We start from the raw sequence: 57,671 nt of genomic DNA, 5'->3' as shown, positions 1-57,671 counted from the left end.
TCGTCGCGCTTCGTGCCCGTGTCGACGGCTGGCTGCCGAAGAGCCCTCGCCCGGTCGGTGACCGCCTCGCTCCCGCGACCCTGGCGTGGCTGTTCCCCACGCCCCCTCCCGTTCCAGCCGCCACGGTGCTGGCCGGACGGGCCGAGTTCCCGCCGTCCGTCGTCGAGCTCGCCGCTCAGGTCACCGCCGTCGTTGCGGATCCCTCCGCCTTCCGTGCGCTCGCCGTGCGCACCGTTCTCACCGACCCTGATGTCGGCGGGCGCGGCCCCGACCTGGTCCATCTGGCGGCCGGACCGCCGCTGCCGCCGAGCGAGCTCGTCGCCCTCCTGGAGCACACCGAGCCCACCGTGCTCGCTTCGTTCCTCGCGCCGGCGTTGCTCGAAGCGCCCGAGTGCGACGCAGTCGCTCGGATCGTGGACGCTGTTCGCCGCCGGCCGCCGGGAGCCGGGCCTTCCGGTGAGGTGGCCTCGCGCATCGTGCGAGTGGCCGCAGAGCTGCGACACCACGCATCCGCGTGGACCGAGGCTAAGGACCTGCGCACGGTGAACGCCTCGAGTGTCAGCGCGCTCGCCGGGGCCGAGGAGCTTCTCGGTCTGGTGGAGGAGCCAGCGCTGCCCGGCTCGGTCGTCGGGTCGCTGCTGGCGGCTTACCTGGTCGACGTCGTCGACGGTCTCGCCACGGACGCGGAGCCGAGGTCCCTGCCACGCCTGGAGCGATGGATCCGGGCAACGGCCCGTCGGGTCCCGGTCACCGTGGAGCCGCTGGTGGGTCACGCGATCGAGGTCGGCGCTATCAACGACGTCGAGGTGGCCATGGTCGCCCAGATCGCCGCCCGTCCCGACTATCAACTCCGGCCGCTGGCGGGTTGGGAGGGCCCACGGCTCGTCGCCGTTCCTGCGACCGCGGCCGGCTCGACGACGACGCTGCTCGAGCTCGTCGTCCGACGTCGGCTGCTGCCGAGCCGGGACGCTGCGGCTACGTCGGAGCTCGTCGAGACGGTGCGCCGTGAGGCGGCCCGCGTGTTGCGCCGGGCTCAGGTGGGCCGTGAGAGGAATCGGCTCATCGACGAGCACGAGGACTTCGCCCGTCGGTGGTGGGCGGACCTCGGTGTGAGCACAGGATCGGGCCGATGGCACCGACGATGACCGCGTCGACGAGGAAGGCAGGGACCCGGTGACCGCGATCCTGGGGAACGAAAAGGCACTGGACATCCCGCGTGGTCCCGTCACCGCGACCGTGATCGTGATGGGACAGGGCGACGAGGATGTCGTCCTGACGGCGCACGCGATTGACGCCGGGACGACCGTGCGCTCGCCGCGGCCGACGACGGTGCAGCTGATCGACATCACCGGCCACGTCGAATTGGGCGTCGAGCCCCGGGCCGGAGGGGTGTTCGCGCCAGGAACGCTGCTCTTGCTGACCCTGCGCGGCACCGAAGGTACGGAGGTGCGGCTGCCCGAGCTCGACGTCGCGGGTCGGGGTCCGCGTACGCTCGTCGCCATCGACGTGTGCGACGAGCGCACCCTGGCGGTGGCCGCCGTCAACCCTCGCGGGGAGAGGCCGCTGCCCCCGCTCGCCGCCGCCGCACGGTCCGAGGGGCGGGCGCGACTGGGCGTGGACCAGACCGAGCAGACCGTTCACCTGGCGGTCCTGGTCGATCTGTCCGCGTCGATGCGTCTGGCGCTCGCCGATGGCCGGGTCGCGGCAGCACTCGACGTGATCGCCGGTCTCTCCCACGTCATCGGGGAGGGGCGAGAGCTCACCGCTTGGCTGGGCCTCGCCGAGCCCATCGCGGTGCCAGCGAGCGAGGCGCGCCTCCTCGCAGGGGCCACGGTGGAGGAGGCCGCCCGTCACGGATCGGGCATCGGGTTCCGCGCCGCTCCTCGTCGGTCGCTCGCCGCGAGCCCGAGCGTGACCTACATCGTCACCGATGGAGTGCCCGCCGACCTGGCCGACCTTCCGATCAGCGGACCCGATACACACCACCTCGTCCTCACAGGCGACGGATTCGCGGCCCCCGCGGGGCTGCCCGCCTCGACACTGCCGGCCACTGGCGGTCGTTCCGCGGTCGACCACCTCCTCACGACGCCGGGGGCGCTCGCCGAACTGGTGGCTTCGATGCTCGCCGCCGTCCCGATCGCCGCCCACCCCGCTGTGACCCGCACCGTCGACGGAGACCACTGATGCCGAGCTGCTCCTGGTGCTTCACCGAGCTGGTCCCGCCGGCGCCGGCTCCTGGCCCAGCGCCGATCGCGCGGGGCACCCGCCGGCCCCCGGTACAGCCGCCGACACCGTCTGGGGCACGGCCGTCGACCTGCCCGACGTGCAAAGCCGCGATCAACGACGACTGGTACGGCGCCGGTACGACCACGATCGCGATGGCCGGGGCGCGAGCTACCGGCAAGAGCATCTTCATCGCCGTGATGATCAAGCAGCTCGAGCTCCTCGCTGCACAGCGCGGGGCGCTCCTGGAGCCGACGCCGGCCACGGCGCGGGTGCTCGAGGAGCATTATGTCGGGCCGCTCTACGAGCAGCGGGGAATCATGGGCGCGACGGTCAGCGCGGCGGTCAAGGACGCCTACCAGCGCGACCCATTGGTGTTCGCACTCACGCCGCGCAATGGTCCCGCGCACCACCTCGTCATCCGGGACGTGGCGGGGGAGGACCTCGAGAAGGACGAGCCAGATGAGCAGGAACTCGGTTTCTTCGCCCGCGCTGACGCGGTGTTCTTCCTGTTCGACCCGCTGAAGGTCCCCGAGATCGCCGACCGGCTGCGTGACCACCTGCCCCACCACGACCTCGGTGGCGACCCGCGGCGAGTGTTGCGCTCGGTGCTGCGACTGCTCGGAAGCCGCGCGCCGCGGCTCGCGATGATCCTCTCGAAATTCGATGCGATGCACGATCTGCGCTCCATCGAGGGAGGCGGGGACTGGTCGCGCATCATGCAGAACCCGGGCGCGGCGATGGTTCGGGATCCGGGGCCGATCGCGGCGGCGAACGACGACGACGGCCAGCTGCTGCACGCGGAGGTGCACAGCCTGCTGGTCGAACTCCAGGCCACGGTCTTCCTCTCGACGGTGGAGCAGGCAGTCGGTGAGCAGGGGCAGCTGCGTTACTTCGCGGTCTCCGCGCTCGGCGGTTCTCCGGACGGCACTCGACTGAACGCGAGGGGGATCGCGCCGTTCCGGTGCCTGGACCCGCTGCGATGGGCGCTCCGGGGACAGGTGGCGATCTGATGGTCGACATGGCGGACGGGGACCGGGACCTCGTGACCCGGAGGATGCGGAACGGGAGGGGAGGATCGCGTGGCTCTGTTCGGCGCCCGTCGCGCGGCTGATGTCGAAGCGCTCGGCGCCCTTCTCGAGGAGGCCGAGCGCTCGCGTACCGGCGGGAAGGCCCGTGCCGCGCGGCGTACCTACCATCGTGTGCTCCGCGATGCCGAGGCTCTGCGGACCCAGGCCCCCGAGAGGGTGGACGGGCTCCGCTGCTCGGCGTCCGTGGGTCTCGGGGACCTCGCCATGGTGGAGGGCCGAGCGGTCGAGGCCCTCGAGGCCTACCGAAGCGCGGCGTCCGCGGCCACCCCGCCAGCGCGCGTGCGACAGGTGCTCGCCGAGGACGCCGTCGCCCGCAACGACTGGTCGCCCGCCGGCGTCCGGGCGCTCGTCGCGCACCTGGCCGACACTCCGATCGAGGCGCGTTCACCCGCCGTCGTCCAGCGCCTCTGGGAGATGAGCTGGCCGCCGGCGGAAAGCGGAGCCGAGGCGCTCGACTTCGCCGACCAGCTCACCGACCAGGTCGTCGCGGTCGACCCTCCGACCCCGTGGGCATGGTTGTCCCGGGGGCACGTGCTCGGTGCGCTCGGACGGCACGACGACGCCGTCCTCGCGCTGATGGAGGCCGAGCGGCTCGCCCCGGGGCATCCTGGCGCGCCCTACGAGCTCGGCGTGCTCCACGAGGCCGCGCAGGACGCCGGGTCGGCCCGCGTGGCGTACGGGCGCGCAGTCGTTCTCGATCCCGACCGGCCTGAGGTCCTGCTCGCGGTCGGCCGGACCACGCTCACGGTCGCGGCGGAGGACACGCACGACAGCGCCCGGCTGCGCGCCGAGGCTGCCTCTGCGCTCCGCCGGGCGTGCCGGAACGCCCCGTCGCTGGTCGAGGCCTGGGTGCTGCTCGGACGGGCCCTGCGTGAAGACGACCCCGAAGGTGCGATCGCGGCGCTGACCTCCGCGTCGCAGCTGGAGCCGCAGCGTCACGAGCACCTGCTCGACCTGGCAGACGTCGCGACCGACCGCGGTGACACCGGGATGGCTGTCGCGACGCTGGAGTCGGCCTCGGTTCTGCGTCCCGACGACGCGGACATCCACGATCGAGCCGGAGCGCTGCTGGCGGAGCTGGGGTCCTTCGCGGGCGCCGTGGAGCACCTCACCAAGGCGGTCAGTCTCGAACCGGGACGCGACGCGACGCGGCTCCGGTTGGCCCGTGCTCTGCATGCCCTGGGGACCGACGCCGACGCCATCCGCGTTCTGCGGGCGGTCGATGGTCGTAGCACGGAGGCGCGCCACGTGCTCGGCGTCCTCGAGGCCGCCCTGGGCCGGTTCGACGAGGCCGTGGACGAGCTGACGGCTGCGCTGGAGCAACAGCGGACCGGCGTCGTCGCTCACGCACTGGGTTGCGTGCACATGCGTCGGGAGGACTGGGCGTCGGCAGTCGCCGCCTTCGACACTGCGGAAGCCCTTGGCGGCGCACCTGCGGACCTGGACTTCTCGGCCGGGGTCGCTCGGCACCGAGCCGGTGATCTGTCGGGCGCTCGGGAGCGAATGGACCGGGCGCGGGCCGAGGCGCCGGACGAGCCCTCCGTGCTGTATGCCCACGCCGCCATCGCGCTCGACGAGGGCGACCTCACCGCAGCCGGCACCGGATTCGGCGCGGTCGTCGCGCTCGTCCCAGACCATCCCGGCGCACTGCTCGGCCTGGGACACCTGATGGAGCTTCGAGGTGACGTCAGCGCCGCGGTGACGCACTACCAGCGGGTCGTCGCCGCTGCGCCGGGCCACCACCTCGCGACCTCGAGACTCGCGGCCACGGCGATGCGGGGAGGTCGGCTCGACGAGGCCCGGGCCGCACTGGACCGGATCCCCGGCGACGACGGAGACTTGCAACTCGCCCGGTTGCGCGCCCTGTGCTCTCTGCGCAGCGGGGACGCTGCCGGGGCGGCGACTGCCTTCGCCGCGGTCCTGGCGGAGTCGCGCGGTCGGGACGTCGAGGCTGCCCACGACGCCCGGCTGGCGACGGAGCGTGCTGCGTGGGATGCGATGCGCCGCCACGAGCATGAGGAGGCGCTGCGCCTCTGGGAGGCCGCGCAGGAGTTCGCGACCGACGGCGCCCCGTACGCGTCCGCGATCACGGAATGCCTCCTGCGCAGCGCCGACGGTCTCGGCCCGGAAAGCGATGCCCCGACGCGAGCCCGGCTGCGGGCGTCACTGGAGCGAGCATCGGTCCTGGCCGGTGACGACGATCGCATCTCGCGTCGTGCGGCGGTGCTAGCGCTGCTCGATGACCGTCCACTCGACGCGGCTGCCCTGCTGCGTCCCCTCGGGACAGAAGCCGACCCGACGACCCGCTTCCATCTGGCGCTCGCGCGGGCCGCGGCCGCAGGGTCGGGAGCGCCCGTCCCTGCAGTACCGGTCGACGAGGATGAGGCTGCCGCCTTGCGGGCCCGAATCGAGCGTCTGCGGGGCCTCGTCCTTGCGTGGCAACGGCAGTTCTCGGACGCTCTGGACGCCTTCGTCCGGTCTGTCGCCCACGAGGTCGATCCGTCGGTGTTCCCGGCGATCGCCCGCTGTGCGCTGGAATGCCATCGCAGCGCTCCCGCGATTGCGGTGCTCGACGCACACGCCGCCGCGAGTATCGAGGCTGCCGTGGGGCTTGGGGCGCTGCACGCCCGCGCCGGTGAGCTCGACGAGGCACTGCGCCTCCTCACCGGGCCGTCGGAGGCCGAACCAGACCGCTGGCGTCCCACGATGCTCGCCCTTCATCTCGAGCAACTGTCACGTGCCACGAGGCGTGGCGACCTCGCGGATGCCGTCATCGCCGGGCGGAGGGCCCTCGAGCACGCAGATGACTCGGGGCTCGAGGCCCGCCTGACCACGGTCGTGACCGAGTTGGAGGCGCTGGCCGGGACCGAGGAGACGACTACCCCGACCGCCATGGTCGCTTGGGACGCCCGCCTGCGGCAGCGCCCGACCGACCTCGCGGTCATCCATCACACGGCCGTGCTGGCCGAGCGCACGCTGCTGCGCGGTGACGTGCCCGCCGGTGAGGAGCAACGGCTGCTGTCGTTACTCGTCGAGTCCTGGGCCAGCGTGCTGCACAGTCCTGCCTACTGGGTGCGGCTGAAGGAGCGGAGCGGGCGCGTGGTGGGGGTCGACGAGCGGGCCGAGCTCCGGCGTCGGCTCGGGACGGGACTCGTCCGGCTGCTCCGCGACGCGGGAATTGCGCACGGGCCGGCGAGCCCCGCGGAGACGACGTGGGGCGTGGAGATGCGCACAGCGGGAGCCGTCGCGTCCTTGGTCCCCGCCCGTCATGTCCAGGCGTGGCCTGCGGGCTACACCGCCGGCCCACTGTTGCTCGAGCGGGTCGCCGAGTCGGGACGCGACGGGGCGTCGATGGGCGCAGAGCTCGCGCGGCTGGCAGACCGGATGGACGTCGAGGCGGCGGTCACGGTGCGTGACTTACTCTCGCCGTCCAGGGTGATCAGGCACCTGCTCGACGCCGGTCTCCTCGATGAGGCGGTCGAGGAGGTGGCGCGACGGGACGACGGAACACCGGACGCCCCTCGCCGCGGCCTGGTGCAGGAGGTCCACCTGCGGTTGGCCCTGCGTCACGTCGACGAGAGTTCGCTCTCCCGAGCCGCCGCGCCCTTCCTCGCCGCAGGGCGCGCTGGCGCCGAGCTCGCGCCGCACGCAGCGACCGTTCGCGAGGCGGTGTCAGCCCGTGCGAGCGAGCTCGTGCGGGAGTCCGATGACAACCACCGCGAGGCGGTGGAGCTCATGACGGCAGCACGTGCGCTGCTGCCCCAGGATGACGGCTTCGATGCCGATCTCGGCGCGAGGCAGACGCAACTCGGTCGGTGGTTGAACAACCAGCGTGACTACGAGGCTGCGGTTCCGGTCCTGCGCGAGGCGCACCGGCTCGCTCCGCAGGACGAGACCGCACGCCATTTCGCGCAGGTCGGCCTCGCCAACCTGGCCCGAGAGCTCGTCGACCGCGACGCCGCAGCAGATCGGCGTCGGGGGATCGAGATCCTGACGGAGTCGGTGTCGATGGCTCCACGGGGTTCCGCGCGCTCGGAGGCGCGTTCGGACGCCGCCGACATGTTGGTCGACGCCGGACTGTCCTTCTTCGACAAGAACGCCTTCGACCGGGCGGCGGAGCTCTTCAGATCGGCGCTGACGTTCGAGGACACTCCCACGGTGTGGAAGGCGCTGGGTGCTTCACACAGCAAGAGGCAACGCTACGAGGAGGCCGCCGAGGTGCTCGGGAACGGGGTGTCCAAGCATCCCGGCGACCTAGGCCTCCGCGAGAACTGGGGCATCGCTCTGCACAACGCCGGAATCGCTCACGTCGATGCTGGGCGCTACGAGGGTGGCGTTTCCTTCCTCCAGCACGCCCTCCGCGCTCACCCGAACGACTCGACTCGCCAGAGCCTGTCGCGTGCCCACGTACTTCGTGCGGAGTCACGTCTCTCGACGGGGGGGCTGGCGGCCGCTCGCGCCGACCTCCTCGAGGCGGTGCGACTCGACCCCACCGACCCGCAGCTGCGTGCTCTCGTCCAGCGCCTGATCTAGAAGTCCGAGAAGGGAGCGCCATGCCCACCATCCCGCCGTCGCCCTACCGGGTCCTCGATGTACCCCTCTCAGCCACCGCGAGTGAGGTCCTCGCGGCCCACGGTCGGGCGATCCGTGCACGCCGCTACTCGCGCGCGGAGGTCCAGGCCGCGCTCGCTCAACTGCGGAACCCGGAGAAGCGGGCCGAACAGGATCTCCGGGAGCCCGACGTGGACGTCCTCGTCCCGCGGGTGCGCGACGAGGTGGAGGAACTCGTAGCGGACGGGCCGGCCGTCGGTGACGGGCTGCCGCTGCCCGCGTGGCGCGCGCTCGTCGTCGCCGACGTCGCGACCGACGAGTACCGCGACATCCCGGAGCCCGACGGGGCCCTCCCCGCCCTGCGCCTGCTCGACGCTCCCTCGGACGTGGTCCTCCCGCTTGCCGACGTGCCCTTGCCTGACGTGCCCCCGTCCGATGCCCCGCTGCCGGAGATCCCCCGCTGAGATGACCGACGACCCCTTCGCGATCACGGAACGGCCGATCCCGCTCGCGTCCACCGTCTCTGAAGTCGACCTGCGCGCCGTCCTCTCCGAGCAACTCGTGCGCTACGGGCGGCTGGAGAGCGAGAAGGAGCAGGACGCCAAGGCGGCGACCGCTGCGCTGCGCCAAGTCGTCCTCGACCTCCTGCCCGTCGTCGACGCGCTCGAACGGGTGCGTCTCGCCGTCGGTTCCGACCGTGGCTCCGACCACGGCTCCGCCCGAGCCGTCGAGGGGGTGCAGAAGATGTTGACGCGGACGCTGACCCGGCACGGCGTGGAACGGATGTCGCTGGTCGGGCACCCGGCGGACCCGGACGTCGTCGACATCGAGGAGGAGCGCCATGAGCCGTCGGAGGACGACGGCACGGTGCTGGAGGAGCTCGTCACCGCCTACCGCTGGAGCGGCGAGGTGGTGCGGCGTGGTCGAGTCGTGACCTCGTCGGTACACCCCGTGCCCGGCACGGACTGAGAAGGGGGAGATCAGCGTGCAACGAGTGTTGGGAATCGACCTGGGGACGACGAACTCCGTCGTCGCCTACATGCGACGGGGCGAGCCGGAGATCATCTCTGCTGGACAGGGTCCTGAGGTGACCCGATCGGTGGTCGCGGTCGACCGCAAGGGCAAGCTCCTCGTGGGCGACCCCGCAGCTGGTCAAGAGGGCCGTTCGGGGAGTGATGTCATCCGGTCGATCAAGCGATTCATGGGTCGTCCCTTCATCGCCCCAGAAGTCCGGACGGCGGCGGGGAAGGTCCCGTACGAGGTCGTTGAGGGCGTCGACGGAGACGCCGCCGTCCGCTTCGCCGGCCGGGCCTACAGCCCCGTCGAGATCTCGGCCCTCTTACTCCGGCACCTCAAGGAGAAGGCCGAGCACGTCACCGGCGAAACGTTCCCCCGGGCCGTCATCACGGTGCCCGCCTATTTCGGGGAGCGGCAGATCACCGCGACGCGGGAGGCCGGTCGTCTGGCCGGGTTCCACGTCCTGAAGGTCCTCGACGAGCCGACGGCGGCCGCGCTCGCTTACGGCTATCAGCGCGAGTCCCCCGCCGATGATGATGTCGTCCTCGTGTTCGACCTCGGGGGCGGCACGTTCGACATCTCTGTCCTGCTGGTCACTGGTGGCGTGTTCACGGTGCTGAACGTGGAGGGCGACAACTTCCTGGGTGGCGACGATTTCGACCGCTCGCTCGCCGAACAGGTGTCCCGCGTGGTCCAGGCCGAGAACGGCGTCGACCTGCTCTCGCAGCGGCGTGCGACCTACGAACTCCGGACCGCAGCGGAGACGGCCAAGATCGAACTCTCGGCGACGGACTATACGTACATCACCCTGCCCGCGGTGGGCGACCCGCCGGTGAACGTCGACCAGGAGGTTGACCGCGACGACTTCGAGGCGCTCATCCGTGACCGGGTTCACGCTGCGATCGAGCTCGTCATGAAGGCCGTGGCCGGTGCGGACCTGCAGCTCGCCGACATCGGCCAGGTGCTCCTCGTGGGGGGCTCGACGTCGGTGCCCTACGTCCAGGAACGGCTCGCGGAGCTCTTCGGGCCCGAGAAGCTCTGCCGGGACGTGCACCCGATGAAATCTGTGGCGCTCGGCGCCGCCATCCAGGGAAATCTCATTCCCGACGTCGTCTGCGAGCACTGTCGGGCGTCGTCGCCCGTGGCGGCGGACGCGTGCCAGCAATGCGGCGTCGACCTGCGCCCGCCGGAGATGGTGAACTGCGAGCAGTGCTTCCTGCCGCGGGACGTTGGGACCTCGGAGTGCCCGAAGTGCGGCCACGGCGCGGAGAGTGTCTCGAGACCCGGGACCACCGATGTGGTCGCACTGCCCGCGACGACCGCGGCGCGGAAGCCGGCTGACGACGACCCGCTGGCGGGCGGCCTGCGCTGTCTCAACTGCAACGCTCTGAACGCCGCCGGTTCTGCCGCGTGCGGCTCCTGCGGCGAGACCTTCGAACAGGTCGGGGAGATCACCCCGAAGGACCGCGGGATCGAGCTCGACGACGGGACCATGGCCGTGGTGCTCCCGAAGGGCTCGATGTTCCCCACCCCTCCCGACGAGCCTGTGGGGCGCGACTTCGCTACCGCCACCGCCGACCAGCGTCGACTGGAGATCGCGGTGTATGAGGGCAACGAGTCGCTGGCCCGGGAGAACGACCTGATCGGTTTCATCACGCGTCCTCTTCCTCCAGGCCTACCGCGGAACTCCCCGATCGACGTGTCCTTCGGGCTCGACCGGGACGCGCGCCTCACCGTCTCGGTCCGCGTCCGCGCACTCGACGAGCCGCCTCAGGAGGTCGAGATAACGGGCCACAAGCTGCGTTTGGACGACCAGGAGCGCCTCGAGAAGCAGCGCAAGGCGCTCACCGCGTTTGTGGATCGGTGGAGCGGTGAGCTCACGGACGCCGAGTCAGCGGTCTTCTACACCGTCATCGGCGAGGTCGACACCGCATTGCGGACGGGGCTGACGAGAACGACCGAGGTGGACGATCTGCTCACCCGCGCCGATCGTCTGGTCACGACGATCACCGAGATCCGCGGCGAGGACGCCCACATCACGGCCGTGGTCGGCTCGGTCGGCAAATTTCTGGCCGTCGCGGACATTGTCGAGCTCCGGCGGTTCTCCGAGGAGCTCGACGAGGCTCGCGGGCGGGCGGACTTCGACGCGGCCCTGAGGCTGGCGCGGGAGTCCCAGGAGATCACCGACAGCCTCGGACCGGAGCTGCACCACCTGATGGTGTGCAGGACCTTCGCCCACCAGGGACAGCTCTCCGGGCCGCTCTCGAACAAGGTGTTCGCTGCAGTCCGGTCCTACGATGAGGCGTTCGACCGCGGCGACGCGCTCGGGCGACAACGAGCCGCCGATGAGCTCGCCGTACTCAGGCGTGAGGTAGGCGAGGAACTGTCGCGTAGCGACGTCGACGCGGGGCCGACCACTACCAAGCCGAAGCTCGCCGGTGAGTGACATGACGATTCCGCAGGTCCTCTGCCCGCTCTGCCAACTGGCGCCGGACCACAGCGGCCGGTGCCCCGACTGCAAGCAGAACCTCGCGCCGCTCGCGTACCTCGACGCGCAGGCGACCGTGCACTACAACCGGGCACTCGATCTGGCCGCGGAGGGCGACGACGCCGGCGCCGTTCGTGCGGCCGAGGCCTCGGTCGCGGAGGACGGGCGCTTCGCCGACGCGTGGGTCGTGCTCGGCAAGCTGTACCGGAAGGCGGGCCGGACGGCGGACGCACGGCGGGCATGGGAATCCGCGCTGGCCGCGGACTCGGCGCATCGCGGGGCGCAGGACGCACTCGCCGCCCTCGGCCCGGACGGGGCACGGGACCGAGCAGGGACCGGGCGGCAATGGCTCGTAGGAATCGTGCTGCTGCTCCTCGCCGCGCTGATCGCCCTGGTGGTGTGGCTTCTCCTCCGCCCCGCGCCGGCTCCCGCGGCCCCGGGAGCGGGGCTCTTCACCGTCAGCCAGCGTGCGGGAACGATCGCGCTGACCGGCTCGGTGCCCGACGACCGGACCCTGCAGCCGTTCCGCGATGCCGCGAGGACCGCCGTCGGGAACCGTTCGCTCGACACGTCCGCCCTCGTCATCGACGGCGGGTCGGGTGCATCGCCGCCGGTCGACGGACCGACGGTCGGGAGCGTCGTCGGGACTCTCGTGGGCGCACCCAGAGCGGACACCACCGTTGTCCTGACGCCGACCCGAGCCATCGTCTCCGGAACGTTTCCCGACGACGGCGTGCGGCAGCTGGTGATCGGCGGGCTGCGCGACGACCTGCCAGGCCGAGAGGTACTGGACCAGGCCGGGCTCGGTTCGCCTTCCGCGCCGTCTGCCGGGTCCGTCGACCCTGCGTCGACCGACGGGGCAGTCCAAGCCGTTCAGCAGGCCGCTCCGATTCGGTTCGGGCCGTCGGATGCGACGCTGACCCCGGCCGCTGCGGCCACGGTCCAGGCGATCGCGAGCATCGTGCGCGGGCAGGACGTGACCCTCGAGGTCGAAGGGTTCACCGCGCCGATCGGGCCACCGGACGGCGCTCAGGCCATCTCCGCGAACCGTGCGGGCGCCGTGCGCGACGCGCTGGTCGCCAGCGGGGTGCCTGCCGACCACGTGCGGGTCCAGGCGCTCGGGGACAGCCAATCGCTCCCCAGCCCGGAGGCCAGCCGTCGAGCCACCGTCCGGGTCGCGCCGGTGAGGTGATCGGCAAATATCGATCATTGCGGGCTATGTCGGGCGAGGATGACGATTCGGACAGTGGGAGCGTCTTTCTCTCGGGAGCTCCGCGAGTTGTCTAAAATTGCCTCTGGAACTTGAGGTGCCCGTTGACATAGTGTCTTGAGGGGCAGACGCCACGATCCGTTTTTCCGGGGGGCTCGCGTGACGACGGTACCCGATGTCTTCGCCATTCCATTGGACGACAGTGCGTCGTTGGTGTATGCGCCCCTGCATGGTGTGGCATTTGCGGCGTCGCAGGGGCTGGTGTCGGAACTCCCCAGAGTTCTCACGGGTGAGGGCGGCGACAGCGATGTCGAGACATTCGTTCGGGAAGCGGGCCTGTTGCAGGACGTGTCCACTCCGGTGTCACGGAGAGAGGGTGCTGTCGAACCGACCGATGTCACCCTGTTCCTGACCACCGCATGCAATCTTCGCTGCACCTACTGCTACGCCTCGGCCGGCGACAGTCCCGCCACCTACATGACGATGGATGTGGCACGACAGGGCATCGATTTCGTCATCGACAACGCGCGACGCACCGGTGCGCCGCACATCGGACTGAACTTTCACGGCGGCGGTGAGCCGAGCGTCCACTGGAAGCTGATGACGGGAGCGTTGGAGTACGCGCGCCGGCAGGCAGGGGACATCGAGGTGATTGCCGCCTCGGCCGGCAACGGCGTCTTCACCGATCAGCAGATCGACTGGATGATCGCCAACCTCAACGGGGGCATGAGCCTGTCCTTCGACGGTCTGCCCGAGGTCCACGACCGCCAGCGCCCGACGGTGCGCGGCACGGGGTCGAGCGAACGCGTCATACACACGATGCGCCGCTTCACTGAGGCGGGCTACCCGTACGGCGTGCGCGTGACGGTCACGGCGGACCAGATCCCCTACCTCGCCGATTCCGTGGAGTACATCCTCGCGAGCTTCACGCCCGTGCGGCTCCAGGTCGAGCCCGCCTATCAGCTCGGCCGGCACGAGGGTGCCCCCGACGCCGAGACCGAGGACTTCATCGTCGCCTATCGCGAGGCGCAGGGGCGGGCGGCCCACTACGGCCACGAATTGCTGTACAGCGCAGCTCGGGTCGGCTTCCTCACCAGCCACTTCTGCGGGATCACCCAGGACAACTTCTGTCTCACCCCCGCCGGAAACGTCTCCGCATGCTTCGAAGCCTTCTCTGAGGACAACGAGTTCTCGGATGTCTTCTTCTACGGAAGCGCGACCCCGGAAGGCTACGAGTTCGACATGGACCGGCTGGAACGTCTCCGCGGTCTCGGCGTCGAGAACCGGTCCTTCTGTGACGGCTGCTTCGCCAAGTGGAACTGCGCGGGGGACTGTTACCACAAATCGTTGTCCGCCAACGGGCGCGGAGAGTTTAGGGGCTCGCAGCGATGCCACATCACGCGAGAGCTGGTGAAAGATCAGTTGCTTGCGCGGATCGCTGCGTCGGGCGGTCTTCTCTGGCGTGACCCGAGCGTCGGCGGCGTCTGTCCGGTGCATGGAGGCGAACATGAGTGATCAGACGTCGCTGCCCTGGCCGATGCCGCGGAAGCGAGACGACCGGGAGGACACCCCGGCAGCGGAGACCCCCCACTACGAGATCCAGCGGGTCAACGCCGACCGGACCACCGGGCCGGTCGAGATCCTTCCGATCACGCGCCCCCCGTGGGCGGCATCGTCAGGCCGTCGAGGCTTCCTCGGAGCCGGGATCGCCTCGTCGATCGCTGCGACCCTCCTGTTGAGCGGGTGCGATCGCACCTCGACGGCACCGCCCCCGTCGTCCCCGTACACGCCGCCGCCCTACACCCCACCGCCGTACACCCCGCCGCCGACGACGGAATACACGCCGCCGCCGACCACGACCACGACCGAACCGCCCGACACGTACACGCCTCCGCCCGACACGTACACGCCGCCGCCGACCTACAGCGGAGGTGGCGGCGGCGGAGGGACGTACTGTCAGTGCAACAAGATCTGTACGTGCATCCCGGTCTGCCAAGCGCACCGGCTCCTCGACGACGACGCCACCGTGCGACGCATGGCCGAGGTGGTCGTGCTGGCCATGGGATGCCGTGAGTTGCCGTACCTGCGCTGGGCGGCAGCCACGGCACCGGAGCCCCTCAGGGAACGGATCGACGCACACGTCGCCGACCTCGACGCGGGTCGGGTGCTGAGCGCGGACGACCTCGACACCCCCGAGCTGGCGGGCGCCGACTACGCCCGCTACCTCGCGTCCGAGGACGCCGTGACCTCCGTGCTTGCGGCCCAGGTGCTTTGCCTGCGCGCCACCCACGTGGGCTCGCGGCTGACGGGACAGACTGCTCGCGGCGTTGCACGGTCGCTCGCCGTCGGGATGGCGATGCACCGCGAACGAAGCGCGCAGTGGGGCCACGTGCACTCTTGACCGCACCGCACCGCACCGCACCGCACCGCACCGCACCGCACCGGTAGGGCTGCGACCGCTGTGCGGACCTTGTTCCGTCGTTCGAGACGAGCACGCCGATGAACTCGCCCGAGGACCCGTTCTGGACCCCCGAGCCCTTCCTCGGGCAGGCGGAACCCTCCCCGCCACCGCCCATCTCCAGATCACCCGGACCGTTTCTTACTCCGGAACCGCCCCGGCCGGTCGGGTCGTCGTCGTTCGGTGCACCTCCCACTGGTTCCTGGCCCGGCCAGGCGCCGTTCGCGGCGCAGCCGGCGATCCCGCCCAGGACGGTGCGACGGCGGCTCTGGTTGATCTTCGGCGGCGCGGGGATCGTCCTGCTCCTCCTCGTGGGCGTGGTGACATGGTTAGCCGCTTCGGGTCGCGGCGATCGCGGTCCGTTCGACGAGGCGGTGGAGGCGCTGGCCCTCGCGCCGGGGATACACGACCAGGATGCCCTGCCCGACGGGTCCCTGCGGTGGGATCTGCGCCTGAGCGAGCACGGCGAGGCGATCGGGACCGTGACCGCGAACGGGACACCGTTCGACGTCATGGCTGTCGGCGGGAAGACCTACCTCCGCATCCCGAACGGCGTGACGAACGTCGACGGCGTCGCGGTGTCCCCCGACAAGGCAGGGCGTTGGGTCGCCGGGCTCGACGATGCCCTCGGGCCGGTCCGGGAACGGCTGACGGCGCCGGCCGCGCTGGCCGACGGCATTCGCACGTCCCTCGACAGCACCCGGGACTTCCCGACGACAGCGGACGCTCCGTCCGCCGTCGACGGCGTCGCCACCTTGACAGCACACACGCCGTCGGGCGACCTCTCGATCTCCCAGTCCGCGCCCCACCGCGTACTGCGGTTCTCGCCGACACCGACGTCGAGCCCCCTGGGCCACGAGCTCGTCCTCCAAGGCACGTCGAGCCCCGGATCGGCGCAACTCTCCGAGATGCCGGAGCCGGAGGTGGCGTCGACGTACGACCGGCTGACGGAGGCGGTCCCGGACCTTGCGTCCGCCGTCGTGGACGGCATCGACTTCCGGCTGCAGGGCCAACCGCAGATCGATTGCAACTCCGGTGGCTGCTCGGTCACGGCGACGGAGACCGACTCCGTGTCGAGCACCGACCGGGCGGTCGTCACGGGCGGGACGGTCACCAGGTCCATGTCGGCCACGGTGACCATCGACGGCCGGCCCGCCGGCGGATGCACGCAGACCGGCGCGCTACCCCTCAGCGGCACCGGCGCGCTCAGCTGCGAGGACCCTGGCGCCGGTCCGACCTTCGCGGCGGCCGACGCGGTCGCCCGTGAGAAGGCCTTGGCGACGGCCGCTCCGGGCACGACCGTGCAATACACGGTCCCCGTCTATGTCGCCGTGGACATGGTCGCCGTCGCGAACGTCGACGTCGCGGTGCTCGTCGACCAACTGGCGAACGAGCGTGCCGACGCGACGTGCGCCTCGCCGCCGAACAGCTTCGTCGCCGGGACGCCGGTGCTGCTCGCCGACGGCACGACGCGTTCCATCGAGTCTCTGACGCCAGGCGACCAGGTGCTCGCCACCGACACGGCGACGGGTACGACCCGTCCCGAGCCCGTGCTCGACGTGATCGTTGGTCACCACCCGGCTCAGCTGACCACGCTCACGATCAGTTCCGCCGGTCGCGACGGCTCTGTGACGGCCACCGACAACCACCCGTTCTGGGACCCGGAGCGGGGCGAATGGGTAGAGGCCGGTGCTCTGCGGCGAGGCGAGCACCTCGCCACCAGGACTGGCGTCGACGCGATGGTCACCGCATCGCGGCCGTGGTCAGCGGATGCGTCGGTCTACAACCTGTCCGTACGGGATTTGCACACCTATGACGTCGAGGCCGGCTCCACTTACGTCCTGGTGCACAACGCTTCGCCCAAGCCGTGTATGTACCCGTGGCCGGTACGACCAACCTCCGTATCCCTGTCAGCTGCCCGCAGGACCCACATCCTCGACGGCGACGGTCCAAACCTTGGCGGTGGACACCGCGCGGGAACAGGTAAGCCGGGCAAGACTGAATTCCCCGCCAGCTGGAGCGACGATGATATCGTCACCGCTGCGACGGCCGTCGCTCTGGAGGAGGTTCCGATCAAAGAGGTCTTTCAGGTGAATGGCAGATGGGCAATATCGGCCCGTTATAACGGGATCGTCATCACATCTTTGGTCAACCAGGACGGCTCGATCTGGACAGCGTATCCGCGGTATGGCCCGGGCGTCGTATTTAATCCTCGGAAATGAATGTGGATTACACCGAGGTGTGCCGGACCATACATAGTCTGATCGACGATCTCTCGGTCCCGGCACCGAGTCTGCCATGGTCACAGGCGATCGACCTCATGGACCACGGGGAACCCGAGGAGGCCACCGACGTTCTCGTTGCCATCATTGTAAGATGGGATGTTCCCGTCGAAGTCAACCAGCACAGACGTCTGCGAAGTCTAATTCAGCACTTGCAGCTTGACGCGTCAAACTATAGCTATGCAGGCGACCCCGAGATGCTCGCTCGTATGACGGTGGTGAAAGACCTGCCTTCGTAACTAGCGCTCCGAGGCTCCGCCCTTTCGTCGTCCCAATTTATCAAGCCCCATGCCGGAGAAAAATCCGGATACGTGCTAGCGCGCTCGGTGGTCGGGTCCTCATGTTGGTGGGCCGTGGGGGATTCCGGGATCGGCGCTGTCGGCGCCGACGTCGCGGGGAACGGTCGGCGTATCGACGAGCAGCACGACCACGTGGCGGGCCGTCAGCGTAGGGCGAGACAGCGGTCCGCGCCGCCGTCGACCCCCGCCCGGAAGTCGGCGATGCGCGCGTAAGCGGTGGTGTCGGCGACCGCGCCGTCGGTGGCCGTCGCGGCGTCGTCGCTGCGGCGCAGCAGGTTCACGGCCTCGTCGAGATCGCCGGGGGAGAGGCTGAAGTCGGAGCCCGGCGCGCCGACGTCGGCGGTGTACGCCCCGGCCAGGCAGACCGCCGCGCGGCCCGCGGCGGCACCCGTCGTCGGGCGGTCGAGGGCGGCCAGGGCGGCGAGCGCGTAGCGGGAGGCGAGCAGGGTGCCGCTCGCGTAGTCGCCGAGCCCGTCGTGGATACCCGCGAGGGCGTCGTCGGTCTGGACGACCCCGCCGGTGCACAGCCCCACCGCGCCCTGCCCGCAGCCGTCGCGACCCGCGCGGATCGTCGGGGCGGTCCACGGGCCGCCCTTCGCCCGCACCAGCCCGCCGAAGTACCGGTCGAGGTCGGTGCCCATGGCGCGCAGCAGGTCGGGCAGCGGCAGGTTCCCGCCGCTCTGGGCGTCGGAGAGGGAGGCGAAGGCCTGCTGGGTGAAGGAGCGGTTCTGCAGCGACATCTGCGCGCAGGTCCCGACGCCGCCGGCGTAGCCGTCCTGGAACGAGGAGACGCGGTCGAACGCGTTGCCGTGCGCGCGGTCGTCCCGGGCGTCGGTGCCGACCGGGTCGCGGAAGGTGATCAGCGCGCTCATCGCGGCGTCGATGCCGGCGTCGCCGGTGCGCAGGTCGGGGGTCCCGCCGTCGTGCACCGCGCGGAGGAACGAGCCCGCGTAGCAGTCGGCCTGGCCCTCGGACAGGATCGTCGGCGCCCCGGAGCCCAGGCTCGCGCTGGTCGGCACGACGTCCTCGAGGCGCTGCTGGATCGCGTGGCCGAACTCGTGGGCGAGCACGACGACGACCGCCGAGTCCCCGAACTCCTCGCGCAGCACCGGGACCAGCGCCGCCCGGTCGTAGGCGATGACGTCGGCGCGCGGGCAGTAGAAGGCGTTGCCCTCGACCTCCTCCGGCGACTGCGTGCAGGGCGGGGCCGGCCCGGGACGCGAGGAGTCGACGGAGAAGTAGCCCTGCGGCGGCACGAAGCGTCGCCCGTCGGCCAGACGCGGGAACTGCTCGCCCCACCAGCCCTCGAGGTCGCGCAGCACGGCGGCGGCCAACCGGTCGTCGTCCGACCCGTCGTTGTCCCGGACGAACTGCGGGTCGAGCCCCGCGCTCACCTGCGGGCCGGCGAACGCCCGCCCGTCGACCGCCGACGCGCATCCGGCGGTGAGCAGCGCGAGCAGCACGAGCAGCACGGCCGGCACCGCCCCCACACCCCGGATCCGCACGGGATCAGTGTGCGGGAGCCGGGGCAGCCGTGGGGGCGGAACCGGGCGATCCGGCGACCCGGCTTCGACGATGCCGCCTTTCCTGCCACTGGGTGCAGGCAGTGACGCATTGCTTGCACCAGGGGGTGCTACGACTCCTCGTGCACGAGCCACAGCATCCCGGAGGCCGGCAGGGTGACCTCCGCCGACGCCGGGCGCCCGTGCTGCGGCACGGAGGCCGCGAAGACCGACCCGAAGTTGCCGGCCCCGTCGCCGCCGTAGACCTGCGCGTCGGTGTTGATCACCTCGCGCCAGCGGCCGGCCGCCGGCATCCCGACCCGGTAGCGGTCGTGCACGATGCCCGAGAAGTTCGCCACGCAGACCACGTCCGGCCCGCCCGTCGGGTCGTGCCGCACGAACGAGAAGACGTTGCCGCCCGCGTCGTTGGCGTCGATCCAGGAGAAGCCGGCCGGGTCGGTGTCGGCGACGTACATCGCCGGGTGCGCCCGGTACGCCGCGTTCAGGTCGGCGACGAGGCGCGCGACCCCGGCGTGCAGCGGGTCGTCGAAGAGCTCCCAGTCCAGGGAGCGCTCCTCGGACCACTCCCGGACCTGCCCGAACTCCTGGCCCATGAACAGCAGCTGCTTGCCCGGGTGGGCCCACATGTAGGCGAGCAGGGCCCGCAGCCCGGCCGCCTTGCCGTGGTCGCCGCGGCCCATGTCGGGCATCCGCGTCCACAGCGAACCCTTGCCGTGCACCACCTCGTCATGGCTGAACGGCAGGACGAAGTTCTCCGACCAGGCGTAGGTCAGCGAGAACGTCATCTCGTTGTGGTGGTAGCTGCGGTACATCGGGTCGCGCCCGACGTAGCCGAGCGTGTCGTGCATCCACCCCATGTTCCACTTCATGCCGAAGCCGAGGCCGCCGAGGTGGGTGGGGCGGGTGACGCCGGGCCACGCGGTGGACTCCTCGGCGATCGTCACGACGCCGGGGTGGTGCTTGTAGACGGTCGCGTTGAACTCCTGGAGGAACGAGACCGCCTCGAGGTTCTCCCGGCCGCCGTAGCGGTTGGGCACCCACTCCGAGCGCGAGTAGTCCAGGTAGAGCATCGAGGCGACCGCGTCCACGCGCAGGCCGTCGACGTGGAACTCCTCGAGCCAGTACAGGGCGTTCGCGACGAGGAAGTTGCGGACCTGGGAGCGCCCGAAGTCGAAGACGAGCGTGCCCCAGTCGAGCTGCTCGCCGCGGCGCGGGTCGCCGTGCTCGTAGCAGGGGGTGCCGTCGAAGTGCGCCAGCGCCCACTCGTCGCGCGGGAAGTGCGCGGGCACCCAGTCGACGATCACGCCGATCCCGGCGCGGTGCATCGTGTCGACGAACGCGCGGAAGTCGTCGGGCGTGCCGAACCGGCTCGAGGGCGCGTAGTACGAGGAGACCTGGTAGCCCCACGAGCCGCCGAACGGGTGCTCGGCCACCGGCAGCAGCTCCACGTGCGTGAAGCCGCGCTCGGTCAGGTAGCCGGCGAGCTCGTCCGCGAGCTCGGCGTAGGTCAGGCCCTGCTTCCACGAGCCGGCGTGGAGCTCGTAGACGCTCATCGGCTCGGCGTGCGGCGAGGATTCCCGACGACGCGTCATCCAGGCCTCGTCGTCCCAGGTGTGGGTCGAGGCGGTGACCACCGAGGCCGGGGTGGGCGGCAGGTCGGCGGCGAAGGCCATCGGGTCGGCCTTGTCCAGCCAGACGCCGGCGTGGGTGAGGATGCGGAACCCGTAGCGGGTGCCGAGCCCGACGCCGGGCAGGAACACCTCCCACACCCCGGAGCCGAGCGCGCGCATCGGCGTGGCGACGCCGTCCCAGCTGCCGTGCTCGGGCGCCCAGTCGCCGACGACGCGGACGCCGCGGGCGTTCGGCGCCCACACCGTGAACGACGTGCCCTCGACCGGCCCGGACGGCGTCGGCCAGCGGCGGAAGTGCGCCCCCAGGGCGTCCCAGAGCCGCTCGTGGCGGCCCTCGCCGATGAGGTGCAGGTCCACCGGGCCGAGGACGGGGGAGAAGCGGTACGGGTCGTCGACGATGCGCTCGACGGCGTCGCCGTGGGCGTCCCCGCCGGACTCGTCGGTCGTCCTGATCGCGAGCCGGTAGTGCGGCAGGGGCCCCGGCACGGCGCCCGCGAAGAGTCCGGAGGTGTCGACGGGGGAGAGCGGGTAGCGACCCGCCGTCGGGCCCGCCTCGACGACGACGTCGACCTCGTCCGCGCCCGGCTGCAGCGTCCGGACCACGACGGTGCCCGGGTTCTGCGGGCGGCGGTGCGGGCCGAGCACGCTGTGCGGGTCGCGGTGCGAGCCCTCGACGAGCAGGTGCACGTCGAGTTCGCCGGGGGCGACGGGCAACGGGCCGGGCGCGGTGGGACGGGTCATCGGTGGTGCGACTCCGGTTTCGGGTGCGGGTGCGGTTCTCCTACCCGGACGGCGGGCGCTCCGAACCGGTCCGCGCGGTGCGGGGAGGGTCCGGGTGGGTCAGGCGCCCGAGGCCCCGGGAGCGGGTGCGGACGGGTCCCCGACGAGCCGGGTCATCGACCGGACCGGGATCGCGAGCCAGTTCGGTCGGTTGCGGGTCTCGTAGAGGACCTCGTAGACGGCCTTGTCGAGCTCGTAGGCGCGCAGCACGGCCATCTGCTCACGCGGGTCGGCGCCGGCGACCTCGGCGTAGCCGTCGCAGAACGCGGAGCGGTTCCGGTCGGCCCACTCCTGGGCGCGCCGCTGCAGGTAGGCCGGCGCCTCCGCCCCGGTCTCCCACTCGGCGAGCTGGTGGAACGCCGCGTAGTCGAACGAGCGCAGCATCGCCGCCACGTCGCGCAGCGGGGAGTCGGGCCGGACCCGGTCCTCCAGCGGCCGCGAGGGCTCGCCCTCGAAGTCGATCGCGAGCCAGCCGCGCGGGGTGCGCAGCGTCTGGCCGAGGTGCAGGTCGCCGTGGACGCGCTGGACGTCGAGTCCGTCGACGTCGGTGACGCCGCGCAGCACGCGGGCGATGGCCTCGCGCTGCTCGGCGACCGCGGGCGCCGACTCGGCCGCCCGGTCGAGGCGTTCGAGCATCCAGTCGGCGACCGCCGCGACGCCGTCCGCGCCGAGCCGGTCGCTGCCCAGGGCCCGGGCCAGCTCGAGGTGGACGGTCGCGATGGTCTTCCCGAGCCGGTGCGCCTCGCCGGCGAAGTCCCCGCCGACCTCGTCGGGACGGAGGTCGCCCTCCGCGAGCAGGTCCCGCACGCTGGTCAGCGCCATGCCCCAGCCGTCCGCGGAGTTCGCGGCGTAGCTCTGCAGCATCGCGACGGTCATCGGCTGCGGGCCGTCGTCGCCGGCCAGCTCGCCCTCGATCGCGCCGAGCAGCGGCGCGACCTCGCCGGAACGCTCCCGGCCGAGCGCCCGGTGCAGCTCGAGGTCGGGGTTGAGCCCCGGGGTCGCGCGGCGGAAGAGCTTCATGATCGCGCGCTCGCCGTAGATCACCGACGAGTTGGACTGCTCGCCGAGCAGCGGGCGCCCCGGCCCGACGATCGGCGCCTCGGTGGCGGGCTCGGGCACGAAGCGCAGCGAGCCGACGGCCGTGTCGGAGACGATCATCGAGAGGAGCAGGCGGCTGATCTCGCCGTCGGCGAGGCCGTCGTAGACCACGCGGTCGCCGACCCGGCCGATCACGGCGTGCTCGAGGTCCCCGGGCAGCTCCGGGCGCGTGCCGAGCAGCAGCTGGAACCGGTCCTCGGGCCCGTCGTCGGTGAACGACACCGCGATCACGGCGTGCGCGACGGCGGGCACGGCGTCGGCGGGCGTGACGTCCTGGTGGCCGACCAGACGGACGGCCGCGACCGTGCGGTCCTTGGCCGCGAACCAGCGCTGGTCGGGCAGCCAGGCGGTCAGCGAGGGCAGCAGGGCGTCGAGGCTCGTGTTCACCGGGTCGAGCTCCGCTCCGCTTCGTCTCCCGTGCGCCGTCATCAGCGCTGCTCCTGCGCCGGCTGGATCGAGAACCAGTAGAAGCCGTGCCCGGGCAGCGTGAGCAGGTAGGGCAGCTCACCGATCGCCGGGAAGGGGACGCCTCCGGTCAGCTCGGTGAGCGTCCAGTCCTTCCAGGCGATCAAATCGAGCTCCACGGGTTGCGGGAAACGGGACATGTTGTTGACGCACAGCACGACGTCCCGGTGCCCGTCGGCCTCGACGGTCTGCCGGACGTAACTCAGCACCGAGGAGTTGGAGCCGCCGAGCTCGTGGAAGTCGCCGAGCCCGAACGCGGGGTGCTGGCGGCGGATCTCGATCATCCTACGGTTCCAGTGCAGCAGGCTCGCACTGGAGTTGGACTGGGCCTCGACGTTGACGGCCTGGTAGCCGTACACCGGGTCCATCACGATCGGCAGGTTGAGCCGCCCCGGGTCGCAGGAGGAGAAGCCCGCGTTCCGGTCCGGCGTCCACTGCATGGGACTGCGGACGCCGTCGCGGTCACCCAGCCAGATGTTGTCGCCCATCCCGATCTCGTCGCCGTAGTAGATGACGGGGCTACCCGGGAGGGAGAGCAACAACGCGGTGAACAGTTCGAGCTGGTTGCGGTCGTTGTCGAGCAGCGGGGCCAGCCGGCGGCGGATGCCGATGTTGGCCTTCATCCGCGGGTCCTTGGCGTACTCCGCGTACATGTAGTCGCGCTCGTCGTCGGTGACCATCTCGAGGGTCAGCTCGTCGTGGTTGCGCAGGAAGATGCCCCACTGCGCGTTGTGCGGGATCTCCGGGGTCTGCGCCAGGATCTCCGAGATCGGGAACCGCGACTCGCGCCGGACCGCCATGAAGATGCGCGGCATCAGCGGGAAGTGGAACGCCATGTGGCACTCGTCGCCGCCCGCGGCCGGGTCGCCGAAGTACTCCACGACGTCGGCGGGCCACTGGTTGGCCTCGGCGAGCAGGATGCGGCCCGGGTACTCGTCCTCGATGACCTTGCGGCAGCGCTTGAGGAACGCGTGGGTCTCCGGGAGGTTCTCGCCGTTCGTGCCGTCGCGCTCGAACAGGTACGGCACGGCGTCGAGGCGGAAGCCGTCGATCCCGAGGTCGAGCCAGAACCGCAGCGCGTCGATCATCGCCTCGCACACGGCCGGGTTGTCGAAGTTCAGGTCCGGCTGGTGGGAGAAGAACCGGTGCCAGAAGAACTGGCCGCGCACGTAGTCGTAGGTCCAGTTCGACGCCTCGGTGTCGACGAAGATGATCCGCGCGTCGGGGTAGCGGGTGTCGTCGTCGGACCAGACGTAGTAGTTTCCGAACGGGCCGTCCGGGTCGCGGCGCGACTCCTGGAACCACACGTGCTGGTCGGAGGTGTGGTTCATGACGAGGTCGGTGATCACGCGGATGCCGCGGGCGTGCGCCTGGTCGACGAACTCGACGAAGTCCTCGACGGTGCCGAACTCCGGCAGCACCTTGCGGTAGTCGCGGATGTCGTACCCGCCGTCGCGCAGCGGGGAGTCGTAGAACGGCGGCAGCCACAGGCAGTCGACGCCCAGCCAGGCCAGGTAGTCCAGCTTGTCGGTCAGCCCGCGCAGGTCGCCGAAGCCGTCGCGGTTCGAGTCGGCGAACGCCCGCACGAGGACCTCGTAGAAGACCGCGCGCTTGTACCAGTCGTCCTCGACCGGGAGCTGGCGGGCGCGGCGGAAGTCCTCGGCGCTCGGTTCGACGACCTCGTGTCCCGGCTCGGCGACGTGGGTGCTGGTGGGCGCGCTGGCGGTCCCCTCGTTCATCGCGCGCCACGGTAGTGGTCCGACCCGCCTGCGCGCCGCACCGGAGGGCGCTCCGGTGTCCGATGTGTCCCCGATCGCCGTCGATCGCCTCAGCGCTCGCGGGGCGGGTCGGCCGGGGCGCCCTCGATGACCATGGGCGCGCCCCGCTCCGGGTCCGGCCGGGCGGCGGGGCCGGTCCCTCCGATCACGACGACGGACGGGGCCATCCGGGCACTCCCGGCCCGGACCGCACGGGCGGCCGCGCGGCGGGCGAGCGCCCGGCGCACCGGCGGCACGAGCAGCACGAGGGCGGCGAGCGTCGAGAGCATGCCCGGCACCACCAGCAGGACACCGGCGAGGGCGACGTACATCCCGTCGGCCACCTCGGCCTCGGCCGGGCGCCGGCTCTGCACCGCACGTCCGAGGGCGGTGATCGAGCGCCGGCCCTCGTGCCGGAGCGCCCAGGCCCCGATCACGGCGGAGAGGATCAGCAGACCCAGCAGCCCCAGGAAGCCGACGGCCTGGCCCACCAGGACCAGGACCCAGATCTCCACGGCCACGTAGGCCAGGAACGCGAGCAGGAGCGGCACGGGGACCTCCTCAAGGTCTGTCTGCCCCCTTAACGCGCGACGGGCGCCGAAAGTGCCCGGAGGCGTCGTCGGGAACGCCCCCGGAATCCCCCGGAACGCACGAACGGCACTCTCGCGCGCTCTATGTGCGCGAGAGTGCCGTTCGTTCGGATCGGGGCGAGCCCTCGGCCTACCGCTTCTGCACCGACACCAGGTGCGCCACGTCGCGCCACGGCTCGAGGCGCACGAAGTTCGACTGGCCCCAGTCGAACACCTGCCCGCTGACCTCGTCGAACGCGCCGAAGCGGGCGAACGGGTCGAGGCCGAGCGCCGCCATGTCGAGGCGCAGCGTGCCCTCCTCGGCGCCGAACGGGTTGAGGTTGACCACGCCGATCACGGTGTCGCCGGTGATCGGGTCGGTCTTGGACCAGGCGAGCAGCGCGTCGTTGTCGGTCTCGTGGAAGCGCAGCGTGCGGATCTGGCGCACGGCCGGGTGGGCGCGGCGGATCTCGTTGAGCCGCGTGATCCACGGCTGCAGGCTGCGGCCCTCGGCGAGCGCGCGGTCGAAGTCCCGCGGCCGGAGCTGGTACTTCTCCGAGTCCAGGTACTCCTCGCTGCCCGCGCGGACCGGCTGCCACTCGAACAGCTCGAAGCCCGCGTAGACCCCCCACGACGGCGCCAGCATCGCGGCCAGCGTCGCCCGGATCGCGAACATGCCGGGACCGCCGGTCTGCAGCGACTCGTGGAGGATGTCCGGGGTGTTGACGAAGCAGTTCGGGCGGGCCTCGTCGATGCGGTCGCGGTGCATCTCGAAGAACTCGCGCAGCTCGTCGCGGCCGGTCCGCCACGTGAAGTACGTGTAGGACTGGCTGAACCCGGCCTTGGCGAGCCCGAACAGCCGCGCCGGGCGGGTGAACGCCTCGGCGAGGAACACGACGCCGGGGTCGACCTCGTGCACCTTCGCGATGAGCCAGGACCAGAAGTCGGCCGGCTTGGTGTGCGGGTTGTCCACGCGGAACACGCGGACCCCGTGCTCCAGCCAGTACAGGACCACCCGCAGCGACTCGGCGTAGATGCCGGCCGGGTCGGTGTCGAAGTTGACCGGGTAGATGTCCTGGTACTTCTTCGGCGGGTTCTCGGCGTAGGCGATCGTCCCGTCCGGTCGCACCGTGAACCACTCCGGGTGCGCCGCGGCCCACGGGTGGTCGGGCGCGCACTGGAGCGCGAAGTCGAGCGCGACCTCCAGGTCGAGCTCTTTCGCCCGCGCGACGAAGGCGTCGAAGTCCTCGATCGTCCCGAGCTGCGGGTGCACGGCGTCGTGCCCGCCGTCGGCCGACCCGATCGCCCACGGCGACCCGACGTCGTCCGGGCCCGGGGTCAGCGTGTTGTTCGGGCCCTTGCGGTTGACCGTGCCGATCGGGTGGATCGGCGGCAGGTAGACGACGTCGAAGCCCATCGCCGCGGCCCGGTCCAGCTCGCGCTGCGCGGTGCGGAAGGTGCCGTGCACGGGCTTCCCGTCGGCGTCCCACCCGCCGGTGGAGCGCGGGAAGAACTCGTACCAGGCGCCGTCGAGGGCCCGTGGGCGCTCGACGAGCACGTGGTGGTCGGCGCCCCGGGTGACGAGCTCGCGCACCGGACGCTCGGTCATCGTGTGCTGCACCGGCTCGGACAACGCCTTCGCCAGGCGCTCGACCAGCGGCCGCTCGGTGTCCCGCAGCGAGGCCGCGGCCTCGCGCAGTTCCGTGGCGAACGTGAACGACGGCGGCATCTCCAGCGGCGTCGTCGCCTCGCTCGCCGGCTGGTGGGCGACCTCGTCGGCCGAGGAGCGGTCCTCGATCTGCGCGGCCCCGCGCTCCAGGATCCGGGCGCCGTTCTCCAGGTCGTTGGCGAGCTCGCCCGGTCCCTGACCGGCCGCGACCTTCACCTCGACCGCGTGCCGCCAGGTGGCCCACGGGTCGCTCCAGGCGTCGACCCGGAAGCGCCACAGGCCCTCGGCGTCGGCGACGAGGCTCGCGGCGGCGCGGTCGGTGTCCTTGCCCAGGCTCACCATCCGTGCGGTGCGCTCGTGCCCGACGACGGCTGCGGTCGCCACGGCCTCGGCGTCCGCGTGGTCGACGTCCGCGCAGCGCTGCCACACCAGGGTGGCGGCGATCGCGTCGTGGCCCTCGCGCCAGACCGTCGCGGTGACGGGGACGACCTCCCCGACGACCGCCTTCGACGGGAACCGTCCACCCGACACCTCGGGCGTGACCTCGTCGATCCCCAGCCGGCCCTGCGCGAGGCGGGCCCGCTCGGCCGCGAGGTCGGCGGTCCCGGTGGTGCGCGACGCGGCCGGCGCCGGGTCGGGGTCGGTCTGCGCGACCGCGTCCGCGACCGTGTCGGCCGGGGCCGCCGCCGGGGTGTCGGGCGTGGTCTCGGCGGTGGTCGGCGTCGCGACCTCGGGTGCCTCGGTCACGGGGGTGTCGTCGACCGTCTCCTGTGCGGCGGCGGTGCGGTCGCTGCCCGCGAGGTCGACGTCAGGCAGGTCCGAGGCGGCCGGACCCTGCGTGGTGTGACGCTCGGGCTCGGCGGGGGTCCACTCGGCGTCGGTGATCCGGTCCTCGCCCCGCCCAGCGGCGGCAGCGGCGGAGCCGGCGACCGCACCGGCGGTCACGGCGCCGAACGCGAGGCCGGACCCGTCCGCGGCGGGGGAGGTGACGGGCTCGTCGAGCGGCTCGTCGGCGGGGCCCCGGCGCTCGAGGTCGAGGTCGGCGTCGCGCAGTCCGGTCCCGTCGGCGGTGGGGGAGGTGACGGGCTCGTCGGGCTCCTCGAGCCGGCCCCGCCCGATGGCCTCCGGGGCGGCCAGGCCGGAGCCGTCGGCGGCGGGGGAGGTCACGGGGTCGTCGGACGCGGTGGCCGGCGCCTCGTCGCGCGCGTGGCGACCCGGGGCGGCGAGCGGGGAGTCCGCGCGCTCGCCCGGACCCGGCCGCGTCGGCGGGGTCGCGGCGGAGGGCGCCGACGCACCGTGCTCGGTGGTCGGCCGATCGGCGGGCGAACTCATGTCGGTCGCCCTACCCGAACCGGCCGGTTTCGATGCGCTCGGAGCGTCCGGGCGGCGGGTGAGCGCGGTGGGCGCCTCGTCCGGGTCGTCGGAGGACCCCTGCGGCACGACCGGCCGGCGCCACGGCGGCACGACGGCCCGGAAGCCACCGGTGTTCGTGGACCGGGACCACGCGGGGGCGGCCGGCGGACCGGCGGGCCGCTCCGGCGCGGGGGGCCGCGAGCGGTCGACGGGCGGGCGCGGGGCGGACGGCACGGTCGGGCCGCCGGCGATCGAGGCCTCGAGGGAGCCACCGTCGTGACCCCGCCCGTAGCCCGGCACCGGGATCGGGCCGGAGGGCAGTCCCGGGTTCACCGACGCGTCCGGCGGCGGGGGCGGGCCGAGCTCGACCTCGCCCGACGAGCCCCACGGACGACGGGGCGGCGCGCTGCGGTCGCGCGGGTCGTAGCGCGGCGGCAGATCCTCCGCGGCGGCCGCGCCGTCCGACCCCCAGCCCTCGGAGCCCCGGTGACCGGACCCGGCGTCGGGGGCCTCCGGCTCGACCGGCGCCGACCCCGCGGCCGGGAAACTCCCGGTGTCGGTCCGGCGCCCGGTGACGATCGCCCGGAACCGCCCGCTCCACGGTTCGCTGCGCCGCGGCGCCGCCTCCTGCCCCTCCGGCTCGCTGACCTGCTCGAACGACCCGGTCCCGCTGCCGCCGTACTCACCCTCGGGTCGTCGTCCGGACGGCCACCATCTCCCCAGCACGCTCACGCCACGCAGCGTAGCCAGCGAATCGATCCAGCCGCGACGGGCGATGACGGCGCGTCGGAAGGGTTTGCCTACGCTTGGCCCCCGTGAGAGCACTGCGCCGTTTCTCCGTCCGCGCCCAGCTGCCGGCCGCGCTCGCGCCGCTGCAGGACCTCGCGACGAACCTGCGCTGGACCTGGCACGGTCCGACGCAGGACCTGTTCGCCGCGGTCGACGAGACGGCCTGGCGCCGTGGCGGGGGTGACCCCGTCCGCCTGCTCGGCGAGGTCAGCCCGGCGCGGCTCGCCGCGCTCGCCGAGGACGAGGCGTTCGTGGCGCGGGTGCGCGAGGTGTCCGACGACCTGCGGACCTACCTCGACGAGCCGCGCTGGTACCAGGGCCGACAGGACCTCCCGGCCGGCATCGGCTACTTCTCGATGGAGTTCGGCGTCTCCGAGGTGCTGCCGAACTACTCGGGCGGCCTCGGCATCCTCGCGGGCGACCACCTGAAGGCCGCCTCGGACCTGGGCGTGCCGCTGATCGCGGTCGGGCTGCTCTACCGCTCGGGCTACTTCCGGCAGTCGCTCTCGCTCGACGGCTGGCAGCAGGAGCAGTACCCGGCGCTCGACCCGCAGGGCCTGCCGCTGCACCTGCTCGCCGGCGCGGACGGGGCGCCGCTGCTGGTGCACGTCGCGATGCCCGAGGGCCGCGTGCTGCGCGCCCGCATCTGGGTCGCCTCCGTCGGCCGCGTGCCGCTGCTGCTCCTCGACGCCGACATCGAGGACAACGACGCCGACCTGCGCCAGATCACCGACCGCCTCTACGGCGGCGACGCCGAGCACCGCATCCGGCAGGAGATCCTCGTCGGGATCGGCGGTGTGCGGGCGGTCCGCGCGTACTGCGGCGTGACCGGCCACGCGGCCCCCGAGGTGTTCCACACCAACGAGGGCCACGCCGGGTTCCTCGGCCTGGAGCGCATGCGGGAACTCGTCACGACGGCGGGTCTGGACATCGACCAGGCGCTCGCGGCGGTCCGCGCGGGCACCGTGTTCACCACGCACACCCCGGTGCCGGCGGGCATCGACCGCTTCCCGATCGGGCTGGTGGAGCACTACTTCTCCGCCGACCTGCTGCCCGGCATCGGCGTCGAGCGGGTGCTGGCGCTGGGCCGCGAGCCCGACACCGACATGTTCAACATGGCGCACATGGGCCTGCGCCTGGCCCAGCGCTCGAACGGGGTCTCGCAGCTGCACGGCGAGGTCTCGCGGGGGATGTTCTCGTCGCTGTGGGGCGGCTTCGACGCGCCCGAGGTGCCGATCGGCTCGGTGACCAACGGCGTGCACGGCCCGACCTGGACCGCCCGCGAGATGGTCGGCCTGACCGCCGGAGCGGCCGCGGCCGGTGCCGGACCGGAGCTGTTCGGCGTCTCGGACTCGCTGCTCTGGGAGGTCCGTGGCCAGCTGCGGGCCCGCCTGGTCTCCGAGGTCCGTCGTCGGGTGAAGGCGTCCTGGCTCGACCGCGGAGCCTCGGAGCCGGAGCTGGGCTGGACCGAGCGGATCTTCGACCCGAACGTCCTCACCATCGGCTTCGCCCGCCGCGTCCCGACCTACAAGCGGCTCACCCTCATGCTGCGCGACCCCGAGCGGCTGCGGGCGATGCTGCTCGATCCGGACCGGCCCGTGCAGCTCGTGATCGCCGGCAAGTCGCACCCCGCCGACGACTCCGGCAAGCGGCTCATCCAGGAGATGGTCCGGTTCGCCGACGACCCGGCCGTCCGCCACCGCATCGTGTTCCTCCCGGACTACGACATGTCGATGGCCCGCTACCTCTACTGGGGCTGCGACGTCTGGCTGAACAACCCGCTGCGCCCGCTCGAGGCGTGCGGCACCTCGGGCATGAAGTCGGCGCTCAACGGCGGGCTCAACCTGTCGGTGCGCGACGGCTGGTGGGACGAGCTCTACGACGGCCGCAACGGCTGGTCGATCCCCACCGCGGACGGCGTCGACGACCCCGACCGCCGCGACGACATCGAGGCCGCCGCCCTCTACGACCTGATGTCCACGCAGGTCGCGCCGCTGTTCTACGACCGCGGCGCCGACGGCGTGCCGGACCGCTGGACCGCGCTGGTGCGCCACACGCTCGCTACGCTGTCGCCGAAGGTCCAGGCCACGCGCATGGTCACCGACTACGTCACCGACTGGTACGCGCCGGCCGCGCGCGCCGCCCGCCGGGTCAACGCCTCGGGCTACGCGGGCGCCAAGGAGCTCGCCGAGTTCCGGGCCCGCTTGGACGCGGCGTGGCCGTCGGTGCGCGTCGCGGAGGTCGACGCCTCGGGCGCGGCGGACACCCCGGTGCTGGGCGCCCCGATGACCGTGCGCGCGTCGGTGGAGCTGGGCGGTCTCTCGACCTCCGACGTGCTGGTGCAGGCCGTGGTGGGCCGCGCCGACGACCACGACGAGCTGTCGGCCTCGATCGTCGAGCCGATGCGCCCCGTGGGGTCGGCGGGCTCGACGGGTGGCGCGGAGACCTTCGAGGCCACCGTGGCGCTCCCGCACGCGGGCGTCCTGGGCTACACGGTCCGGGTCCTCCCGGCGAACGAGCTGCTCGCCTCGCCGGTGGAGCTGGGCAAGGTCGTCCTCCCGGCCTAGGGGCCACCGATGTCAGTGGCATCGGGTGCACTCAGCTGCGCCCGATGCCACTGAAGATCAGGAGCGGCTCCGCTCGGCCAGCGCGTCCTGGACGGTGCGCACGAAGTCGTGGGGACGGTCCTTGAGCTCGTGCCAGTTCGTGCGGATCACGACCCACCCGGCGAGCACGAGGGCGTTCTGGCGGGCCGCGTCGTGCAGGAACGCCCGCAGGTCGCGGTGGTAGGCCCAGCCGTCGATCTCGACGAGCACCCGTCGGTCCAGGAAGGCGAGGTCGAGGACCGCCGGACCGTGGCGGGGGAGGATCACTCTCACGTCGGCCTCCCAGCCGACGATGTCGGCCTCGCGCAGGACCCGGTGAGCGATGCGTTCAGCCTCGGAGCGTGCTCCCCCTGCGGCCAGCGCGAGGAGCGTGGCGGCGAGGACGGCCCCGTAGCGCCCGCGGGACCGCTGGTGCGTCTCGGTCAGCGCGTCGAGGGCGACCACGCCCTTCTGGAGCACCCGGTCCATGAGCTTCGCGCCCGCGATCAGGCCGAGTGCCGCGACCGCGGCGAGCACGGTGGCGGCCTTCTTGGTGACCAGGAGCCCGTCGACGGCGACGCGGTCACGCGCGGGCACGGCCCGCCGGACGACGGTGACCCCGTCCCGCGGGCGTGGCTGGTTCCGCTGCGGCACCGCGATCTCCACCGACGCCGGCGCGGTGTCCGTCATCTGCCACCAGAACGCGGCCGACCTGCCGACGAGGGTCGCGTCGGCCCCGAGCGAGAGCATCGCGACGCGGATGCGGGAGCGTGCGGTCACGGGCTGGTCGGTCGCGCGGAGCACGTTGTGCGCCGGCCGCTCCCACTCCCCACGACGGATCTTCCCGGCGATCGCGACCTTCGAGTACCCGGCGTCCTTGGCCTCCTGCACGGTGGCGACGCCGTCCTGGGCCCGCATCCGGGCGTGCAGCTTCGCCGCGTCGATCGTCCTCGCCCTCACAGCAGCTCGGACGCGCCCGGAGCCGCGTCGGCTCCCACTTTCTCCGCCGCCCCGAACTTCAGTGGCACGGAGAGCACCTGAGTGCCCCCGATGCCACTGAAATCTTGGAGGCCGGTGGGGCTCACACCGAGCGGAACACCAGGAACGAGTGCGGCGGCACGGTGACCGACGCGCCGGCGGCCAACGGCTCCACCGACGGCGGCGTGCCGTCCGGGGTGCCGGAGGTCAGCTCGGGGACGAACGTCGTGTCGCCGAGCCAGGTCGGCAGCTCCACGTCGACGTCGCCCGCCCCGGAGTGCAGCACCAGCAGCACCGACGAGGCGGAGCGCACCCGCACCACGAGGGTCTCCTTGTGGTGGCCCCAGTCCTCGGCGCCGAGCTCCCGGGCGGTCTCGGAGAGCCACACGATGTCGGGGACCTCGCCGTCGGGCAGGTCGGAGTGGCCGTAGTAGAAGTCGTCGCGGCGCAGCCCCGGGACCGACCGGCGCAGGGCGAACAGCTTGCCGACGAAGTCGACCAGGGGCCCGGCCGACGTCCACGACCGCCACGACGTCTCGTCGTCGAGGCAGTAGGCGTTGTTGTTGCCGTACTGGGTGTGGCCCAGCTCGTCGCCGCCGAGCAGCATCGGGGTGCCCGCCGAGAGGCCCAGCGTGGCCAGCAGGTTCCGCGTCTGGCGCTCCCGCAGTGCCAGCACGGCCTCGTCGTCGGTCGGCCCCTCCACCCCGCCGTTCCAGGAACGGTTGTCGTCGGTGCCGTCGCGGTTGTCCTCGCCGTTGGCCTCGTTGTGCTTGTGGTCGTAGGAGACGAGGTCGCGCAGGGTGAACCCGTCGTGGGCGGTCACGAAGTTCACCGACGCCGCCGGGCCGCGTCGCGGCCAGTAGATGTCCGACGAGCCCGCGAGACGCGTGACGATCTCCGACACCGCGCCGTGGCGGCGCCAGAAGTCGCGGACGCCGTCGCGGTAGCGGCCGTTCCACTCCGCCCACACCGCGCCGAAGCCCCCGACCTGGTAGCCCTCGCCGGTCGCGTCCCACGGCTCGGCGATCAGCTTCACGCCGGACAGCACCTCGTCCGCCGCCAGCGCCGCCAGCAGCGGCGCGTCCCGGGAGAACCCCGACCCGCCCGGGCGGCCCATCGTCGACGCCAGGTCGAACCGGAACCCGTCCACGCCCATCTCGGTCACCCAGTACCGCAGGCAGTCCAGGACCAGCGCGGTCACCAGCGGGGACCCGGCGTCGAAGGTGTTGCCGCACCCGGTGAAGTCGATGTCCCGCCCGCTCGACCCCAGCTGGTACCACGACGGCGCGTCCAGCCCGCGCCACGACAGCGACGGTCCGCCGACACCGCCCTCGCAGGAGTGGTTGAACACCACGTCGAGCACGACCTCGAGGCCCGCGGCGTGCAGCGCGTCGACCATCGCCCGGAACTCCGGGATCTCCCTGCCCCGCACGGACGCGTAGCGCGGCTCGGGGGCGAGGTAGGCCAACGTCGAGTAGCCCCAGTGGTTGTGCGCGCCGCGCGCCATCAACGACGGCTCGGGGGCGTTCGCGAACACGGGCAGCAGCTCGACGGTCGTCACGCCCAGCCGCGTCAGGTGCTCCAGCACGGCCGGGTGCGCCACGCCGGCGAACGTTCCCCGCAGGGCCTCGGGCACCTCGGGGTGGCGCATCGTGAGATCGCGCACGTGCGTCTCGTAGATCACCGTGTCCCGCCACGGAACCCGGGGCCGCTGCGTCCCGACGGAGGGCGCCGGCTCCGGGACCACCGCGAAGGGCACCGAGCCGGCCGAGTCGACCGACGACGGCCCGCCGAAGGGGTCGTCGTCGAGGTGTGCGAGCGCCGCGGGCAGGGACGTGAACGCACCATCGACGCGGCGGGCCCACGGGTCGACGAGCAGCTTCGCGGGATTGGTGCGCACCCCGGTCGCGGGCGACCACGGGCCGTGGACCCGCAGGCCGTAGCCGGTGCCCGCCGCGACGCCGGGGACCTCGCCGCGCCACCAGCCGTCGTCGTCGGGAACGAGCTCCACCCGCCGCCCGGCGTCCCAGGAGCCCTCCGACAGGCACACCTCGACGGCCTCGGCGCTGGACGTGGCGGGGACGGCGACCGACAGCGTGCCCTCCTCGTCGAGTCGGACGCCGCGCAGTGCGGTGCCGGTGTGGCTCGTGGTGCGCATGACGGGAGATGGTGCCGGATCCGACCCGTCCCCTCCCATGATCGCGCCGATCGGATCGGAGAGGATGAACACCGTGACCGTGGATCCGAGCCTGTCGGCCGACGACCGCCCGCACGCCGACGAGATCGTGCGCATGCGCGAGGTCGCCGTGCGCCGGGGCGGGAACTCGCTGGTCACGGGCATCGACTGGACCGTGGAGCTGGACGAGCGGTGGGTCGTCATCGGCCCGAACGGCGCGGGCAAGACGACCCTGTTGCGCCTCGCGGCCGCCGAGCTGCACCCGACGACGGGTCGGGTCGACCTGCTGGGCGAGCGCATGGGCCGGGTCAACGTGTTCGAGCTGCGCGAGCGGATCGGGCTCGCCTCGGCCGCGCTGGGCGGGCGGGTGCCGGGCGACGAGCTGGTGCTCGACGTCGTGCGCTCCGCGGGCTACGGCGTGCTGGGCACCTGGCGCGAGACGTACGAGGCGATGGACGACGGGCGCGCCGAGGCGATGCTCGAGGTGCTCGGCGCGCTGCCGCTGGCCGGCCGGGCGTTCGGCACCCTGTCGTCGGGCGAGCGGCAGCGCACCCTGCTCGCCCGGGCGCTCATGACCGACCCGGAGCTGCTGCTGCTCGACGAGCCGGCCTCCGGGCTCGACCTCGGCGGCCGGGAGGATCTCGTGGCCGGCCTGACCGCGCTCGCCGCCGACCCGGACGGCCCGACCATGGTGATGGTCACCCACCACGTGGAGGAGATCCCCCCGGGCTTCACGCACGGGATGCTGCTGCGCGAGGGTGGGATCGTCGCGCAGGGACTGCTGGACGACGTGATGACCTCGGAGAACCTCTCGGCCGCCTTCGACCAGCCGCTGGAGCTGCTGAGTCGGCGCGGCCGGTTCACCGCGTACCGGCGTTAGTCTCCGCCGGACTCGAATCGAAGGAGCTGTGACGTGACGGAGTTCGTGCGCCTCGAGGTCGAGGGCGGCATCGGCACCATCCGCCTGGACCGCCCGCCGATGAACGCGGTGAACCGGCAGGTCAACATCGAGCTGGCCGCCACGGCCAAGGAGGCGGCCGACCGCGAGGACGTGCGCGCGGTCGTCGTCTACGGCGGCGAGAAGACCCTCGCGGCCGGCGCCGACGTCAAGGAGATGGCCGACCTAACCTACGCCCAGATGGCTGCGCGCTCGCGCGAGCTCTCGCACGGGTTCGGTGCCGTCTCGGAGATCCCCAAGCCCACGGTGTGTGCGCTGACCGGCTACGCGCTCGGCGGCGGGTTCGAGATCGCGCTGTCCTGCGACCGCCGGATCGCCGGCGACAACGCCACGGTCGGCCTGCCGGAGATCCTGCTCGGCATCATCCCCGGTGGCGGCGGCACCCAGCGGCTCGCGCGCCTGGTGGGCCCGGCCAAGGCCAAGGACCTGATCTTCTCCGGCCGTTTCGTGAAGATGCCCGAGGCGCTGGAGCTGGGCATCGTCGACGAGGTCGTCGCCCCGGACGAGGTCTACACCCGCGCCCGCGCGTGGGCCGAACAGTTCGCCAACGGCCCGACCCGCGCGCTCGCCGCCGCGAAGAACGCCATCGACCGCGGTCTCGGCATGGACCTGCGCGACGGCCTGGACTTCGAGTCCGAGGTGTTCGCCGCGCTGTTCGGCACCGAGGACCAGGTCATCGGCATGCGCAGCTTCGTCGAGAACGGGCCCGGCAAGGCCCAGTTCCTGGGTCGGTGAGCGTGGCCCCCACCCAGGCCGAGGTCGACGCCGCCTTCGACGACCCCAAGCTCGCCAACGTCCTCTACCACGACTGGGAGGCGGGGACGTACGACGAGAAGTGGTCGATCTCGTACGACGAGCGCTGCATCTCCTTCGCCGTCGGGCGCTTCCGGGCCGTGTCCCCGGGCGACGAGACCTACGAGCACGCCCTCGAGATCGGCAGCGGCACCGGGTTCTTCCTGCTCAACCTCATGCAGGGCGGGATCGCGAAGAAGGGCACGGTCACCGACCTGTCGCCCGGCATGGTCGAGGTGGCCGTGCGCAACGCCGAGGGGCTCGGGCTCGACGTCGACGGCAAGGTCGCCGACGCCGAGACGATCCCGATGCCCGACGCGTCGGTCGACCTCGTCGTCGGGCACGCGGTGCTGCACCACATCCCCGACCTCGACCAGGCGTTCCGCGAGATCCTCCGCGTGCTCAAGCCGGGCGGGCGGTTCGTCTTCGCCGGGGAGCCGACGCGGATCGGCGACCTCTACGCGCGCAAGCTCGGCCAGGCCACCTGGTGGGCGACGACGAACCTGACGAAGCTCGGTCCGCTGCGGGCATGGCGGCGCCCGCAGGCCGAGCTCGACGAGTCGTCGCGGGCCGCGGCCCTGGAGGCGGTCGTCGACCAGCACGTCTTCGACCCGGAGCGGCTCGAGCGGTTCGCGTTCGGCGCCGGGGCGGTCGACGTGCGGTGCGTGACCGAGGAGTTCGCGGCCGCGCTGTTCGGCTGGCCGGTGCGGACCTTCGAGGCCGCCGTGCCGCCGGAGAAGCTCGGCTTCCCGTGGGCGATGTTCGCCTACCGGTCCTGGCAGCGGCTCTCCTGGCTCGACGAGCACGTGCTCTCGCGGGTGGTCCCCCGCGGGCTGTTCTACAACGCGCTGGTCACCGGGGTGAAGCCCCCGGCTCCGGTCGAGCTGTAGGTGCCGTTCGCGTTCTCGGTCCCCGACGTCGCCTTCCTGACGTCGGGTGCCGGGCACGCGGCGCTGTCGGAGTTCGTCCCCGCGGGTGACCCGTTGCGCGACGTGGCCGCCGCCCGTCGGCTCGTGGGGGAGGAACACGCGGCGGCGCTGCTCGAGGCGGCGCTGCTGCGGGCCCGCGCCCGCGGGCGGTTCCCGGACGGGTGGTTCTGGACCGCGGACGCGCTGGAACAGGCGACCGCGGTGCCGGTCGCCGAGCACCGTGCGCGGCGGCTCGCGGCGGTGGCCGGCGGGCGTGTGGTGCACGACGTGACCTGTTCGGTCGGGGTCGAGGTCGCGGCGCTGTCGGCCGTGCTGGACCGGGTCGTGGGCTCCGACCTCGACCCGGTGCGCCTGATGATGGCGCGCGCGAACGTGCCGGTCGCGTGGCTGGCGCGGGCGGACGCCCTCGCGCCCGTCACCCGCGACGCGATCGCGGTGGCCGACCCGGCACGCCGGACGGCCACCGGACGGCGGGTGCGCCGGCCGGACGAGATGGCTCCGCCGCTGGACGCCCTGCCGGGCCCGGACCTCGTCGTCTCCACCGCGCCCGGGCTCGACTTCGCACTCGTCCCCTGGGCGCGTGAGGTGGAGCTCGTGTCGTTGGACGGCCGCGTGCGCGAGGCGGCGCTCTGGTCAGCCGGACTCGTTCCCGACGACGGCCCGCGCCGCCGGGCCACCGTGCTGCGCTCCGGTGCTCCCGGCTACGAGGTGACCGATCTCGACGACGACACGTGCCCGGTGACGGAGGTCGGCGCGTGGCTCGTCGACCCCGACGGCGCCGTGGTCCGGGCCGGCCTCGTCCGCCAGTTCGCCGCCCGGCACGGCCTCGCCCAGCTCGACCCGCACCTGGCCTACCTGACCGGGCCGCACCCGCCGTCGGGGATGCGGGCCTTCCGCGTGCTGGAGCACGGGCCGTTCAGCGAGAAGACGCTGCGGCAGACGCTGCGCCGGCGCCAGGTGGGGCGGGTGGAGATCCTGGTGCGCGGTGTCGACGTCGAGCCCGACCGGCTGCGGCCCCGGCTGAAGCTGGCCGGCACCGAGGCGGCGACGGTCGTGCTCGCGCGGGTCGGTCGCGGTGCGCGGGCCTACGTGTGCGAGGCGCCCTGAAGCGTGTGCGGGGCGCACACGGCTGGGGTGGTGGGTGCACCGGCGTGGCCGCGTTGCGGGACGCACACGGCTGGGGTGGTGGGTGCACCGGCGTGGCCGCGTTGCGAGGCGCACACGGCCGGAGTGGTGGGTGCACCGGCGTGGCCTCGTTGCGGGGCGCATACGGCTGGAGTGGTGGGTGCACCGGCGTGGCCGCGTTGCGGGGCGCACACGGTTGGGACCGGACGAGTGCCCGAGGTGGCGCGTTGCGTGCCGCAACGCGGTGGCGTGGGAGTGCCGCCCGTCGAGGCCGTGTGCGTGCCGCAACGGTCCCCGGCCACGAGGATCGCGTCAGGCCGCCGAGCCCAGACCGACCACACCCCGCACGACGAGGTAGACCCCGACCACGGTCAGGGCCGCGACGATCAGGGTGCGGCGGTGGCGCACGCCGAACGCGCGGACGGCCTCGGTGATCCGCTCCGCCTGTGCGGGGCGCAGCACGACGAGGGCGAGGGCCGCGGCGGGCAGGGCGAAGCGCAGGAGGTTGTAGACGACGACCTGGGCCACGGCGTCCGCCGGACCGGGCTGGGTCTCGAGGATCGCGACGAGCGCCGCGAGGTAGTAGAGGCCGGGCAGGTTCGTGGCGACGCCCGCGGCGGCGGCCAGGGGCACCGTCGGCGTGCGGAGCCGCTCCGTGAGCGCCGCGAACCGGCCGGGTCCGGCGTCGGACGCCCGCCCGGAGCGGCCGGTGGCGTAGCCGACCGCGTAGACGAGCGCGGCGACCCCGAGCACGACGTCGACGACGTCCCGGCCGACGCCCGACTCCGAGGTGTTCGCCGTCGCACCGAGGACGAGGACGGCGCCGATCCCGACCGGCAGGCTGATCGCGAGCCCGCCGAGCAGGTACGCGGCGACCAGCCGTGCGGGCGTGCGGGTGAGCAGGAACCCCGAGACCAGGGCGAGCGGCGTGGCGCGGACGGCGCTGAGCAACCCGAGGGCGACCGCCTCGGGGCTCACGAGCGCGGAGCGGACAACCGGCGTCGGAGCTCCGCCCGGACGAACGTCGCGTCCGCGTCGAGCGCCACGTCGACCGGGCGGCCCAGCACCACGGCCTCGGAGCCGCGCATGTCGGCGATCGTCGCGCCCCGTCCGGGACCGGACGACGTGTCGACGTCGACCGGCACCGGCATCGTCCGGACCGTCCCCGGGAGGATCGCCTCGAGCACGGCCACCGCGTCGTGCACGGCGATCGCGGGCGTGCCGAAGCGGGCCGAGTAGGCGGCGAGGTAGGCGTCGCGGGTGGACGAGAGGGCGGCGCCGATCGGGGACACCTGCGCCAGGTCGTCGAGCCAGTCGGCGGAGAGCGTGATCCGCATCGTGAGGTCGAGCGGGACGAGCGTCGTCGGCACCACCGAGCCGGCGAGGACCCGGCGCGCGGCCTCCGGGTCGCCCCACACGTTGAACTCGGCGGCCGCCGTGACGTTCCCGCCGTAGGCCACCGAGCCGCCCATGAGCACGAACCGGCCGATCCTCTCCTCGAGGTCGGGTCGGGCGGAGAGGAGCGTCGCGATGTTCGTGTACGGCCCGATCGCGGCGATCGTCACCGGCTCGGTCGCCTGCTCCAGCACCGACGCCATGAGCGCCACGGCGCGCAGCGGTGACTCGTCGACCGGCGGTCCGAAGTCCAGCGCCTTCCCGCCCAGCCCGTCGTCGCCGTGGACGTCGTCGGCGCGGCCGTCGAGCAGGTGCACCAACGGCCGGTCGGCGCCGCGGCCGACCGGCACGTCCGGCCGACCGAACGTCCCGAGCAGCCGCCGCGCGTTCTCCGTGGTCTGCTCGACACCCACGTTGCCGTGCACGGACGTGACCGCGAGCAGCTCGACCTCGGGCGCGAGGCAGGCGACGGCGAGGGCGAACGCGTCGTCGACGCCGGGGTCGGTGTCGATGATCAGCGGAACCATGTGGGGTTCTCCAGGAGGTAGGCGTGGATGTCGTCCAGCGTGGGCAGTGCCGGCTGGGCGCCCGCGCGGGTGGCGGTGAGGGCCCCGACGAGGCAGGCGCGCCGCAACCCCGCGTCGTCGGGGCCTCCCTCCGCCAGGGACACGGCGAGGGCGGCGGTGAAGGCGTCGCCGGCAGCGGTGCCGTCGACGGCGTCGACGGCGGGCGGCTCCGCACGCGCGGTGACACGGCCGCGGCGGTACATCGTGGCTCCGGCCGCCCCGTGCGTGACCACCACGGCAGGCAGGGCGTCCAGGTCGGCGGAACGGCCCAGGATCGCCTGCTCGTCGTCGTTCACGGAGAGCAGGTCGACGGTCCGCAGCACGGCCTCGTCGACGGCGCGGGCGGGCGCCGCGTTGAGCACGGTGAACGTTGGCGCTGCCATGGCCGTGCGCACCGCGTCGTCGGGGACCTCGAGAACGGTCATGACGACGTCGGTGAGGATGTCTCCGCCCCAGTGCACGCGTCGGTTGGCGCCGGTGTCGATGACGATCGTGGTGTCGCCGTGGTCGTCGACCTGGATCATCGCGGTGCCGGTCGGGGCGTCGTCCACCGTCGCCACCGCGGCGAGGTCCACGCCCCCGGCACGCAGCAGCGCGAGCGCCTCGTCGGCCAGCGGGTCCGCTCCCACGGCGCCGACGAGCCGGACCGTCGCCCCGAGCCGGGCGCACGCGAGCGCCTGGTTGGCGCCCTTGCCGCCCGGGTGGTGGGAGACGCCGCGGCTGGTCAGCGTCTCGCCGGGGGAGGGGAGGCGTTCGAGTCGCGCGACCAGGTCGAGGTTCACGCTGCCGACGACGGTCACCGAGGTCACCGGCCCATCCTCGCCGTACCCTCTCGCGGGTGGGCAGTTGGGCGACCCGGAACGATCCGGACCAGGCACGCCTCGTCTCGGTGGCGACCCTGCGCTGGATCCTGCGGCACCGCGCGTGGACGCCGTGGTACCTCGTGCGCTACTGGCGGATTCTCAAGGTGCGGGTCCGGCAGCCGCACATCGTGCTGCGCGGGATGGTGTTCCTCGGCAAGGACGTGGTGCTCGAGTGCCGGCCGGGGCTGGGGCGCCTCGAGATCGGGCGGTTCACGCACATCGGCGACCGGACCAAGATCCGCTGCCACGAGGGGTCGCTGCGGATCGGCGACAAGGCCGTGTTCGGCGCGGACAACACGATCAACGCCTACCTCGACGTCGAGTTCGGGGACGCCACGCTGCTCGCGGACTGGATCTACGTCTGCGACTTCGACCACCGCTACGAGGACGTCCACCGGCCGATCAAGGACCAGGGCATCGTCAAGACGCCGGTCCGGATCGGGGCGGAGACCTGGGTCGGCACCAAGGTGACGATCCTGCGCGGCACCACGGTGGGCCGGGGCTGCGTGCTCGGTGCCCACGCCGTGGTGAAGGGGATCGTCCCGGACTACGCGGTGGCCGTGGGAGCACCGGCGCGGGTCGTCCGGGACCGGATCGCCGACTACGAGGCGGCTGCCGCCGAGCGGGCCGCGCTCGCCGACATCGCCCGCAAGACGGCGCGGGCCGCGGCGGAGGCGGCCCGGGAGTAGCCGAGATGGCGCTGGTGGGTCCTCGGGACCCGTCGGCGGATCGACCAGCGCCATCTCGCCGTCGGCTCGGGGCGCTCAGCTCCCGCGGTAGGTGGAGTAGGCGAACGGCGAGAGCAGCAGCGGGACGTGGTGGTGCGCCTCGGGATCGGTGACCTCGAAGGTCACGACGACCTCGGGGTAGAAGGTCGCCCGCCCGGCGGCGGCGAACCACGCCCCGGTGTCGAAGGTCAGGCGGTGGCGCCCGGCGACGGGGGCGCCGAGGTCGCGGACCCGCCCGTCGTCGTCGGTGCGGGCCCGGACCAGGACCTCGCCGTCGCGCTCGAGGGCGACCGCGAGCCCGGCGGCGGGCGCGCCCATGACGGCGTCGAGGACGTGGGTGGACAGGCTCATCGCGACACCAGCTCCCGCAGCCGTAGCCGGTTGATCGCGGCCAGCTCCTGCAACGCGACCCGGCGCTCGGTGGCCCGGTCGTTGTGCATCCGGCGGAGCACCGTCGCGAGCAGGTCGTCGCCCGAACGCCCGGCCGCGCACACCAGGTAGACGTGGCCGAACCGTGCCTCGTAGGCCCGGTTGGCCTCGGCGAGCTCGGCGCGGACGTCGTCGCCGACCCCGGCCTGCTCGGTGGCCGCACGCCCGGGTGCGGTCCGGTCGCCGATCCGCGGGTGCCCGGACAGCGCAGGGTCGAGGTCGTCGGGGGTGAGGGCGGCTGCCGCGGTCGACTCGAGCGCCGCGACCGAGTCGAAGGGGCGCGCGTCCGCGACCCGTTCCGCCCAGCCCGGCGCCGCACAGCAGCTCAGCAGCGCCGCCACGGCCCGGTCGCGGTGCAGGTCGTTGAACGAGGTCAGTCCGGGTGGGCTCATCGAGGTGTCTCTCCGGTCAGGGCCCGGCCGAGTGCCTCCAGCAGCGGGCCGGGCGCGGTCATGCACCGTGCCTCGTCGGGACACAGCGTGGTCAGGGCGTGGGTGGCGACGAAGCCCGCGGCCGCGAGCTCGGCCGGCCCGAGGTCGCACACCCCGCACACCGCGACCACGGGGACGCCGGCGCGGCGGGCGGCGGCGGCCACCCCGGCCGGGGCCTTGCCGTGCAGGGTCTGGCGGTCCACCCGCCCCTCCCCGGTGACGACGAGCGCGGCGCCCTCGAGCGCCGTCGCGAACCCGACCAGCTCCAGCACCACGTCGATGCCGGGCCGCATCGTGGCACCCAGCACCGCGAGGGCGGCGTAGCCGACCCCGCCCGCCGCCCCGGCCCCGGGGAGCGCCGCCGCCGTGGGGTCGACGAGCGCCGCCAGCCGCTGGAGACCCCGGTCGAGGACGACGACGTCCGTCGGACCGGCGCCCTTCTGCGGCCCGTACACCGCGGCGGCGCCGGTCGGGCCGAGCAGCGGGTTGTCGACGTCGCTCGCGAGGGTCAGCGCCACGTCGGCCAGGCGCGGGTCGAGCCCGCCCAGGTCCACGGCCGCCAGGTGCTCGAGGGCGCCGCCGCCGTCGGGCAGCTCGGCTCCGGCGGCGTCGGTGAACCGGGCGCCCAGCGCGGCGAGCATCCCCGTGCCGCCATCGGTGCCCGCGCTGCCGCCGACGCCGAGCACGATCGTCCTCGCCCCGGCGTCGAGGGCCGCCCGCACCAGCTCCCCGACGCCCCGGCTGCCCGCCCGCCGGGGCGCAGGACCGTCGGGCAGCAGGCCGAGGCCCGACGCGGTCGCCAGCTCGATCACCGCCGCCGTGCCCCGCAGCGCGAACGCCGCGGGGACGGGGCGCCCGGTCGGGCCGGTCACCGCGACGGGGACCCGCTCGTAACCGGCGGCGACGGCCGCGTCGAGCGTGCCGTCGCCGCCGTCGGCCACCGGAAGCTCCCGGGCGGTCGCCCCGCCCGCGCGCAGCCCGGCGCCGAGGCGGGCGGCCACCTCGGCCGCCGTCGCGGAGCCCTTGAACTTGTCCGGGGCGACCACCACGTGCCCCATCAGGGCAGCGGGACGATCGCCGTCGGGGCGTCGGCGGCCGAGCCCGCGAGGTCCTCGAACTCGACCACGGCGTCGATCTCGGGGCCCATCGCGATGTTCGTGACCTGCTCCAGCACGACCTCGACCACCACGGGCACCCGGTGCTCGGCCATCAGCTGCCGGGCCCGCGCGAACGTCGGGGCGAGCTCGCGCGGGTCGGTCACCCGCAGGGCCTTGCAGCCCAGGCCCTCGGCCACCTTGACGTGGTCGACGCCGTACTTGCCCAGGCCCGGCGAGTTGACGTTGTCGAAGCCGAGCTGGACGCAGTGGTCCATGTCGAACGCCCGCTGCGCCTGCCGGATGAGCCCCAGATAGGAGTTGTTCACCACCACGTGCAGGTAGGGGACGTTGAACTGCGCGCCGACCGCCAGCTCCTCGATCATGAACTGGAAGTCGTAGTCGCCGGACAGCGCGACGACCGGCACGTCCGGCTCCGCGACGCACGCGCCGAGCGCGGCCGGCACCGTCCAGCCCAGCGGTCCGGCCTGGCCCGCGTTGATCCAGTGCCGCGGGCGGTAGACGTGCAGGAACTGGGCCGCGGCGATCTGGGAGAGCCCGATCGTCGACACGTACCGGGTCTCCGGTCCGAAGGCCCGGTTCATCTCCTCGTACACCCGCTGCGGCTTGACCGGCACGTCGTCGAAGTGGGTCCGGCGCTGCATCGTGCCCTTCCGCTCGGCACAGGCGCGCACCCACGCGGTCCGGGACGGCAGCGTCCGCCCGCGGGCGGCCTCGAGCATGCGGCGCAGGAACGCGCCGGCGTCGGACACCACCCCGTAGTCGGGGGCGAACACCCGGCCGATCTGGGTCGGCTCGATGTCGACGTGCACGAACGTCCGGCCCGCGCGGTAGACCTCGAGGCCGCCGGTGTGCCGATTGGCCCACCGGTTGCCGATCCCGACGACGAGGTCGGCGGCCAGCAGGGTCGCGTTGCCGTAGCGGTGTGCGGTCTGCAGCCCGGCCATGCCCGCCATCAGCGGGTGGTCGTCGGGGATCGCGCCCCAGCCCATGAGGGTCGGGACGACAGGGACGTCGAGCAGCTCGGCCAGCTCGACGAGCTCGGCGCACGCGTCGGCGCCGACGATGCCGCCGCCCGCCACGAGGATCGGCCGCTCCGCCGCCGCGAGCAGGTCCAGGACCTTCTCGGCCTGCGCCCGGGTGGCGGCGGGGCGGTGCAACGGCAGCGGTTCGTAGGTGTCGACGTCGAACTCGATCTCGGCCATCTGCACGTCGATCGGCAGGTCGACCAGCACCGGGCCGGGGCGACCGGACCGCATGAGGTGGAACGCCTGGGCGAGCACGCCGGGCACCTGGCCCGGCTCGAGCACGGTGGTGGCCCACTTGGTCACCGGCGCGGCGATCGTCGCGATGTCGACGGCCTGGAAGTCCTCCTTGTGCAGCCGTGCGACCGGTGCCTGGCCGGTGATCGCGAGGATCGGCACGGAGTCCGCCGCCGCGGAGTAGAGCCCGGTGACCATGTCGGTGCCGGCCGGGCCCGAGGTGCCCACGCACACGCCGATCGCCCCGGGCCGGGCGCGGGTGTAGCCCTCGGCCATGTGCGAGGCGCCCTCGACGTGCCGGGCGAGCACGTGGGCGATGCCCCCGTGCGACCGCAGGGCGGCGTAGAACGGGTTGATCGCGGCGCCCGGCACCCCGAAGGCGTGTCGGACACCCTCCTTGGCCAGGATCGCGACGGCGACGTCGGCGACGCGCATGCGGGTCACGGGGTCCTCCCGGAGAGCGTCTCGACGCCGAGCAGCAGGGCGGCGTGGTCGAGGTCGCCGTGGCCCTGCGCGCGCAGCGAACCGACGAGCTGGGCGACGTGGGCGCCCAGCGGGATCGCGGCGCCGACCTCGCGGGCGGCGGCGGTGGCGATGCCGAGGTCCTTGTGGTGCAGGTCGACCCGGAACCCGGGCTCGAAGCGGCGGGCGCGCATGGCCGCCGCCTTCCGGTCGATGACGGTGCTGCCGGCGAGCCCGCCGGCGAGGACGGTGGTGGCCGCCTCGGTGTCCACGCCGTGCGCCTCGAGGAACACGAGCGCCTCGGCGAGCAGTTCGAGGTGCCCGGCGACCATGAGCTGGTTGGCGGCCTTGACGGTCTGGCCCGCCCCGGCCGGGCCCACGTGCACCACGGTGGAGCCCACGACCTCGAGCACCTCGCGGGCGGCCGCCACGTCCTCGGGCGTCCCGCCGACCATGATCGACAGGGTGCCGGCGACCGCGCCGGCTTCGCCCCCGCTGACCGGCGCGTCGACGACGGCGATCCCGCGCTCCGCGCCGCTCGCGGCGATCCGCCGGGCGACGTCGGGCCGGATCGTCGAGCAGTCGACGTGCAGCGTGCCGGGCTTGGCGTTCGCGTACACGCCGTCCTCGCCGTCGACGAGGCCCTCGACGTCGGGGGAGTCGGGGACCATCGTGATCACCACGTCGGCCTCGCGGACCGCGTCGGCGACGTCGGCGGCCACGCGGCCGCCCCGGGCGACGAGCGCGTCGAGGGCCGGGCGCGAGCGGTTGAGGCCGACGACGTCGTGGCCCGCGTCGATCAGGTGGCCGGCCATCGGGGCGCCCATGACGCCCAGGCCGAGGAACGCGATCGTGCTCATGACTGCTCCTGCATCCAGCCGAACGACGCGGCGGTGGTGGTGGACGGGACGTACTCGAGACCGACGTGGCCGCCGTAGCCGGCACGCGCGAGGGCCGCGAGGTGCTCGGCGATCGGCAGGGAGCCCGTGCCGGGCTCGTGGCGTCCGGGGGCGTCCGCGATCTGGACGTGGCCGATCCGGTCGGCGTGGCGCTCGATCACGGCGGCGAGGTCCTCGCCGTTGACGGCGAGGTGGTAGAGGTCGGCGAGCAGCCGGACCGAGGGCTCGCCCACCCGGTCGGCGACGGCGAGGGCGTCGGCCGCGGTGCGCAGCGGGTAGGCCGCCACGCCGGAGAGCGGTTCGAGCACCACGTCGCCGTCGAGCCGCGTCGCGGCCCGGCGCAGGTTCACGACCGCGAGCTCGTCCTGCTCCTGCGGGTCGGCGCCGTCGAGGCGCAGGCCGTAGAGCGCGTTGAACGCGGTCGTGCCGAGCCGTTTGCCGAGGTCGGCGGCGATGTCGATGCTGTCGGCGACCTCCGCCTCGCGGCCCGGCCGGGAGATGAGGCCGCGGTCGCCGCCCGCCATGTCGCCGGCGGCGAGGTTGAGCGCGGTCAGCCGGACGCCGGCGTCGAGCACGGCGGCGGCGAAGGCCTCGACGTCGGCGTCGGCGGGCGCGGCGGTGGCGAACGGCCACCAGAACTCGACGGCGTCGAAGCCGGCGGCACGGGCGGCGGCGGGCCGGGCGAGCAGGGGCAGCTCGGTGAACAGGATCGAGCAGTTCGCCGCGTAGGGCAGGGGGTGGTTCACGGGGTGTCCTCCGGGGTGGGGCCCGATCGGCGGGCGACGAGCGCGGCCCGGCCGGCCGCGGTGGGGCGGCCGTGCAGGCGCAGCCGCGCGAGGCCGCCGTCGGGATGGATGTCGAGGCGGACGGCGTCGACCGGGGGTACGTCCCCGAGCACGAACCGGTGCCGGGTGTCGGGGGTCAGGTCGGTGCGGGGGAGCAGCTCGTGCCAGACCCCGCCCGCGGTGCGCCCGCGCAGGCCGGCCCGGGCGGGCGCGTTGTGCAGGAACCAGCTGGTGTCCAGCTCGGCGACCGCGATCGTCGCCTCGCAGGCGAGCGCGATCTCGACCCGGTCGTGGCCGTCGTCGCGCCGGCGGGCGGTCTCCCAGCCCTCGCCCATCGACCGGGCGGGGCCGGGCAGCAGCAGGTTCTCCGGCGACGAGTAGAAGCGGTCGGAGCAGTCGGTGACGCGGCCGCCGAGCTCGAGGGACGCGACGTCGACGACGCCGAGCGCGTCGACCAGCGCCGGGTCGGGTGCGGCCTGGCCGTACACGCGCAGCCGCGCGACCCCGCCGTCGGGCAGGATGCGCAGCCTGACCTCGGAGACCGGGTACCGGCAGCGCACCGCGAAGACGTTGACGGTGTCGCCCTTGACCGGGGAGACCGCCAGCAGCTCGTGCCGGGTGCCGTCGAGGCCGAGCCCGTCGACGGCGACCTCGGGCGGGTAGTTGCCGGTGAAGAACGAGGTGTCGACGGCGAGGTCGTGGACGATCGCGGGGACGGCCAGCCGCACGACGGCGACGTCCTCGCCGGGCTCGCGACGACGCCGGGTCTCCCAGCCGTCGTAGACCTTGCCGTTCGGGCCGAAGGTGGTCGGGTCGAACACCGGCGGCCCGGGCGCGACGAGGTTCTGCCGGGCGGCGAAGGCCTCGTCGTTGGCCCACACGACGGCGCCGCCGAGGTCGCGCCGGGCGAGGTCGGGCCATCCCGACGAGGGGGTGGTCGGGTCGGTCATGCGGTCCTCCCCGCCGCGAGGAGCCGCCCGCGGGGAGCGGCTCCGGCGGCGATCGGTGCCCCGCGCAGCCAGGTGGCGCGTACCGCGCCGCGCAGGGCGCGGCCGGCGTAGGGCGTGGTCGGGTGGCGGTGGGCGAGGGCGCCGACGGTGACCGCCGCGTCGGGGGCGAACACGACGAGGTCGGCGTCGGCGCCGGGGGCGATGCGGCCCTTGGCAGTCAGGCCCGCGTGCTCGGCGGGTCGGCGGGCCATCCAGCGCGCGAGGTCGGCGGGGCCGTGGCCGCGCCGGGACGCCTCGGTCCAGACGATCGGCAGCGAGAGCTGCAGCGACGCGATCCCGCCCCAGGCGGCGCCGAAGTCGCCGCGCTTGAGCTCGGGGGTGCACGGCGAGTGGTCGGAGACGACCATGTCGATCGTCCCGTCGGCCAGGCCCGCCCACAGCGCGTCGCGGTTGGCGGCCTCGCGCACGGGAGGGCAGCACTTGAACCGGGTGTCGCCGTCGGGCACCTCCTCGGCGGTGAGCGCGAGGTAGTGCGGGCAGGTCTCCACCGTGACCCGCACGCCGGCGGCCCGGGCGGCGGCGAGGCGGGGCAGCGCCGTCGCCGCCGAGAGGTGCACGACGTGCACGCGGGCGCCGGTGGCGCGGGCCGCGTCGAGCAGCCGGCCGATCGCCACGTCCTCGGAGGCCGGCGGCCGGGAGGCGACGAAGTCCGCGTAGCGGTCGCCGTGCGCGGCGGTGACCAGCCCGGCGTCCTCGGCGTGCGCGAGGAGCAGTCCGTCGAAGCCGACGAGCTCGTCGAGCACGGCGCGCAGGTCGGTGACCGGCGGGAACTCGGGCACCCCGCTGTCGAGCAGGAAGCACTTGAAGCCCGCGACGCCGGCCTCGTGCAGCCCGCGCAGCTCGCCGGTGTTGCCGGGCACCGCGCCGCCCCAGAAGGCGACGTCGACGGCGCACCGGTCCGCGGCCGCCTTCCGCTTGATCCGCAGCGCCTCGACGTCGACGGTCGGCGGCAGTGCGTTGAGCGGCATGTCGACGATCGTGGTGACCCCGCCCGCCGCGGCGGCGCGCGTCGCGGTGGCGAAGCCCTCCCACTCGGTGCGGCCGGGCTCGTTGACGTGGACGTGGGCGTCGACGAGCCCCGGCAGGAGCACCTCGTCGTCGGCGAGGACGACCTCGCGGGCCCCGGGCACGGGCGCGTCGTGGTCCAGGACCGCGGCGACGTGCTCGCCGTCGACGACGACGGCGGCCGGTCGTTCGACGTCGTCGGGCTCACCGACCACCGCCCGCCGGGCGCGGAGGACGATCATGACGTGTACCTCCGCCAGCTCGCGAGCGCGGAGATGTCGGTGAGCTCGGTCGCGGGGGTGCCGCGGCGCAGCACCATGGCGAGCGAGGAGCTGCCGTCGGCGAGCTCGACGACGCCCAGCTCCAGGAGCGGTGGCTCGCCGGGCAGCAGGACCTCCCGCAGGTGCGCGAGGTCGAGCTCGTAGAGCTCCCCGGCGACCGCGGCGCCGCCCGGGCCGACGTCCTCGAGCGCCGGGTAGCCGGCGGTCCCGTCGACGGCCCAGAACCGGTAGCGCGGGGCCGTGGTCGTCGCGGCCAGCGGCTCGGCGCCGCCGACGAGGTGGTGGGCGGCGCCGCCGGACATGGCGGTGCCGTTGAGGAACATGCGGACCATGGCGGAGGTCCTCCGATCTCAGGTGCCGGTCAGGTACTCGGGGCGCAGGGGGACACGGCGCAGGGCCTTCCCGGTCGCCGCGCGGACGGCCGCGGCGACGGCGGGGCCCGAGGAGATCGTCGGCGGCTCGCCGACCCCGCGGACGCCGTACGGCGCGTGCGGGTCGGCGTACTCGAGGACCTCCACCTGCATCGGCGGCATGTCGAGGATCGTCGGGATGAGGTAGTCGGTGAACGACGGGTTGCGGACGTGCCCGTCGGTGACGACGACCTCCTCCATGAGCGCGAGGCCCATGCCCTGGGCGCTGCCGCCCTGGATCTGGCCGACGACCGCGTCGGGGTTGATCGCCTTCCCGACGTCCTGCGCGGTGTCCAGCGCGACCACCTTCACCAGGCCGAGCTCGACGTCCACGTCGACGACCGCGCGGTGGGCGGAGAAGGCGTACTGCACGTGGGCGTCGCCCTGGCCGGTCTCCGGGTCGATCGGGTACGTGGGCCGGTGGCGCCACTCGACGGTCTCCTCGACCGCCCCGTCGGCGAGCACGTCGGCGAGGCCGGCGAGCACCTCGCCGTCGGCCCCCACGATCTTGTCGCCCTCCAGGCGCAGGTCGGACCGGCCGAGCCGGCCCTCGGCGCGGGCGAGCACGCCGGTGCGGACCGCCTCGCACGCCGCCTTGACCGCGCCGCCGGTGACGTAGGTCTGGCGCGACGCCGAGGTCGACCCGCCGGACCCGACGGTCGTGTCCTTGGGGTGCACCACGACGTGCTCGACGCCCAGTTCGGTGCGGCAGATCTGCTGCTCGACGGTGACCAGGCCCTGCCCGACCTCGGCGGCCGCGGTGTGCACCGTGACCAGGGGCTCGTCGCCGGTGAGCTCGAGGCGCACGCGGGCGGTCGAGTGGTCGTCGAAACCCTCGGAGAAGCCGACGTTCTTGTAGGTCACGGCGTAGCCGACGCCGCGGACGACGCCCTCGCCGTGCGTGGTGTTGGAGACCCCGCCGGGCAGGTCGCGCAGGTCGGCGCCGGTCTCGTCGCGGGCGGGCGGCAGGGGCAGGTCGGCCACCGTGCGGATCAGCTCGGCCACGGGGGCGGCGGAGTCGATCAACTGTCCGGTGATGTTCCGGTCGCCCTCGCGCATGCCGTTGCGGGCGCGGATCTCGACCCGGTCGATCCCGAGGGTGTCGGCCAGCTCGTCCATCAGGGCCTCGTGGGCGAACGCCGCCTGGACGCAGCCGAAGCCGCGCATCGCCCCGCACGTCGGGTTGTTCGTGTAGACGCCGCGGGCGTCGACGCGGACGTTCGGGATCGCGTACGGCCCGAGGCCCAGCGTCCCGCCGTTCCCGACGACGGCCGGGGTCGAGGAGGCGTAGGCCCCGCCGTCGAAGAGGATGTCGGCCTTCGCGTAGACCAGCCGCCCGTCGTGCTCGGCCCCGAACTCGTAGCGCAGCCACGCGGGGTGGCGGTGCACGTGGCCGAAGAACGACTCCTCGCGGGAGTAGCTCATCTTCACCGGGCGACCGGTGTGCAGCGCGAGCAGCGCGGCGTGCACGTGCATCGAGAGGTCCTCGCGGCCGCCGAACGCGCCGCCGACGCCGGCCAGGTGCAGCCGGGTGCGCTCGGGCGGCAGGCCGAGGACGCGGCACACCTGCTGCTGGTCGACGTGCAGCCACTGGGTGGCGACGTAGAGGTCGAGCCCGCCCTCGCCGTCGGGCACGGCGAGCCCGGACTCCGGGCCGAGGAACGCCTGGTCCTGCATCCCGACCTCGAAGTCCAGGGCGACGACGACGGGTGCGGTGGGGTCGTCCTGGCCGCGGCGGATGTGCATCTCGCGGACGAGGTTGCCGCCGGCGTGCACCTGCGGGGCGTCGTCGTCGAGCGCGCGGCGGGGGTCGGTGAGGGCCGGCAGCACCTCGTAGGTGACCTCGACCCGGGCGGCGGCGCGGCGGGCGGTCTCGGGGTCCTCGGCGGCGACCAGCGCGACCGGTTCCCCCTGGTAGCGGACGACGTCCTCCGCCAGCGCCGGGGTGTCGAGGTGCTCGAGCCCGGTGGCGTTGAGCCCCGGGACGTCGACGGCGGTGAGCACGGCCCGGACGCCGGGCACCGCGAGCGCCGCGGCGGTGTCGATCCCGACGATCCGGGCGTGCGGGTGCGGGCTGCGGACGGTGACGCCCCAGCACATGTCCTCGTGCCACAGGTCGCTGGCGTAGGCGAACTGCCCGGTCACCTTGAGGCGTCCGTCCGGGCGCAGCGGGCTCGCGCCGACGCCGCCGGCGGTACGGGAGGTCTCGGTGGTCGTCATCGGGTCTCCAGGAGCGTGCGGTGCACCGCGGCGCAGTCGCGGGCGATCGTGTCGGTGTCGACGGTGACGACGCGGCCGCGCTCGACCACCGGGCGACCGTCGACGAGCAGCAGCTCGAGCGGCGGCGGGGTGCCGAGCACCAGGGCGGCGACGGGGTCGGCGACGTCGGCGTGGGCGAGGCCGTCGATCCGCCAGAGCGCGAGGTCGGCGAGCTTGCCCGGTTCGAGGGAGCCGAGGTCGGCGGCGCGGCCGAGCACGGTGGCGCCGCCGAGGGTGGCGAGGGTCAGGCCGTCGCGGACGGTCAGCGCGGTGGGGCCGCCGACGGCGCGCGCGAACAGCACGGCGTGGCGGGCCTCCTCGAGCAGGCTCCCCGCCTCGTTGCTCGCCGCACCGTCGACGCCGAGGCCGACGCGGGCGCCGGCGTCGCGCAGGTCGCGGGTGCGGGCGACGCCGGCCCCGAGGCGGGCGTTCGACGACGGGCAGTGCGCGACGCCGGTGCGGGTGGCGCCGATCCGCTTGACCTCGGTGTCGTCGAAGTGGATGCCGTGGGCGAACCAGACGTCCTCCCCGGTCCAGCCGAGGCCCTCGACGTAGTCCAGCGGGGAGCAGCCGAACCGCTCGCGGCAGAAGTCGTCCTCGTCGCGGGTCTCGGCGAGGTGGGTGTGCAGCAGCACGCCGCGGCGGCGGGCCAGCTCGGCCGAGGCGGCCATCAGCTCGCCGGTGACCGAGAACGGGGAGCACGGCGCGAGGGCGATCCGCAGCATCGCGTCCGACGACGGGTCGTGCCAGCGGTCGATCGCGGCCTCCGAGGCGAGGAGGATCCGCTCTCGGTCCTCGACGACGTGGTCGGGCGGCAGCCCGCCGTCGCTGCGGCCGAGGTCCATCGATCCGCGGGTGGCGTGGAAGCGCAGCCCGACCGCCGCCGCGGCGTCGATCTCCGCGGCCAGCACGTCGCCGCCCTCGCGGGGGAAGACGTAGTGGTGGTCGGCGGCGGTGGTGCAGCCGGTGAGGGCGAGCTGGGCGAGGGCGCCGGAGGCGCCGGTGCGCACCGCGTCCTCGTCGATCCCGGCCCACACCGGGTAGAGGGCGGTGAGCCACTCGAAGAGGGTGGCGTCGACGGCGAGACCGCGGGTGACCCACTGGTAGAGGTGCTGGTGGGTGTTGACGAAGCCGGGGGTGAGCAGGCAGCCGCGGCCGTCGACGACGGTGTGGCCCGCCCGGTCCGGCGCGGGGCCGGGCCCGACGGCGACGATCCGGTTGCCCTCGACGACGACGTGGCCGTCCGGGTGCTCGGCGCCGGAGACGGTGACGACGTGGGCGCCCTCGACGATCACGACCGCACCTCCGCCGCGGCGCAGCGCACGGCGTCGAGGATCTTCTCGTAGCCGGTGCAGCGGCACAGGTTCCCGGCGAGCGCCTCGCGGATCTCCGGGTCGGTGGGCTCGGGGTTGCGGGCCAGCAGGTCGTGGGTGGAGACGACGAGACCGGGGGTGCAGAAGCCGCACTGCACGGCGCCGCACGCGAGGAACGCCTGCTGCACCGGGTGCAGGTCCTGCTCCTCGTCGTCCGGGGTGAGCCCCTCGACGGTGGTCACCGCCCGGTCCTGCGCCTGCCCCGCCGCGACCAGGCAGGAGCACACCGGCACGTCGTCGAGATAGACCGTGCAGGAGCCGCACTCGCCCTGCTCGCAGGCGTTCTTCGCGCCCGGCAGGCCGAGCCGTTCCCGGAGCGTGTGCAGCAGGCTCTCGCCCTCCCACACGTCGTCGGCCTCACGGCGGACGCCGTTCACCGTCAGCGTGATCCTCATCAGGCGGCCCTCGTCTCGTCGGTGCTGCGGTGGGCGTCCCACGCCCAGGTCAGGGCCCGCCGCGCCATCACCGCGAGGGCGTGCAGGCGGTACGCGGCGCTGCCGCGGACGTCGTCGATCGGGGCGGCCGCCGCCCGGACGCGGTGTCCGAACTCGGTGGCGAGCGCGACGGGCAGCGGTCCGCGGCTCTCCCACAGGCCGGCCGCCTCGAGCTCGCCCGCGAGGAACGCGGCGGCGTCGTCGGCCCGGCGCGGCGTCGGCGCGGCCGACCCGATCCCGGTGCCCACGGCGCGGCGCTCCGGGTGCAGGGCGAGGCCGAACGCGGCCACCGAGATGACCATCGCGTTGCGGGTGCCGATCTTGCAGAACTGCTGCGGACCGGACGCGGGCGCGACGTGCACCGCGGCGATCAGCTCGTCGGGGGCGAGGGCGTTGCGCTTCACCCCGGTGTAGAACTCGGCCGCCGGGACGTGGCGGACGCCGCGCACGGAGGCCACCTCGACGACGGCGTCGGCGGCCAGCAGCGCCGGGTGGCTGTCCCCGGCGGGGGAGGCGGCGCCGAGGTTGCCCCCGACCGTGCCGCGGTTGCGGATCTGCGGGGAACCGACGGTGCGGGCGGCCATCGCGAGGCCGGGCAGCGTGCGGCCGAGCTCGGTGATCACCCGGGCGTACGGGACGCCGGCGCCGAGCCGGACGCGTCCGTCGTCGTGGCTCCACGTGAGCAGGTCGGGGACGCGGGTCAGGTCGAGCAGCGCGGCCGGGCGGCGGCGGTCGAAGTTGAGCTCGACCATGACGTCGGTCCCGCCCGACACCGGCACGGCGTCGGGCTGCTCGGCCTTCGCCGCGAGGGCGTCCGCCCAGGTCGTCGGCGTCAGGAAGTTCATGACAGCGAGTACAGCGACGCGGCGGCGCCGTCGATATCCGCGCCGCTCACGAATCGTGCTCCCGGATCCGCGGCCCCGCTTGTACGTTCCTCCAATGCTGCTCCGCGAGCTCGTCGCGCACCCCCGGCTGGGCCTGACGGTCCTGCACGGGGACGCCGCGACGCTCGAGCGGTCGGTGCGCTGGGTGTACACGACCGACCTGATCGACCCGTCCCGCTACCTGTCCGGCGGGGAGCTGGTGATCAGCGGCCTGGTGTGGCGGAACGCGCCCGCGGACAGCGAGCGGTTCGTCGCGGCGGTCGCGCAGGCGGGCGCGGCGGCCCTCGCCGCGGGGGCCGCGGTGTTCGGCGGGGTGCCCGACGACGTCGTCGAGGCCTGCCGGCGGCACGACCTGCCGCTGCTCGCGGTGCCCGAGCCGACGTCGTTCTCCGACGTCACCGAGCTCGTCGTCGGGGCCCTCGCCGCGGCACGCGGGGACCGGCTCGCGCTGTCGCTGTCCCGGCAGCGGGAGCTGCTCACCGCGGTCGCGGGCGGGATGGGGCTGGACGAGGTCACCGCGCGGGTGTCGGCGTCGACCGGGCGCGCGTGCCACGTGCTCACCGCGACGGGGCGGTCGGTCGCGGGCGGCGGGCCGGTGCCGCCCACGGTGCTCGACGCCGCGGTGCGGACGTTCCTGACGGCGCCCCGGCTCCCGGCGGTCGTCCGGGTCCCCGGACCCGACCGCTCGATCCACTCGGTGTTCCCGGTCGGACCCGCGTCGGAGCAGCGGATGACGTCGTGGTTCGTCGCGGTCGCGGGGGCGCACCCGGAGTGGGACCCGGAGACCGCGGACGGCGTCGGCGGGCTGGTGGCCATCGCCGCGCTGGACCGGGCGCGCCGCGGGGAGGGCCTGCGGGTGGCGCGGGAGATCGCGGACGAGGCGATCGGGCTCGTCGCCGACGGCGGGGCGGACCGGCCGGAGACCGCGGTGCGGCTGCGCCAGGCGGGGCTGGACCCCGGCGGGCCGCTGGTGGTGGCCGTGGCGGGCTTCCGCGAGGGCGACCGGGAGCGCCCCGACCTGCTCGAGACCGCCCGGTCGGTGCTGGTGGACGCGGCGTCGCACGCGACGACGGGGGACGACCCGCCCGTCGTCGGGACCCGGGACGGGCTGGCGGTGGCCGTGCTGCCCGGGGAGGCGGCAGCCGTGGAGGCCGCGCTGGGTCGGCTCGCGCCGGCGCTCGGGACGCTGCGGCTCACGGTGGGGACGAGCGCGCCCTACGGCGCGGCGGCGCTGTCCGGGGCGATGCAGGAGGCCCGGCACGCGCGTGACCTCGCGCGCACCCGGGCGGGGGGACTCGCCGTCGTCACGGGGGCGGAGCTGACCTCGCACGTGGCGCTGCTCGCCGCCGTCCCCGACGACATGCGGCGGGCGTTCGCGGCCCGGGTCCTCGGGCCGCTGCTGGAGCACGACGAGCGCACGGGCACCGACCTCGTCGGCACGCTGGAGGCGTTCCTCGACCACTCCGGGTCGTGGAGCCGGGTCGCGGACCGGCTCCACCTGCACGTCAACACCGTGCGCTACCGGATCGGGCGGGTCGAGGAACTGACCGGCCGGGACCTGGGCCGGTTCGCCGACCGGGTCGACGTGTTCCTCGCCCTGCGCTCCCGGGGGCCGGGCGGGCTCAGTCCCGGGTGACGGTGGCCTCGATCAGGCCGTAGGGACGGTCGGCGGCGTGGAACACCTCGCCGGGGTTCTCCAGGCCGAACGGGGCCAGGTCGACGAGGAAGTGGTGCTTGTTCGGCGCGACGAGGCGCACCTCGGCGATCTCCTCGTGCGCCTCGAGCACGGCGCGCCCCATCTCCCAGAGCGTCTGCTGCAGGGCCAGCGAGTGCACCGTCGCGAAGCGCTCCACGAGGATGCGCCGCACGTCGGTGAACGTCTTGTCCCAGTCCAGGCCGGTGCTCGTGTACCGCCAGGTCGCGACGAGCGAGGTGGCCATGATCCGGTCGTGCGTCCCGGCCAGCGTGGTGTAGGGGTCGGTGAGGAAGCCCGCGAACTCCGAGCCGGTCGACTTGAGCAGCACGAGGTCCTTCACCCCGGAGGTCACCGTGGCGCCGTCGGCGTCCGCGACCACCTCGGTGGTGCGCACGGCGGGGCCGCTGCGCTCCCAGGTGTGGTCGTGCTCGGCGACGCGACGCCAGCCGAGCTCCTCGACGGCGATCGTGGCCCCGGTGACCGGGGCGACGTCGTCGACGAAGTGGCGGGCGAGCGCGAGGGCGTAGTCCTCGATCTGGTCGAGGCCGCGCTCCTTGGCGTAGGCGTAGCAGGTGTTCTTCTGGGTGT

Annotated in this window: 43 protein-coding genes (2 of these 43 only partly in view); 18 read left to right on the top strand and 25 right to left on the bottom strand. The window is 73.5% G+C overall.

Translation table 11 applies throughout. The features are described 5' to 3' along the window. The 11 genes from ACQPYX_RS22820 to ACQPYX_RS22770 form a co-directional block, all read left to right on the top strand. Positions 1–1,145: the 3' end of a hypothetical protein gene (locus tag ACQPYX_RS22820; RefSeq protein ID WP_433799558.1), read on the top strand. The gene continues 1,561 nt to the left of window position 1, outside the view; 1,145 of the gene's 2,706 nt are visible here — the last part of the coding sequence; the start codon falls outside the window, past its left edge; the stop codon is at positions 1,143–1,145. A 28-nt stretch (positions 1,146–1,173) separates the two neighbouring features. Continuing rightward, complete coding sequence (locus ACQPYX_RS22815) at positions 1,174–2,184, top strand: hypothetical protein (protein ID WP_433799557.1); 1,011 nt, start codon at positions 1,174–1,176, stop codon at positions 2,182–2,184. Between the two features lie 194 nt (positions 2,185–2,378). Continuing rightward, entirely contained in the window at positions 2,379–3,236 is an 858-nt protein-coding gene (locus ACQPYX_RS22810; RefSeq protein WP_433799556.1) for a hypothetical protein, read from the top strand. A 69-nt stretch (positions 3,237–3,305) separates the two neighbouring features. Further along, positions 3,306–7,847, top strand: coding sequence for a tetratricopeptide repeat protein (locus ACQPYX_RS22805; protein WP_433799555.1), 4,542 nt, complete (start codon positions 3,306–3,308; stop codon positions 7,845–7,847). Positions 7,848–7,867: 20 nt separating this feature from the next. After that, positions 7,868–8,329: a hypothetical protein gene (locus ACQPYX_RS22800; RefSeq protein WP_433799554.1), complete on the top strand. Its 462-nt coding sequence runs from the start codon at positions 7,868–7,870 to the stop codon at positions 8,327–8,329. Between the two features lies 1 nt (position 8,330). Beyond that, positions 8,331–8,834, top strand: coding sequence for a nucleotide exchange factor GrpE (locus ACQPYX_RS22795; RefSeq protein ID WP_433799553.1), 504 nt, complete (start codon positions 8,331–8,333; stop codon positions 8,832–8,834). Positions 8,835–8,850: 16 nt separating this feature from the next. Continuing rightward, complete coding sequence (locus ACQPYX_RS22790; protein ID WP_433799552.1) at positions 8,851–11,328, top strand: Hsp70 family protein; 2,478 nt, start codon at positions 8,851–8,853, stop codon at positions 11,326–11,328. A 1-nt stretch (position 11,329) separates the two neighbouring features. Beyond that, positions 11,330–12,562: an OmpA family protein gene (locus ACQPYX_RS22785; RefSeq protein WP_433799551.1), complete on the top strand. Its 1,233-nt coding sequence runs from the start codon at positions 11,330–11,332 to the stop codon at positions 12,560–12,562. A gap of 177 nt (positions 12,563–12,739) precedes the next feature. Beyond that, the gene (locus ACQPYX_RS22780; RefSeq protein WP_433799550.1) at positions 12,740–14,095 is read left to right on the top strand and encodes a radical SAM protein; all 1,356 of its coding nucleotides are present in this window, start codon (positions 12,740–12,742) and stop codon (positions 14,093–14,095) included. A gap of 520 nt (positions 14,096–14,615) precedes the next feature. Further along, positions 14,616–14,981 (top strand): hypothetical protein, encoded by a 366-nt coding sequence (locus ACQPYX_RS22775; RefSeq protein WP_433799549.1) that lies wholly within the window; start codon positions 14,616–14,618, stop codon positions 14,979–14,981. A gap of 98 nt (positions 14,982–15,079) precedes the next feature. Beyond that, complete coding sequence (locus ACQPYX_RS22770; RefSeq protein ID WP_433799548.1) at positions 15,080–17,260, top strand: polymorphic toxin-type HINT domain-containing protein; 2,181 nt, start codon at positions 15,080–15,082, stop codon at positions 17,258–17,260. Positions 17,261–17,762: 502 nt separating this feature from the next. Here the strand turns inward: ACQPYX_RS22770 and ACQPYX_RS22765 are convergent. The 6 genes from ACQPYX_RS22765 to ACQPYX_RS22740 all read right to left on the bottom strand — a co-directional run bounded on the left by ACQPYX_RS22765 (position 17,763) and on the right by ACQPYX_RS22740 (position 27,669). Continuing rightward, positions 17,763–19,124, bottom strand: coding sequence for a neutral zinc metallopeptidase (locus ACQPYX_RS22765; protein ID WP_433799547.1), 1,362 nt, complete (start codon positions 19,122–19,124; stop codon positions 17,763–17,765). 128 nt (positions 19,125–19,252) lie between these two features. Continuing rightward, positions 19,253–21,514 carry a 1,4-alpha-glucan branching protein GlgB gene (gene glgB, locus ACQPYX_RS22760; protein ID WP_433799546.1) on the bottom strand — a complete coding sequence of 754 codons (2,262 nt, stop codon included), beginning with the start codon at positions 21,512–21,514 and terminating at the stop codon, positions 19,253–19,255. A 99-nt stretch (positions 21,515–21,613) separates the two neighbouring features. Continuing rightward, complete coding sequence (locus tag ACQPYX_RS22755) at positions 21,614–23,080, bottom strand: maltokinase N-terminal cap-like domain-containing protein (RefSeq protein WP_433799545.1); 1,467 nt, start codon at positions 23,078–23,080, stop codon at positions 21,614–21,616. Next, complete coding sequence (gene treS, locus ACQPYX_RS22750) at positions 23,080–24,855, bottom strand: maltose alpha-D-glucosyltransferase (RefSeq protein WP_433799544.1); 1,776 nt, start codon at positions 24,853–24,855, stop codon at positions 23,080–23,082. Before treS ends, ACQPYX_RS22755 begins: the two co-directional genes overlap by 1 nt. A gap of 89 nt (positions 24,856–24,944) precedes the next feature. Continuing rightward, entirely contained in the window at positions 24,945–25,424 is a 480-nt protein-coding gene (locus ACQPYX_RS22745) for an FxsA family protein (RefSeq protein ID WP_433799543.1), read from the bottom strand. A 169-nt stretch (positions 25,425–25,593) separates the two neighbouring features. Further along, the gene (locus tag ACQPYX_RS22740; RefSeq protein ID WP_433803787.1) at positions 25,594–27,669 is read right to left on the bottom strand and encodes an alpha-1,4-glucan--maltose-1-phosphate maltosyltransferase; all 2,076 of its coding nucleotides are present in this window, start codon (positions 27,667–27,669) and stop codon (positions 25,594–25,596) included. 1,610 nt (positions 27,670–29,279) lie between these two features. Between ACQPYX_RS22740 and glgP the strand changes: the two genes are divergently transcribed. Next, a complete protein-coding gene (gene glgP, locus ACQPYX_RS22735; RefSeq protein WP_433799542.1) occupies positions 29,280–31,820 on the top strand; it encodes an alpha-glucan family phosphorylase in 2,541 nt (846 codons plus the stop codon). A gap of 57 nt (positions 31,821–31,877) precedes the next feature. On the opposite strand, the gene ACQPYX_RS22730 is transcribed toward glgP, so the two are convergent. Beyond that, positions 31,878–32,798 carry a DUF559 domain-containing protein gene (locus ACQPYX_RS22730; protein WP_433799541.1) on the bottom strand — a complete coding sequence of 307 codons (921 nt, stop codon included), beginning with the start codon at positions 32,796–32,798 and terminating at the stop codon, positions 31,878–31,880. Between the two features lie 121 nt (positions 32,799–32,919). Next, positions 32,920–34,974, bottom strand: a complete 2,055-nt coding sequence (gene glgX / locus ACQPYX_RS22725) for a glycogen debranching protein GlgX (RefSeq protein WP_433799540.1) — start codon at positions 34,972–34,974, stop codon at positions 32,920–32,922. A 64-nt stretch (positions 34,975–35,038) separates the two neighbouring features. On the opposite strand from glgX, the gene ACQPYX_RS22720 reads away from it, so the two are divergent. From ACQPYX_RS22720 to ACQPYX_RS22705, 4 genes are read left to right on the top strand one after another with little or no spacing between them, the layout of a single operon-like run. Continuing rightward, positions 35,039–35,872, top strand: a complete 834-nt coding sequence (locus ACQPYX_RS22720) for an ABC transporter ATP-binding protein (RefSeq protein ID WP_433799539.1) — start codon at positions 35,039–35,041, stop codon at positions 35,870–35,872. Positions 35,873–35,905: 33 nt separating this feature from the next. Next, positions 35,906–36,685, top strand: a complete 780-nt coding sequence (locus tag ACQPYX_RS22715; protein ID WP_230755586.1) for an enoyl-CoA hydratase/isomerase family protein — start codon at positions 35,906–35,908, stop codon at positions 36,683–36,685. Between the two features lie 2 nt (positions 36,686–36,687). Then, a complete protein-coding gene (locus tag ACQPYX_RS22710; RefSeq protein ID WP_433799538.1) occupies positions 36,688–37,632 on the top strand; it encodes a class I SAM-dependent methyltransferase in 945 nt (314 codons plus the stop codon). Further along, complete coding sequence (locus ACQPYX_RS22705) at positions 37,633–38,778, top strand: THUMP-like domain-containing protein (RefSeq protein ID WP_433799537.1); 1,146 nt, start codon at positions 37,633–37,635, stop codon at positions 38,776–38,778. It begins immediately after the preceding gene. Positions 38,779–39,108: 330 nt separating this feature from the next. Here the strand turns inward: ACQPYX_RS22705 and ACQPYX_RS22700 are convergent, their stop codons facing one another. The 3 genes from ACQPYX_RS22700 to ACQPYX_RS22690 are packed head-to-tail and all read right to left on the bottom strand — an operon-like array spanning position 39,109 to position 41,566. Beyond that, positions 39,109–39,774 (bottom strand): GAP family protein, encoded by a 666-nt coding sequence (locus ACQPYX_RS22700; protein ID WP_433799536.1) that lies wholly within the window; start codon positions 39,772–39,774, stop codon positions 39,109–39,111. Continuing rightward, positions 39,771–40,718 carry a nucleoside hydrolase gene (locus ACQPYX_RS22695; protein ID WP_433799535.1) on the bottom strand — a complete coding sequence of 316 codons (948 nt, stop codon included), beginning with the start codon at positions 40,716–40,718 and terminating at the stop codon, positions 39,771–39,773. The genes ACQPYX_RS22700 and ACQPYX_RS22695 overlap by 4 nt, the downstream gene beginning before the upstream one ends. Then, positions 40,706–41,566: a ribokinase gene (locus ACQPYX_RS22690; protein WP_433799534.1), complete on the bottom strand. Its 861-nt coding sequence runs from the start codon at positions 41,564–41,566 to the stop codon at positions 40,706–40,708. Before ACQPYX_RS22690 ends, ACQPYX_RS22695 begins: the two co-directional genes overlap by 13 nt. Before the next feature lie 29 nt (positions 41,567–41,595). Between ACQPYX_RS22690 and ACQPYX_RS22685 the strand changes: the two genes are divergently transcribed. Next, positions 41,596–42,309, top strand: coding sequence for an acyltransferase (locus tag ACQPYX_RS22685; protein WP_433799533.1), 714 nt, complete (start codon positions 41,596–41,598; stop codon positions 42,307–42,309). Positions 42,310–42,384: 75 nt separating this feature from the next. Here the strand turns inward: ACQPYX_RS22685 and uraH are convergent, their stop codons facing one another. The 13 genes from uraH to ACQPYX_RS22620 are packed head-to-tail and all read right to left on the bottom strand — an operon-like array spanning position 42,385 to position 55,348. Then, positions 42,385–42,699 carry a hydroxyisourate hydrolase gene (gene uraH, locus ACQPYX_RS22680; RefSeq protein WP_433799532.1) on the bottom strand — a complete coding sequence of 105 codons (315 nt, stop codon included), beginning with the start codon at positions 42,697–42,699 and terminating at the stop codon, positions 42,385–42,387. After that, a complete protein-coding gene (uraD, locus tag ACQPYX_RS22675; RefSeq protein ID WP_433799531.1) occupies positions 42,696–43,169 on the bottom strand; it encodes a 2-oxo-4-hydroxy-4-carboxy-5-ureidoimidazoline decarboxylase in 474 nt (157 codons plus the stop codon). Before uraD ends, uraH begins: the two co-directional genes overlap by 4 nt. Then, entirely contained in the window at positions 43,166–44,266 is a 1,101-nt protein-coding gene (locus ACQPYX_RS22670) for a glycerate kinase (RefSeq protein WP_433799530.1), read from the bottom strand. The genes uraD and ACQPYX_RS22670 overlap by 4 nt, the downstream gene beginning before the upstream one ends. Then, positions 44,266–46,029 carry a glyoxylate carboligase gene (gene gcl, locus ACQPYX_RS22665; protein WP_433799529.1) on the bottom strand — a complete coding sequence of 588 codons (1,764 nt, stop codon included), beginning with the start codon at positions 46,027–46,029 and terminating at the stop codon, positions 44,266–44,268. The genes ACQPYX_RS22670 and gcl overlap by 1 nt, the downstream gene beginning before the upstream one ends. Further along, the gene (locus tag ACQPYX_RS22660) at positions 46,026–46,907 is read right to left on the bottom strand and encodes an NAD(P)-dependent oxidoreductase (protein WP_433799528.1); all 882 of its coding nucleotides are present in this window, start codon (positions 46,905–46,907) and stop codon (positions 46,026–46,028) included. The genes gcl and ACQPYX_RS22660 overlap by 4 nt, the downstream gene beginning before the upstream one ends. After that, the gene (locus ACQPYX_RS22655; protein ID WP_433799527.1) at positions 46,904–47,692 is read right to left on the bottom strand and encodes a hydroxypyruvate isomerase family protein; all 789 of its coding nucleotides are present in this window, start codon (positions 47,690–47,692) and stop codon (positions 46,904–46,906) included. The genes ACQPYX_RS22660 and ACQPYX_RS22655 overlap by 4 nt, the downstream gene beginning before the upstream one ends. After that, positions 47,689–48,681: an allantoicase gene (alc, locus tag ACQPYX_RS22650; protein WP_433799526.1), complete on the bottom strand. Its 993-nt coding sequence runs from the start codon at positions 48,679–48,681 to the stop codon at positions 47,689–47,691. Before alc ends, ACQPYX_RS22655 begins: the two co-directional genes overlap by 4 nt. Next, entirely contained in the window at positions 48,678–49,988 is a 1,311-nt protein-coding gene (gene allB, locus ACQPYX_RS22645; RefSeq protein ID WP_433799525.1) for an allantoinase AllB, read from the bottom strand. The genes alc and allB overlap by 4 nt, the downstream gene beginning before the upstream one ends. Beyond that, positions 49,985–50,359, bottom strand: coding sequence for an allophanate hydrolase-related protein (locus ACQPYX_RS22640; protein WP_433799524.1), 375 nt, complete (start codon positions 50,357–50,359; stop codon positions 49,985–49,987). The genes allB and ACQPYX_RS22640 overlap by 4 nt, the downstream gene beginning before the upstream one ends. An 18-nt stretch (positions 50,360–50,377) precedes the next feature. After that, positions 50,378–52,657: a xanthine dehydrogenase subunit D gene (pucD, locus tag ACQPYX_RS22635; protein WP_433799523.1), complete on the bottom strand. Its 2,280-nt coding sequence runs from the start codon at positions 52,655–52,657 to the stop codon at positions 50,378–50,380. Beyond that, positions 52,654–53,991 carry an 8-oxoguanine deaminase gene (locus ACQPYX_RS22630; protein ID WP_433799522.1) on the bottom strand — a complete coding sequence of 446 codons (1,338 nt, stop codon included), beginning with the start codon at positions 53,989–53,991 and terminating at the stop codon, positions 52,654–52,656. The genes pucD and ACQPYX_RS22630 overlap by 4 nt, the downstream gene beginning before the upstream one ends. Next, positions 53,988–54,464 carry a (2Fe-2S)-binding protein gene (locus ACQPYX_RS22625; RefSeq protein ID WP_433799521.1) on the bottom strand — a complete coding sequence of 159 codons (477 nt, stop codon included), beginning with the start codon at positions 54,462–54,464 and terminating at the stop codon, positions 53,988–53,990. The genes ACQPYX_RS22630 and ACQPYX_RS22625 overlap by 4 nt, the downstream gene beginning before the upstream one ends. Beyond that, positions 54,464–55,348, bottom strand: coding sequence for an FAD binding domain-containing protein (locus ACQPYX_RS22620; RefSeq protein WP_433799520.1), 885 nt, complete (start codon positions 55,346–55,348; stop codon positions 54,464–54,466). Before ACQPYX_RS22620 ends, ACQPYX_RS22625 begins: the two co-directional genes overlap by 1 nt. Before the next feature lie 94 nt (positions 55,349–55,442). On the opposite strand from ACQPYX_RS22620, the gene ACQPYX_RS22615 reads away from it, so the two are divergent. Continuing rightward, positions 55,443–57,023, top strand: a complete 1,581-nt coding sequence (locus ACQPYX_RS22615) for a PucR family transcriptional regulator (protein ID WP_433799519.1) — start codon at positions 55,443–55,445, stop codon at positions 57,021–57,023. Here the strand turns inward: ACQPYX_RS22615 and pucL are convergent. Then, positions 57,010–57,671 carry the 3' portion of a factor-independent urate hydroxylase gene (pucL, locus tag ACQPYX_RS22610; RefSeq protein ID WP_433799518.1) on the bottom strand. It continues 172 nt past the right edge of the window, so the window shows 662 of its 834 coding nt (coding positions 173–834); its start codon lies beyond the right edge, outside the window; it ends in the stop codon at positions 57,010–57,012. The two genes, ACQPYX_RS22615 and pucL, sit on opposite strands and share 14 nt — an antisense overlap.

Source organism: Actinomycetospora sp. CA-084318, from assembly GCF_050955885.1.
Classification (GTDB): Bacteria; Actinomycetota; Actinomycetes; order Mycobacteriales; family Pseudonocardiaceae; genus Actinomycetospora.
Note: the sequence above shows the minus strand (reverse complement) of the source record. Positions and strands in the feature narration are given on the sequence as shown.

Bases quoted from the DNA above. Each gene is read 5' to 3' on its own strand.
- ACQPYX_RS22810 (WP_433799556.1), top strand. From the start codon at position 2,379: ATGGCCGGGGCGCGAGCTACCGGCAAGAGCATCTTCATCGCCGTGATG.
- ACQPYX_RS22800 (WP_433799554.1), top strand. From the start codon at position 7,868: ATGCCCACCATCCCGCCGTCGCCCTACCGGGTCCTCGATGTACCCCTC.
- ACQPYX_RS22795 (WP_433799553.1), top strand. From the start codon at position 8,331: ATGACCGACGACCCCTTCGCGATCACGGAACGGCCGATCCCGCTCGCG.
- ACQPYX_RS22785 (WP_433799551.1), top strand. From the start codon at position 11,330: ATGACGATTCCGCAGGTCCTCTGCCCGCTCTGCCAACTGGCGCCGGAC.
- ACQPYX_RS22775 (WP_433799549.1), top strand. From the start codon at position 14,616: ATGGCCGAGGTGGTCGTGCTGGCCATGGGATGCCGTGAGTTGCCGTAC.
- ACQPYX_RS22770 (WP_433799548.1), top strand. From the start codon at position 15,080: ATGAACTCGCCCGAGGACCCGTTCTGGACCCCCGAGCCCTTCCTCGGG.
- glgB (WP_433799546.1), bottom strand. From the start codon at position 21,514: ATGACCCGTCCCACCGCGCCCGGCCCGTTGCCCGTCGCCCCCGGCGAA.
- ACQPYX_RS22755 (WP_433799545.1), bottom strand. From the start codon at position 23,080: ATGACGGCGCACGGGAGACGAAGCGGAGCGGAGCTCGACCCGGTGAAC.
- treS (WP_433799544.1), bottom strand. From the start codon at position 24,855: ATGAACGAGGGGACCGCCAGCGCGCCCACCAGCACCCACGTCGCCGAG.
- glgX (WP_433799540.1), bottom strand. From the start codon at position 34,974: ATGCGCACCACGAGCCACACCGGCACCGCACTGCGCGGCGTCCGACTC.
- ACQPYX_RS22720 (WP_433799539.1), top strand. From the start codon at position 35,039: ATGAACACCGTGACCGTGGATCCGAGCCTGTCGGCCGACGACCGCCCG.
- ACQPYX_RS22695 (WP_433799535.1), bottom strand. From the start codon at position 40,718: ATGGTTCCGCTGATCATCGACACCGACCCCGGCGTCGACGACGCGTTC.
- uraH (WP_433799532.1), bottom strand. From the start codon at position 42,699: ATGAGCCTGTCCACCCACGTCCTCGACGCCGTCATGGGCGCGCCCGCC.
- uraD (WP_433799531.1), bottom strand. From the start codon at position 43,169: ATGAGCCCACCCGGACTGACCTCGTTCAACGACCTGCACCGCGACCGG.
- ACQPYX_RS22670 (WP_433799530.1), bottom strand. From the start codon at position 44,266: ATGGGGCACGTGGTGGTCGCCCCGGACAAGTTCAAGGGCTCCGCGACG.
- ACQPYX_RS22660 (WP_433799528.1), bottom strand. From the start codon at position 46,907: ATGAGCACGATCGCGTTCCTCGGCCTGGGCGTCATGGGCGCCCCGATG.
- alc (WP_433799526.1), bottom strand. From the start codon at position 48,681: ATGACCGACCCGACCACCCCCTCGTCGGGATGGCCCGACCTCGCCCGG.
- allB (WP_433799525.1), bottom strand. From the start codon at position 49,988: ATGATCGTCCTCCGCGCCCGGCGGGCGGTGGTCGGTGAGCCCGACGAC.
- ACQPYX_RS22640 (WP_433799524.1), bottom strand. From the start codon at position 50,359: ATGGTCCGCATGTTCCTCAACGGCACCGCCATGTCCGGCGGCGCCGCC.
- pucD (WP_433799523.1), bottom strand. From the start codon at position 52,657: ATGACGACCACCGAGACCTCCCGTACCGCCGGCGGCGTCGGCGCGAGC.
- ACQPYX_RS22625 (WP_433799521.1), bottom strand. From the start codon at position 54,464: ATGAGGATCACGCTGACGGTGAACGGCGTCCGCCGTGAGGCCGACGAC.
- ACQPYX_RS22620 (WP_433799520.1), bottom strand. From the start codon at position 55,348: ATGAACTTCCTGACGCCGACGACCTGGGCGGACGCCCTCGCGGCGAAG.
- ACQPYX_RS22615 (WP_433799519.1), top strand. From the start codon at position 55,443: ATGCTGCTCCGCGAGCTCGTCGCGCACCCCCGGCTGGGCCTGACGGTC.